The sequence below is a fragment of the Rhizobium sp. RAF56 genome, assembly GCF_052113965.1.
Lineage (GTDB): Bacteria > Pseudomonadota > Alphaproteobacteria > Rhizobiales > Rhizobiaceae > Rhizobium.
Genome location: NZ_JBFRDU010000019.1, coordinates 56189 through 109397, shown reverse-complemented (window position 1 = coordinate 109397; position 53209 = coordinate 56189). Strand labels below are relative to the sequence as shown.

Genomic DNA, 53209 nt, shown 5'->3' with positions numbered 1-53209 from the left:
CGGTAGCGGCAACAACAACACCGGCGCTTCCACCGGAGCGCCAGAAGCTACAGCCGGCAACGTCGGCGCTGATATCACTACGACCTCTAACCTGGGTGCCACAAAATTAAACAGAATCAACGCAATAGTCCTTCCCGCGCACAGGTCTCTAAAAGAACAGGTGGCCGTCAGTGGACGGCTTCCGGCTGGGTCTGGCGGCTGCGCGCGGCGCTTAGTTCGCTGGTGGTGTGATAGAGGCGGTCCGCCAGCACGCGCATGATCTCGACAGCCATCTCGGGGAAATCGGTAAGCAGCTTCAGGAAATGTTCCTTGCTGATGCGGAGCGCTTCCAGGCTTGAGGTTGCTTTCACCGTCGCCGTGCGCGAGACGTCGCAGAGAATTGCAATCTCGCCGACGATGGAGTTCACGTCGACGTCGGCGACCTTGATCTGGCCGGCCGGCGTTTCCACGAGGATATCCGCGGTGCCGGACAGGACGACATAGGCTGCGTCACCCGTGTCCCCCTGGCGAAAGAGAATTTGCCCGTCCCTAAAACTGACCCGATCCGAAGTGAACGCCAACAGCTTGAGTTTCGCAGGCGCAATCCGGGAAAAGATCGGCACCTTTTTCAGCATTTCGACTTCATCTTTCAGAAGCATCTGCGTTCAAACTCCCCATTCGGCGCCTTGATAGGATATTACGATAACAGTTCTTTGAACATACCGTTTTTCTCCAGTAGGTCGGTAGACGTTCCGCTTTCAACCAGACTGCCACGATCAAAAACGAGAACGCGGTCGAAAAGTTCGGCGAGCGAAGCGTTGGAGAGCACCCAGATGATCGCCGGCGAGTGCCCTTCCTCATGCAGATCCGTCAGAATTGCACGGGCGATTTGGTCCTGCATGCGATGGTCGAGTGCCGGTACCGGCCTGTTGAAGATGATATAATCGGCCCGCTTGACAAGCACGCGAGCCATATTGAGCTTCTGGCGCTGCATGCTGGTGAGCCGCTTGCCGCCGGAGCCGACGTCGAAGTCGAGCCCAATCGACAGGACGCTATCTTCGAGGCGAAGCTGCTCGAAGAGAGCGCGCATGATGACGTGAATCCGCTCCGGCGCGTCCGCCTGTTGATGCGCGATCCTGCCGAAGAGCACGTTGTCCATCAGCGTCGCGGAGTTGGTGAACCGCTCGGGATCATAGCGTTCGATCGCGGCATTGAGGTCAGCCGGAATGTTGCGGTGGAATTCCGTTCGCGCCTTGACGATCTTATCCATCAGCGCCGATGTCAGAAGACCGAAACGATGCCTCGGCTCGATGTAGGAGAAGCTGAGGCGAATGAAGCTCGATCGCTCCTCAGGCGTTGCCGCGTCGAACCCGCGGCCGCTGAGCTTCTGAAGCAGCGCTTGGTAGGTCGGGATGTCCTCGGCGGTCATAAAGGTGAGCTGCTGGAAGAACGGGTGGTCCGGCGGCAGATCGTTGAACAGTTCGACCGCGTTCTCGGCGATCTCGATGCCCATGGCGTAGAGTTCGGTGTTGAGACCTGTCGTGCTGAAAAGGCTGCGGAAGTAGGGATGCGCCGCAAGTTTGCTGTTGGTCATCAGCGGCCGCTTCAGCGTTCCGAACAAAAGATTCTCACCGACCGTCGCCTGCTGGTTATAGGCGGTGAACTCGAACGGCACGACGAGTTCCTCGATTTCCTCTTCCTTGAGCTTCAGCCGTAGCGCCTGCCTCAGTTCGACAATGCGGCTGGTCAAATCCTCATGCGCCGCGGTTTCGACATTGGAGCGAAGCGCCATGTCGAAGATATCCTGCGAAATCAATACGGCGTCGAGGACGGGGCGCAGTACCTTGTAGATATCGTGCGGACCGCTGGCGCCGGCCGCGGCATAGTCGACCCAGTCGCTATTGAGATCGAGCTCGGGATTTCCTGCCCGCCGCGCCTCCATCATGCTCCACCGGTAGTTTGTCGCCTCCTCGCCTTCATACTCGACCGCCGTCAGCGGCGCGTGCTTCAAGCTGTAGAGGAGATTGTCGCGCAATGTGCCGTGGAAGAAATACGTCTCCGAGGAGGCGTAGGCGATCCGGCGCCCGGTGGTCGCTTCCGGCAAGGAAAGCAGATCGCGCCCGTCGATCGTCACGCGCCCGCTATCGGGCCATGTCGCGCGCCCAAGCGCCTCGGCCAGATATTCGCCGCCGCTACCTGCCGGTCCGACGATCGCAACCGTTTCGCCGGGATGGATCTCCACCGAGACGCGGTCCAGCACGCGCGCGCCGCTATCGTCAGATATGGTGAGGTTGGTGGCTACGAGCGCATGGGCTAGACGTTCCGCCGGCTCCGTCGACAACGCCTGGACCTGCGGATCGAGCAGGCGATCGACGCTGAACTGCTCGACCACCTGATTGTACTTCACCTGGACGTCCTGGCGCGACTGGTCCCAGTCGATCAGGTCCTTCAGTGGCCCCGGCAGGTCCTTGTAGGCGTTGATGACGGCAACGAGCTGACCTATGTCCAGCCGTCCCTTCAGCGCCAGATAGCCGCCGATCGAATAGAACAGGAACGGCGTCACCTGGGCGAGGAAGTTGTTGATGAATTTCACCATGAACTTCCACTGATAGAGATCGTAACGGATCGAAAAGATCAGGCCGAGCCGTTGAACGATATCGGCACGCTCGAGGTTCGAGGTGTCGTTGCCGTGGATGGTGCCGATGCCGTCGACAATCTCGCCGACGCGGCCGGAAAGCTCGCGCGCCGTCAGTTGGCGCTGCCGGCCGAGTTCGATGAGGCGCTTGCGCATCCGAGGAATGATGATCGCCTGGACCGCCACGATAGCCGCCGCGATCATGCCCAGCCAGAAATTCTGCATTATGATGAAGATCAGCGCCGTCAGCGCCTGGCCGCCGAGAAGTGCCGGCTGGACAAAGGCATCGCCGGTAAAGCCGCCCATCGGCTCCACCTCGTCCTTGATCATCGTGGCAATTTCAGCTGCCTTCACGCGCTTGAAATGGTCGGGCGGAAAGCGCAGCACGCGGTCGATCAGTTCGAACCTGATGCGCCTCAGCATCCGCTCTCCCAGCCGGCCCTTGTAGGTGTTGATGTAGAGCTTGAAGAGACCGTTCAGTACCACGAGCCCCAGAAAGACGAGGCTGAGCGCGATCAACATTTCGAGGCGATCGAGTTCCAAACCGCGGAAAATCTCGACATGCCCGATCAGCGGCAGATCGTAGGCGATATGCATGAAGGTCTGCGTGGCGTCCGGCCGCTCGAAACCCTTGCCCTGAATCGGTCCGTTGACGATCTGCTTGGGCAGGTCAAAGGACAGAAAGTAGGGGATCATGGAAGCGAAGACCACCAGCAGAATCCAGACCTGCTCCAGGCGGGTATTCTTCCAGATGTAACGCGCGAGGCTTTTTTCCATTGCTTACCGTATACTCTCGAAAACTAAGGTCTTCACGCCTTCGACTTAGGCGCGTGACAAACATACGCTAGGCAATCAACGGTCGTTGGTGCCCTCTTCCTCCCTTGAACCTAGCCGGTTGTAGCGGGTCCGATTCATCCTCGTGTCAGGTTATACCACAATGCCCGTCGAAGGAACGAGGCTCATCGCCTACGCCGATGGGAGGGAGAAAGCCTCGCAGATGAGGCGTGCGGTCCGCTGAGCGCCATCGAGATCGAGCCCCTGCGCGGACGGTTTTGGCTTAGAGAGCGAGCGGGTGATAGCGTCCGCCAGACGTTCGGCGTTGAGCCCGTCTTCCGGCAGCGAAATGGCAAGGCCCAGTCGCTCCAGGCGTTCTGCCCGCTCGGATTGCTCCGTTTCGCCTCCGGTGGTGAAGGGAACGACAATGGAGCGGCAACCGGTTACGAGCAGGTCGCAGACGGTATTGTACCCGGCCTGCGAGATGGAGAGTTCGGCTTCGCGCAGCAACGACGGAAAATCGCGGCGGAAGCGCACCAATTCAACGTTTGCGGGTGTTTGTGCCCGCGCCGCGATGAAGTCTTCCTCCGGCAGGTTCGGCCCCGCAATCAGGCACCACCGGCGATCCGTCGCGACCATCCTTGCCGCCTCAATCGATGTGCCAATCAGTTCGCGGCCGACGGCGCCGCCACCGGCGGAAACGATGATATCGAAGCGTTCGGCCGGCGCAGGCGGCGGGGCGGGAGCAACCAGTCCCGTATAGGTGATCTTGTCGGCAAGCGCCTCGGCAAGCGGAAAAGTCTCTTCCAGCCGCACGAAATTCGGGTCGCCATGCACCAGCACGCCATCGAAATGCTTCTCGAGTAGTGCGACCGTTTCCTGATCGCGGCCCGGCTTCTTCTTCTCCTGCAGGATATCGCGCACCGATGTATAGAGCTTGGGCCGCGGCGAGGCGTTGCGGATCGCATCCAGCAACGGCAGAAGCTCGAAGCGCATTTGCCGGCGTCCGAAGGGAAACGCCTCGATGATGACGACGTCGGGGCTCGCCGCCTTAAACGCGGACAGGAGGTCGTCGCGACGGGCATTCAGGAAATGTTCGTCGACGGTGTTGCCGTCCTGATCGGCCAGTCCTGAAAATCCGGCAGTGCTCGCCTGAACCGGCGGCAGCGTTACCGACATTACGCCCGGCCCGGGAAAGCCCGGCACCGGCAACCCGCCGGTGACCATAGTCACGGCACAGCCCTTATTGGCGATCGCCGCAGCGACCCGGCTTGCCCGGGCCAGATGGCCGATGCCAAGCAGGTGCTGGACGTAGAAGAAGACGCGCGGCCGTTTCATGCGGACCTCTTCCATTCCTCTTCGAAAAGCCTCGTCAGAGTGCGTATACTGGCATTGTGGTCGAACTCCTGGCGCACACGTGCCTCGGCGGCATCGCCAAGCCGGCGGCGCAGCGCAGGATCGCGAAGAGCGGTTTCAAGCGCGCGGGCAAGTGCTGGCGGATCCTCCGCGGCGACGACGAAGCCATTTTGCCCGTCGACCAGCAATTCCGGGACGCCGGAGACGGCCGTGGAGACGCAGACCAGACGCTGGCTCGCCGCCTCGACGAGAACGTTCGGCAAGCCGTCGCGGTCGCCGTTTGCGGCAACCCGGCAGGCAAGCGCAAACACGTCGGCCTTGCGGTAGTGCCGCAACACCTCTTCCTGCGCCATCGCGCCGTTGAAAGATACGCGCCCGGCGATGCCGAGCTTTGCAGCAAGCACCTTCAGCTTCGGCAACTGATCGCCGCCACCAATATGCTGGAAGCGCCAGTGCAGATCAGCGGGCAACAGTGCAAGTGCCCTGAAGAGCACGTCGTAGCCCTTCTTCTCCACGGCACGCCCGACGCTGAGTATGCGCACAGGATCTGCTTCGTCGGAACCGTCGCGGTCGGAATGCCTGCGTTCGAAGGGCCCGAAGCGGCTGAGGTCGAGGCCGTGATAGCTGAGGTGCACCTGCTCCCTGGCCTCGGTCAACTCGCGCATGTGATCAAAGCCGTTGCGCGTGCAGGTGACTGTCCAGCGGGCGTGGCCAAGCTTTTCCGAAAGCTCCCAATCCGGCGACGTCCAAATATCCTTTGCATGGGCCGAGCAGGTCCACGGCACGCCGGTCATTATGCTGGTATAGCGGGCGACGGACGCCGGGGTGTGAATGAAATGCGCGTGCAGCCAGGCGCCACCATCCGGCCATTCGTGCGCGAGCACGAGGGCCTGGCCAAGGCGGCGTATGCGGTTCGGCGTGATATCGCGCTTTAAATCCGCCCAGAAGCGCTTGAGGAGAAGCTTGAAGCCCGGCTTCCTCATGCCGGCGCGCAGAGCGCTCAGCACGCGCAGCGGCTCCTCGTAGAGATATTCCGGCAGATAGACGACGCGCGCCTTGATCTCGTCATGGACGGGATGGCGTTTCTTGTCCGTTGGCCTGCGCATGGAGATGAGGGTCAGATCAAAGCCCGCGCGCTCGAGGCCCAGCAGCTCCTGCGCAATGAACGTTTCGGACAGACGCGGATAGCCCTTCAGAACGACCAGAATTTTCCTGCGGTTTGACAAGACGGCCGCTCTATTCTGCGACGATCGAAAGCGGCGGATAGGAATCGCGATCCAGCCAGTCTCCGACCGTGCGGGAAATGTGCACCAGGCCTTCGAGCCGCATGTTGTCCTTGCCGGTCTGCGAAGGCGGAAGACGATCGGGCAGGCGCTTCAGCGCCTCGGCGAGCCGCATCGGATCGGCCGATTCCTCCGGCAGCAGCATTTCCACGAGGCCAAGCGCGCTTGCGCGCTGGGCACGGATCAGCTGCTCTTCGCGCGGGCGCGTGCGCGGGATGATCAGCGCCGGCTTGTCGAAGGAGAGGATCTCGCAATAGGTGTTGTAACCGCCCATGGCGACCACCGCCTTGGCACCGGCGATCAGCGCCTCCATGCGGTTGTCGAATTCGATGACCTCCAGACAGGCGATGCGGCTGCTGCGTTCCAGAAGTTCGGCACGCTCCCTGGCCGGCATATAGGGTCCGAGCACGATCAACGTCTTGTGATCGAGCGTATTGTCCTGCTCGTAGGCGGTCACCACGTCACGCACGAGATCGGCGCCGTCGCCGCCGCCGCCGGTGGTGACGAGAATATAATCCTCGTTCGGCACATGCTCCGAAGGGGCGTTATGGCCGACGCTGCGCTGCAGAAAGCCTACGAATTCCATCTTGCGCCGGACACCCGAGGGCACATCGAGCCCGGCCAGCGGATCATAGAAGTCCGGCGGCCCGTAGACCCAGATCCGGTCGTAGAACTTGTCGATCTTGCGAAGCACGTCGTTCCGCTTCCACTCCACGTCGAGAAGATGCGGCGCATCCATGACGTCGCGCAGCCCGAGCACGAGCTTCGTGCCCCGCGCCTTGAGGTAGGCGAGCGTTTCCTCGACCTCTCCCTTCAGCCCCATCGGCTCCTTGTCGACGATGAAGATATCGGGTTGAAAGGTCTCGGCCGTATGCCGGATGATGGATTGGCGCATCTTCAGCGTTTCGTGAAGATCGACATGGCTTGCCATCGACGTGTATTCGCCGTCGCGCAGCTTGATGACGCTCGGTATTTTTACGAAATCGACGCGCGCGCGATAGTCGAAGGCGCCGGCGATCGTCGCGCCGGACATGATCAGCACGCTAAGCCCGCGGTAGTCTTCCACCAGCGAATGGGCAATCGTCCGACAGCGGCGCAAGTGGCCGAGACCGAACGTGTCATGGCTGTACATGAGAATGCGAACGTCGTCCAATCGCCGCGTCATGGGCTAAGCCTCAGTATAGAAGTCATTCAGGTCCCCGAAGCACGCCTGCATCGATTGCCGGCACGTAGAGTCCGCGTTTTCTGCAAGTTCTTGCTTATTTGTATGGATCGGCAGCATCGCGCAAGCCGTCTCCCAAAAAATTAAACGCGAGGATGACGAGAACGACCGGCACCATGGGGAAGAGAAGCCATGGATAAAAGGCGATGACGCTCACGCTTCTCGCCTCGGTGAGCAGGATGCCCCAGCTCGTGATCGGCGGCCGCAGACCGAGCCCGAGGAAGCTCAGCGCGGTCTCGCCGAGAATCATGCTCGGGATGGAAATCGTCGCCGTCGCGATCAGATGCGACATGAAGCCCGGCACGAGATGTCGCCCGATGATGCGGGCGGTACCCGCTCCCATCAATTGCGCTGCGGTGACGTAGTCCTCCTCGCGCAGCGACAGAAGTTTGGAGCGCACGGCGCGCGCCAATCCCGTCCAATCGAGGATGCCGAGGATAATGGTGATGCCGAAATAGACGAGGATCGGGCTCCACGTGACCGGCATGATCGCCGCGAGCGCCATCCAGAGCGGCAGGCTCGGCAGCGATTGCAGCACCTCGATCACTCGCTGGACGAGCAGATCGAACACACCGCCATGGTATCCGGCGAGGCCGCCGATGATGATACCGAGCACGAAACTGATCGATATGCCGATCAAGCCGATCGTCAGCGAAATACGTGCGCCGAAAATGATGCGCGAGAGCACGTCGCGGCCGAGCCTGTCGGTCCCTAAGAGAAACATCTGACCGCCGATTGCAGGGCAGACCAGATGCAGATCCGAATCCACCAGTCCCCAGAAGCGATAGGGGTCGCCGCGGCAGAAGAAGCGGAGAGGTTGCACGTCGTTGGCCTTATCCGAATAGACACGTCGGAGAGTATCCATGTCCAGCACCATCCTGCGGCCATAGACGAACGGTCCGACGAGCGACCCCTCATGGAAAAGATGGATGCGTTGTGGTGGCGAATGGATGAATTCGACGTTGCGGGTGTGCAGATTGTAGGGCGCTAGGAATTCAGCGAACAACGTGGAGGCATACATCAACAGCAGGAAAACGCCGGACGCGAGCGCCAGCTTGTGCTGCTTGAATTTCCACCACATCAGCCGCTTCTGCGACGCCATATGGACGCGCGTTTGGCCTGGGGATAGGGCTTCAAACTGCGCCGGATCGAACGGCGTCGTCGACACGTAGTGTTCCAGCGGTGCTCCGGGGTTCGGCAGGGGAATGGTCACTTCGTGCTCCTGCCTTGTAAGCGTATGCGCGGATCGAGAAAGCCGAGCGCGATGTCGGAAATCAGTACGCCGATCACGTTCAAGAATGCCAGGAACATGAGGAACGAACCGGCGAGATACATGTCCTGGCTCTGCAGCGCCTTGATCAGCATCGGCCCGGTCGTTTCAAGCGACAGCACGATCGCAGTGATTTCAGCACCCGAAATGATCGAGGGCAGGATCGAGCCGATATCGGCGACGAAGAAGTTGAGCGCCATGCGAAGGGGATACTTGATGAGCGCCCGCAGCGGATGCAGCCCCTTGGCACGGGCGGTGATGACATATTGCTTCTGCATTTCGTCGAGCAGATTGGCGCGCAGTCGGCGGATCATGCCCGCCGTTCCCGCAGTCCCGACGATCATGACCGGGATCCAGAGATGCGAGAGGATCGAGCGCGCCTTTTCCCAGCTCATGGGCTCGTTCAAGAATTTCTGGTCCATCAGGTGGCCGATGGACACGCCGAACCAGACATTGGCGAAGTACATGAGCAGCAATGCCAGCATGAAATTCGGGATGGCGATGCCGAGCAACCCCAGGAATGTCAGCCCGTAATCTCCCCAACTGTACTGGTGCGTTGCCGAATAGATACCGATCGGAAAGGCGATCAGCCAGGTGACGATGATGGTGGAGACGGACACGAGGATCGTCAGCCATAGCCGATCGCCGACGACGTCCGACACAGGCAACTGATACTCGAAGGAATAGCCGAAGTCTCCGTGCAGCATGCCTCCGACCCAATTGAAATATTGCATCACCATGGGCTGGTCGAGCCCATGTTCGCGACGCATGTCCTCGATTTCCTGCAGGTTCGCGGTTTCGCCCTGGGCGCGCAGTTCTGCGATCTGGCTTTCGAAAAAGTCGCCGGGCGGCAACTGGATGATGGTGAAGACGAGCATCGAGATGACGAGCAGCGTCGGGACCATCACGGCGATGCGCCAGAGGATATATCGCAGCATCTAGCGCTCCTCCTTCAGCCAGAACGTATCGGGCATGTAGACGCCGAAATAGGAGGTTGGGTCGAAGCCGAAGAGCGCCCGCTCCGGAACGTTCTGCAGATTTGCGGTATGGACGATCGGCTGCGACGTGCCGTTGATCAGCCCGATCGAGAAGACCTGCTGTGTGAAAATGGACAGCATCTGGTGCCACACCGTGGCCCGCTCGTCGAAGCTCGCGGCAGACCGCCATTGATTGAGCAGTTCCACTAGTTGGGTCGCCTCGGGAATATCCGGCGCTGCACCCTGGCTGCCGCCGGACAGATAGTACATGCCCCACAGCGGCCATTGCATCTGATCGTCCTGCGTCGGTGCGAGCTGTGCCGGGTTCATGTCGGCGGTGGGAACGCCGTTGTCGAGGCCGTACCAGATCGACATCATGATGCGACCGCCCATGGCACGGCTGCGAAAGATGTCGCGCTGCGAGCTGCGCGTATAGAGCGCAATACCAACTCTTCGCCAGTGATCGGTGACGAGCTCCAGCACATCGGTATCGAGAATGCTTTCGCCCGCCGTTTCGACGGTGATCTCGGCAGGACGGCCATCCGGTAGAAGCCGAATGCCGTTGCTGTCGCGGTTCTGAAGGCCCGCCTGATCGAGGAGTGCGTTGGCTTGATCGGGATCGTGCGCGATCCAGGCCTCCGCATATTCCGGTTTGAACAGAGGGCTCTCCGGCAGCACGGTGTCCGCGCTCGCGACCCCAAGGCCGTAGAAGACGGCCATATTGATTTCATGCCGGTCGATCGCGAGCGACAGTGCCCGGCGAACCCTGACGTCGTGGAAGAGTGAACGCCAGACCGGGTCGGCGCTGTTCAGGTTCGGCAGCAGCGCCACGCGCGATCCGCGCGCCATCTTCCACAGGTTCACCCGAACCGGATAGCGCTTCTCGGCGTCCTTGAGGAAGGCGTAGTCGTTGAAGTCGATCCCGACGGCCTGAAGATCGGTTTCCCCAGCGCCTGCCTTAGCCGCGATGATCGAGGCCGAACTTACGTTCAGAACGAAGCGGTCGACATAGGGAAGCTGGCGCCCGTTTTCGTCGACGCGGTGGAAGAAGGGATTGCGCTCGAAGACGAACTGGTCGGCCGGCGGCTTGGTGGTATTGCGCCAGGGGTCGAGCACCGGCAGCTGCGGATTGTCCGGCCGGTATCCTCGGCCCATCTTGATATGCAGGTCGGCCCACTTCTTCACGCGGTTTTCCTGCATCAGCGACTGCAACCGGAATTCGTCCTGATACTTCTTGTGGAACTGCTTGAGATAGTGTGAGGGGCCGACGAGCACCAATGGCTGCGGAGCGGCCAGGCTCGGCAGAAATTCGGGATTCGGTTTGTCCCAGCTATAGCGTACGGTGAGACGGTCGATCACTTCAAAGCGCGGCAAATCGCCATGCGGCCGCAACTCCAGCGCTCCCCCACCCGGCGTCAGTGTCTTGTTGAGGATGACGTCTTCCCACCAGTAGCGGAAATCGTCGGTCGTCAGCGGCTCACCGTCGGACCAGCGGTGCCCAGGGCGGATCCGGAACGTGAAGACCCTGGCGTCGGTCGTCTCAAAGGCCTCCAGGATATCCGGCTGCAACTGCAGCTTCTGGTCGTATCCGACCAGTCGCGCGTAGCCGTAGATCGTCATGAAGCGGATATCCTTTTCGCTTCCGATGATCGTCCGCAGCGAGCCGCCATAAGTCCCGGGCTGGCGGCCCATCTCCTTCACGTTGACGATGCGCGGACGCAAGGGAACGCGCTCGTTGAGGGGAGGCAGGTCCCCGGCAATGAGCCACGGCCGCAGATATTCCGGTTCACGGTCCTGGTCGCCGAGGGCGAGCGCCGAGCCGGGAAGCACGGTGGATGCCATTAGCCCGAGAAAGGTTCGACGCTTTATCACTGCCGCAATTCCCGTATGTCTACGCCGCGGCGCGCGCGCACGAAGTGACCGCCGCCGAGATCGGCGTAGGCAAGATGTTCGGCGTCGTCGCCCTCGGTAAACTGCGGCCCCCAATTCCGCTTCGATGGCCCGTGCGCCAGCAGTCCCGCGAAGTCGAGCGGTCGGTCGAGATCCGGGAACGGGACGGCGGCGAGCAGCGAACGGGTATAGGGATGAACCGGGTCGCGCAGGATGATCTCGCGCGGCGCGATCTCGACGATCCTGCCGCGATACATGACGGCAATGCGGTCGGCCATGTAATCGACGACGGCGAGGTTGTGAGAAATGAACAGATAGGTGAGGCCGAGCTCCTTCTGCAGATCCTTGAGCAGGTTGAGGATCTGCGCCTGAACCGACACATCGAGCGCCGACACAGGCTCGTCGAGGATCAACAGTTTCGGCCCCAGCGCGAGCGCGCGCGCAATGCCGATGCGCTGCCGCTGCCCACCGGAGAAACTATGGGGATAACGGCTGAGATAGCGCTCGTCGAGCCCGATCGCCTTCATCAGCGCCTTCACCTTCTGCTTGCGCTCGTCGTGGGTCCCCTGGTCGTGAATCTCAAGCGGCTCGCTCAGAATGTTGCGAACCGTCATGCGCGGCGACAAGGAGGAAACCGGGTCCTGGAAGACCATCTGGATGCGGGTCCGCAGATCCATCAGCTCCCTGCCGCCAACGGAAAGCACGTCAATCTCGCCGTTGCCGTCGTTAAAGTTCACTTCGCCGCCGTCGGGCCGGATCGCACGCATCAGGATCTTGCTGACCGTCGTCTTGCCGCAGCCGCTTTCCCCGACGAGGCCAAGGCATTCGCCGCGCCTGATATCGAAGCTGACATCGTCGACTGCCCGGAAGACCGTGGCTTCTCCCCGCGCGAAGAGGCCGCGCTTCTTGTTGACGTAAGACTTCGAAAGATTTCGTACGGAAAGGAGGACGTCGGGACCGCCCGCCTGCGATTCTTTCTTGCGCGTAAATGTGCCCAGGTCGACCGGCACGTCGCGCAGCGACTTCAGCCGCTCGCCTGCCTTCATGTCGAAATGCGGTATGGCCGATATCAGGCCCTTGAGATAGGGATGGCGCGGCTCGCGGAAGATCGACTCAACCGGCCCCGCCTCCATGATCTCGCCGTGATAGATCACGACCACTTCGTCGGCCATGTTGGCGACCACGCCGAGATCGTGCGTGATCAGGAGCATGGCCATGTTGAACTTCTGCTGCAGGTCGCGCAGCAGCCCGAGAATCTGGGCCTGGATGGTGACGTCGAGTGCCGTCGTCGGTTCGTCGGCGATCAGGAGCGCGGGATTGCAGATCAAGGCCATCGCGATCATGGCGCGCTGGCGCATGCCACCCGACAGTTCGAAGGGATACATGTCGTAGGTGCGGCTCGGATTGGCAAAGCCGACGAGCCCCAGCATCTCCTCCGTCTTCTCGCGCTGTTCCGCCTTGGTGGTGGGGAAGTGGATGCGCAGCGCTTCGCTGATCTGGTTGCCCACCGTATGCAGCGGCGACAGCGATGTCATCGGCTCCTGGAAGATCGTCGCCATGCGGCAACCCCGAAGCGCCCGCATATCGGGACTGTCAGGCGACAGTTCCAGGATGTCGGTGGTTTCGCCGTTCGCAGGATCGGTAAAGAGTATCCGGCCCGTGGCTTTGGCCGCGGACGGCAGGATGCCCATGATCGCCTGGCTCATGATCGACTTGCCGGATCCGGATTCGCCGACCAGCGCCGTGACCTTGCCGGGAAGAATTCTCAGATTGGCGCTTTTGACCACGCTGAGCTTGTCCCCGAAAATGGAGAACGAGACGTCGAGGCCCTCGACACGCAATACATCCGCTCCTGCCATGCCAAGATGTTCCCGCTCGCCGGACCCTGCCGGCCCACTTTTTTAGCACACTAACGTAGGCCATCGGGGGTGTCTAGCGGAGTGGTCTGCAAGCAAAAATCAGTAGGCGGGCGAGTGCTTTACTACTACATCAGGCCTCGCGCCTGGCCGAGCTTGGCTTGCCTGCTCGCGTCGCGGTGAAGCAGAATGACCTGTTCCGCCTCGGAAAGTCCGTCGCGCCCGACGTCCTTCGGATGCTCATCCTGGTTCATCGGAAGCAGGAGTTCCTTCGGATGCAGGACGGTCAGCTTCTGGCCGACGCCGCGCAGCTTTTCTTCACCAAGCGTCGTCCATTCGCCGCCGCTGTAGCCGGCGAATGCTTGGCTGGCAATGATCTCCTGCGAATACTTCTTTGTCAGCGACTGCAGACGCTCGACTTCGTTGACCGCGGCCCCAAACGCCGAGAACGTCAGGCGGTCCCTCAGCCCGACATTGCCGAACATGACGTTGCCGACGTGCAGCCCGATGCCATAGCGAATGGCGTTGAGGCTCTTGCCCTGGCGCTCACGGTTAAGTTCGGCCACACGATTTTGAGCCTGAAAGACCGCCGACAGCGCCGCTTCGCACGCTGCCCTCGAAGGGTCCTTGTGTCGGCCGCACGGGTAGACCGCCAGGAAGCCGTCGCCGAGAAAGCTCATGATTTCGCCGCCGTTGCGGTTGAAGGGCGCAGCGATCGCGTCGAAGAATTCGTTGAGCGTATCGATATAGGCCTGTCGTCCTTCCTTTTCCGCGTAGGCCGTCGATTGCCGCATATCGCCCATGACGAGAGCAGCCCTGATCGTCTCCCCGTCGCCGCGGCGGATCTGGCCGTTCAAAACCCGGTTACCCGCATCGCCCCCGAGATAGGTGGTAAGCATATTGTTCGCCAGCCGTCCGAGCACGGCCATCTTGGCAGCGACCGCAAGATGCTTCTGCATGCGCATCAGCGCGGCAATCATCTCTTCGGTAAAGCCGGCGTGGCTGTCGGTCGACCAGGAGCCCATCATCCCTTGCGCGGTATCGCTGCCGAAGGCCTGAACGAAGGCGATGTAATCGGTGAACTTCTCCTTGTGGAAGTCGTCGAAAACGGGAAACTCAGCTGGGCCGTCCACATCGAGGCGCCGGCGCATATGCTCGAGATTGTTGCTCAGAAGGTAGTAGTAAGGGCTTTGGAGAAAGCGCTCGGGTTTTTCGCCGGCCTCGCGACGATAGCCTTCGACCGTCAGCCCACTGGCCCGCCGCCACGTGAAGCCGAGTGCATCGTAAAGCGGGTGCAGCATCGAAAAGGTGAGATGAACTCGGGCGATCGGTAGGCCAGACGCGGCGATGCGCTCGCAGAAGCCCCGCACGAGATCTTCAAGATTGCCGCCGGCCAGCGACGATTGCATTAACCACTCGGCGACCTTATCGAGAAATATGTCTGAAACGCTTGAATAGACCGTCTTCATCCTCGGAACCTAACGCGTTGCGGGCCCCTGGTGACCGGTCGCGTCACAGAGGCGCGGCATAGGTCGTGCCGGAGCAACCGACACGGGGCCGAATAAATGAAAAAACAATGATTCCGCCCCTTTGGGCAGACCAACGGCATGCGGGCGACGCGGCGCTCCCGTGCCCGTCCCATCCTTAAGAAATAGGTCCGCCCTATCGCTGAAACAATGGGAGGAAGAAGGAAAAGTGACAAAGTTCAGCTGTGAGACGTGCCTGCCGCGACGGTCGATGGGCCGGAATGCAGCTTCGCCGCAAGGCGGCCTGCGGCTATCGCGTAACCGCCATCCGCGCCGTCAATGAAGTGCATGTGATCCCGGGAAAGTGGCGTCGGCACGAAGCAGGTCATCAGCGCCGCTTCCTGGCGATGAAGCCCGTAGCGGCAGATACCCAGCCGTTCCGCCTCGGCGAGCCGCGTCTCGATCCGCGAAAGGTGCTCGCGATCCACATCGATCGTCATCTTCAGCCCGTCGTCGAACTTGCGGAAATCGGAGTTCGCCGCCACGTCGCGCTTGTATCGGCGGGCATCGAAGCGCCCCAGGGTGATGCCGGTCTTATGCAGGAACCATATCAGCACCATTTGCCCGATGATCGACAAGCGACGGGTCAGGCGGCCACTCTTTTCATCGGCGGTGGCCACCTCGGCCTTGAGGCCCGCAAGCGACAATCCCAGTTGGGGGCCGTCGGGCGGGACAGGATGACCGTCACGGCCCTGTTCCATCGAAATGGCGATGATGTCGGAGACGAGGTGCTGAAAATCGGGACCGTTACCGGCCGGACCGGGCGTGGCAATGATCGACACGATTTCGCCGGCACGCGCGGCAATGGGATTCCATCGGCAGGACAGGCCCTTGAGGTCCGGGCGAACGCTATCGGGCGCCAGTTCGACGCCGAAGCGACCCGCCTTCATCTGCTTTTCCGCCCAGCTTGCCCCGCCGCCGGCGAACATCGCGTAAGACACAAGCGGACTGGCGCCGAAGCGCGCCACCAGCACGTCCAGCCCTTCCGCCCGCACGCTCGTCATCGGAACGAGGGCGACACGAAGGCTGAGCTGTAGTTCCTCGGCAACCCAGCGCTGTACCGCCGCGAGAGCCGTGCGCACCCTTTCGACACCTGCTCTTGGTATCGCAACCAACGCGCCGTCACCACCGAAAACAAAGGGATAATCACCCTGATCGAGCGCGTTGACGACCGCCGAAATGACGCTCGCGCCCGCCATGTTGACCGCCTTGTAGCGCCCTGCGGAAATCGCTTCCGTCGAGCTGACGATATCGGCGAGCGCCAGATGCCAGTCATCCGGAAGCGGCCGGTAGTTGTCGTTGTCGGTCACCCCTTCGAAGCGTGAAAAGACCGGCAGGTTGCGGAAGAAGTCGTCTTGCTTTGGATCGGGCATGGCGAAACCCTAGCATGTTTGCCAGTTGCGAGCGAGGCAGCGGGCGCTCGTGTTTGCATGCATGCCGCCGGAAAAAGATCGCTCTTGCCGATTGCCGCTTGTACCGCTTTTAGCCGTGGAAATGGGCCCGCTGCCGCGGCTTTACAGCAATATTACACAGTACTACTATTCCCAATCGTCGCCGCGTGGGAGGAGACCCGGGGTCGACGTGTGTCGATACGTTCGCTGAAGGACGTCCTTCATCCAGCATTTCGCGCGCTAAGTCGCGTTTCCCGCGATCTTTCACCCGATACACGCTGGAGCGCCCCCGGCCAGTTGCAGCACAAGACGCCAGGAGAAAATAAACAGGGAGGAACTTCGATGATCAAGTCATTGCTCGGCGGTCTCGCCGGCGTAGCCACTGTTGCGTTTCTGAGTTCGACCGCCATGGCCGCTGGGCCAAAGGTGGTCACGGGTCCGGCAGCCGATGCCGGGTGTTTCACGCCCTGGGCCGCCGATACCCAGTTCTTCCAGTATCCCGCCAAAAAGGGGCCGTTCCGCATCGCGCTTGCCAACGGCTATATCGCCAATACCTGGCGCATCCAGATGATCCAGACGGCGAAGGCCTATGCGGAACAACCGGACGTCAAGGCGAGGCTCAAGGAATTCAAGGTCGTATCGACTGGCGAGGACGTACCCGCACAGATCTCGGCGATCAACAACTTCATCGACTCGGGCTATGATGCGATCGTGGTCAATGCACAGAATCCGACAGCCTTCGGGCCGGTGATCAAGCGCGCCAAGGATGCGGGCGTCATTCTCGTGGCCTTTGACAACATCCTCGACACCAAGGACTCCATAAACGTCAACGTGGACCAAAAGGGCTTGGGCGAGCTCTGGGCGAAATGGCTGGTCAAGAACGTACCGGACGGCGGCAAGATCCTCGAGGTGCGCGGCGTCGCCGGCACCTCGGTCGATACCGACCGTCACAACGGCATTCACGAAGTGCTCGATGCCTCGGGCAAGAAGTGGCAAGTCACCGAGGTAGCCGGCAAATGGGATGACAGCGTTGCCCAGAAGGTCACGGCCGACGCCATTGCCACCAACGGTCCCTTCGTCGGCATAACCGGGCAGGGCGGCGACACCGGCATCGTGCAGGCGATGATGGACGCCAAGCATCCCTTCGTGCCCTTCGGCGGCGAGACGGAAAATGGTTTCCGCAAATTCTGCGCCACGCACGCCAAGGACGGACTGAAATGCTCGTCGGCAGGCACGGGCCCGGCGCAAGTCGCTGTTGCGATCAAGACGGCGATTACGGCCCTTGAAGGCCAGGTCGTGCCGCAGTCGGTCAAGCTGCCGCTCGCGATCGTCGAAGACCCGAACTTCAAGAAGGATCAGGATTTCTTCCCCGATCAGTCCGACAACTTCTTCGTCGGCAATTCCTTCCCAACCTGCGGCATCAATTTCACCGCCCAGGAAATCATGGGGCAGACCAAGGAAAACCAGTAATCCGGTCTGACTGCAATTGCGCCGCGGAGCAAGCTCCGCGGCGTCTCAAGTCCAATCGTTCCAGGAGTGATGATGGAGGCAGGTCCGATCAGCGTGGCAGCACCGCTTTTTCGCATGGAGGGTATTTCCAAGCGCTATGGCGGCGTCCGCGCGCTTGAGAAGGCAGAGCTCACCGTCTCGGCGGGGAGCATCCATGGGATACTCGGCGAGAACGGCGCTGGAAAGTCCACGCTGATCAAGGTCATGGCCGGCGTCGTTGCCCCCGACGAGGGCCGCATGCTGATGGACGGCAAGGAGGTGCGCTTCGCTTCCCCCGCCGCCGCCAACCAGGCGGGCATCGCCTGCATCTTCCAGGAACTCTCCCTTATCCCGGAACTCAGCGTCGCCGACAATATCGTGATTTCCGATCCGCCGAAGCGGTTCGGCATGATCGATCGCAAGGCGCAGCGCCGCATCGCCTTGGAGGCTCTGCGGCGTGCCGGCGCCGAGGACATTCATCCCCGCGCCCTGGTCAAGGACCTGCCGCTGTCGCGGCGACAGATGGTCGAGATCGCCAAGGCGCTCGCCCGCAATCCCCGCATTCTCATCCTTGACGAGGCGACCTCCGCCCTGACGGCCTCAGACGTCAGCAAAGTCTTCGCCGTTTTGAAGCGTCTTCGCGCTGAGGGGCTGGCGCTGCTCTACATCTCGCACCGCATGAACGAAATCGCCGAGCTCGCCGATCAATGCACCGTTTTTAGAAACGGCCGCAACGTCGCCACCTACAAAGCCGGCACGCGCACCGATAACGAAGTGGTCGAGATGATGATCGGCCGCGAATACAGTCATGTCTTCCCGCCAAAGCCGCAGCATTCCGTCGATCGCAAGATGCCGGTGCTCGCGTGCAAGAACCTCACCTGGACCGATCGGCTGAACGACATCTCGCTCCAGGTCGGCGCCGGCGAAGTCGTCGGGCTCGGTGGGCTCGACGGACAGGGTCAGCGCGAGTTGCTTCTGGCATTCTTCGGCGTACTGCGCGGCGTCTCCGGCCAGGTTTTGATCGACGGAGAGCCGGCTCGCATCCGCAGCCCGGCCGCCGCCAAGGCGGGGCGGGTGGGCATGGCGCTCATTCCCGAGGACCGCAAGACGGAAGGCCTGATGCTGCCGATGACGGTGCGGGAGAACCTCAGCTTTGCCACCCTCGACCGCCTGACGAGAGGCGGCGTCGTCGACAGGGCGAAGGAGCAGCGGCTGATCAACGAGATGATCGGCCTGCTTGCGATCAAGACGGCTGGCATGGATATTCCGGTCGGCGCGCTCTCGGGCGGCAACCAGCAGAAGGTGGTGATCGCCAAGTGGCTGATGCGCCGGCCGCGCATCATTCTGCTCAACGACCCGACGCGCGGCATAGACGTCGGCACCAAGCAGGAACTCTACCAGCTGTTGCGCAAGCTTGCCGACGCGGGGGCGGCAATCCTCTTCTACTCTACAGACTATGACGAACTGATCGGCTGCTGCGATCGCGTGCTCGTGCTCTACGACGGCGCGATCAAGCGCGAGCTTACCGGCGGCGAGCTCACCGAACATGCGCTGATCGCCAGCGCGTTGAACATTCGCGACGAGACCGCCGCGACAAGACAGGGAACGAACGCGTGAGAGATTGGCGCTACAACCTTGCGGAGCAGCGTGGCACGCTCATGGCGCTGGCCCTGTTTGTCGTCATGTTCGGCATCTACATCGCCAATCATCCGGCGGGCTTCTCCGCCAACGTGGTTCAGACAGCCGCCAACAAGGGTGTCCTGTTTGCTCTCGTCGCCGTTGCCCAGACGCTCGTCGTCATCACCGCCGGTATCGATCTCTCTGTCGGCATGGTGTTCATTCTGACCAACTGCCTGGCGTCGTGGCTGGTGGTGGGGTCGCCGCTTGAGACAACGATGGGCGTGATCGCGGTGCTTGCGACCGGTCTGTTGTGCGGCGCGCTGAACGGCGCCATCGTCATCTATGGACGCCTGCAGCCGATCATCGCGACGATCGCGACAGGCGCGATCTTCTTCGGCGTCGCATTGCTGCTGCGTCCAACGCCGGGGGGATCGGTCAATGAGGATCTCGCCGATGCGCTGACCGGACGGATGTTCGACGTCGTTCCCGCAAGCCTCGTGGCGCTCGCTGCCACCGTGCTCCTCATATGGGTGCCGTTCCGTCGCTCTGTGCTCGGACGGGCTGCCTACGCCTGCGGCTCGGCGGAGCTCGCCGCCTATATGTCGGGCGTCCCGATCCGCCGCGCAAAGTTTGCCGCCTATACGTTGGCAGGCCTGTTTTCCGCGCTCGGCGGGCTGTTCCTCACCTTCTACACCTATACCGGCGAAGCGGCCTATGCGAGCGGAAGCGGTTATACCCTGTGGTCGATCGCGGCGGTGGTGCTCGGCGGCGTCTCGCTCTACGGCGGGCGCGGCAGCGCGATAGGCGCGGTCTTCGGCGCTTTTGCCGCCCGCACGACCGGCGACATGCTCTTCGTCTTCAACATCGATCCGCTCTGGCAGCCGCTGCTGCAGGGCGTCATTCTCACGGCTGCGGTCAGCATCGGCGCCTTTGCCCTGCTTCGCGTGCGCAACTCGCTGGAATGGTTCGAATGAGTGAGCTGTCCGAAGAACGCAGAGAGGCGATCCGCCCAAGCTTCTGGCGCCGCATCGATCCCGCGGTCGCCACCGCCTTCGGCTGCATCTTTCTCGTCCTGTTCCTCGGCAGCCTCTATTCTACACGCTTCATCTCGCCGGAATATCTCCTTCAGCAGCTGAAGGTCGCGGCGTTTCTCGGCGTCATCGCGTCGGGCATGATGCTCGTCATCCTCCTCGGCCAGATCGATCTCTCCGTCCCCTGGGTAGTGACCGCCGGTGCGATGATGGCCTGTGCGGCCGCCGGTCTGCACGGCATCGGCCCGTTCATCGCCATCCCCTTCGGGGTGCTCTGCGGCGCCGTCTTCGGGCTGGTGAACGGCTTCGGCGTCGCCTATCTGCGCGTTCCCTCGATGATCGTGACGCTATCGACCAACGTCGTGGCGCAGGGTCTGATGGTCGTCTACACCGGCGGCTTCTCTCCACAGGACTCGGCACCCGCCGCTGTGCGCTGGCTGGCGACGGGATTTGCCATCCCCGGCGTTCCGAATGCCATTCTCGTATGGGCGATTACCGGGGCCGTCATGGTGTTCGTGCTCGGTCGAACGAGTTTCGGGCGCTCCGTCTACGGCATCGGAAACCGGGAGCGCGCCGCCTATCTCTCTGGCGTCAACACGCGGCGGGTGGTCATGTATGCCTTTGCCGTATCCGGCGCTCTTGCCGCCTTCGGCGGCGTGCTTCTAGCCGGCTACGCCTCCAAGGCCGCCCAATCGATGGGCGACGCCTATCTTCTGCCGGCGATCGCAGCCGTCGTTCTCGGCGGCACATCCATTCTCGGGGGACGCGGCAGCTATCTCGGCACGGTCGCGGGCGTCATTCTCATCACGCTTCTGCAATCGATCCTTTCCGTGATGCAGATACCGGAAGCAGGACGCCAGATCATCTACGGCGTCGTCATCATCGCCATGCTTCTGCTCTATGGGCGCGCACCGGCGGCGCGGTGACGAGAATATTTCTGTTCTTGCCGAACTCCGGGCGGAAAACCAACCTGCATTTTCCCTGGGGTTGCTTCAAGCCTGCAGCCGGCGCAAGAGCCCACCCAGCCTTTCGCCAGCCGGCAGCGCGTCAAGGTCGATCCGAAGCCTGCTCGCCGCATCCCCGATCGTACCCTTCGCGCCCTTGCGCACCTCGCTCGGGCTGTAGCCGAACTCGCGCTTGAACGCCCGGCCGAATTCGGCTCCGTCGCTGAAGCCGCATTGTTCGGCGACCTCCAGTATAAGGCGACGATCACCTGGATCCGAAAGCAGCGCATGCGCATCCAAGAGGCGGCGGTGCTGGATATAGCGCACAACGCCCCCGGACGCTTCGAAGAGGCTGTAGAGGCGCGTCCGCGAAATGCCGAGCTCGCGCCGGATCGTCTCGGCCCCGAACCCCGGCTCGTACAACCTTGCCTGTACGATGCGGCGGGCTCTTTCGAAAAGCGCCACCGATATCGGCGACCGCGCTTCCTCGATATGGTCGTCGGAGGGCGACAGGCATGCCTGTATCATCGTCTTCGTTGCAGCCAGGAGCGCCGGCAGGTTCTCGGCCTCGAGGATTGCCAGACGCTTCGCAAGGTCGGCCATGTAGTCGGAGAGCAGATAGCCCATACCGGTGGCGAGCGCCGAAAACTCCGCCGCGTCGAGAGCCGCGCCCAACTCAGGGCACGTATCCCGCGGAATAAACAGCAGAAGCGCCTCCGCGTCGGAAAGCTGCCCCATGAACCCGCGTCCGAGTGCGTGCACCTGGACAACGCCTGCGTGTCCCGGAACAGCCTTGTTGGGTGTTATCGTGTTCATGTTGCCGCGAAGCAGCAAGGTCAGCATCCAGTGGTCGAGCGGATCGCGCGTGGTGTGTCGGGACAGGCTGGAAAAACCGAAGGCGTCCGTCCTGATGCGGGCAAACGCCAGGCTGCCGAGATCCCAAACCATCTGCCGCCCGTCAAACCCGACGGCTGCCACGTCAGGCTGAACAAGGTCGAGGATGGGCGAAAGGCTGTTTCGCCATGCGGCAAACTGCTCCTTTCGTGGAAGATCACGCGTGGAATACTCAAACATGGGAAGCGGCGACAGCGGTGGCCGCGCCGCCCACGAGCGAGCTAAGAGGGTATCGGGATCACTCCTCATGCAGCGGACCTGTGAGGGAAATTGGCCTCTCAGGTTGTCCCTGGACGTTCGACCGCCATGCCGTCGGCTGCCAGAGAACGAAGCTTTCTTGCATCCATTTCCGCACCTGTCGCGACCCTCCAACAAGCCGTGGCATCGGACAAAATCATAGCCGACCGCCAAAACCTCCTCAACCCCAAAGTGTAACGGGCGCTTACTTATAGGCGACCGCGAATATTCGGCACCCTCCCTCGTCAGGGGGTGTCCGTTGTACTCTCGTTACGCCCCCCAGCAAGGAGGGTGGCGATCCATTCCGCGGACGGCGACTGGCCGCAGTAGACGACGAAGGCGATGAGGATCGGCACGCCGATGAAGGCGCCCGATATGCCCCACATGAAACTCCAGAAAAACACGGCGAAGATGACGGCAAAGGGCGAAATAGCCACTGAAGCACCTGTCAGCCGCGGCTCCAGATAGCTGCCGATGATGAATTGGATCAGGTTGAGACTGAGGAACACCACTACCGCCATCCGCCAGGATTCGAACTGGGCAATGGCAAATAGCGTCGGGAAAGCGGTGGCGACGAACGGTCCGAGGAAAGGGATGTAGTTCAGCGCAAAGGTGATGGCGCCCCAGGCGGCAGCGAGTTCGAGCCCCGCGACCAGTGCAAACAGCCACACGACAAGCCCGGTCAGCACGCTCGCGAAGGTGCGCACGACCATGAACCTGCGCAACTTGGCGCCGATCTGGCGATTGGCTTCGAGGATGCGCCGCCCTCGCGGTTGAGCGTTCGGCGCAAGCAGCCGCATGTTGAAATCCTCGACCTCGAGAAGTCCAAGCATGACGAAGATAAAGACGAGCAACGCGAAACCGGCAAAGCTGTTGAGCCTCCCGGCCAGATTTTGCGTGAAGCTCACGAGCCAGCTGACATCGAACCGGTCCGTAAGCGGGCCGACGACGGCGACTCCGCGTTCCTCCAGCCAGTTGGTCCAGTCGAGATAGATCGCCTGGAAGCGGCCGGCATTGAGAAACAGCCATTGCCCGAGCCCGCTGAACCCCCAGGCGATCGAAGAACCGATGGCGACGATCACGACGATCGTTGCGCTGAGCGTGATCAGCAACGCAAGCAGGCGCGGCAGCCACCGTTGCAGCGCCTTCTGGATCGGCCAGACAAGCGCAATGATGAAGAGGGAGAAGGCGAACGGAACGAAGATCGTATCGGCGAAACGCAGCAGCGCGAGAACGAGTATGCCGGTCGCCAACGACCCGATCATGCGACTTTCACCCGGTGCGGCCATGTTTCCTCAGCAATAGGGGAGAGGTCGGAGCGACAGGCTCCGCGTCTGAACGGTTGCCGGCTACGCGGTTGTCGCGGAGCCGGCTCCCTGATGTTTTACGTCCCCTGCGCCACCGCGTGCTGCTGCAACGCGTCACGCAGGACCTGCTCCTTAGTTTCGTCAAGCGAGGTCTTCAGCACGACGCCGCCGAAGCCGGAGATTTCCTTCAGCACCTTGTCCGCCGTCATCTCCTGCACCAGCAGGAACAGCGCGCCATTGCCCGGCTGGATGCTGGCGGCGAGATTCTTCATGAAATCGTCGTTGATACCGACATCGGTGAGCACGCCGCCAAGCGCGCCGGACGCTGCGCCAATCGCAACGCCGACCAAGGGGTTCAGGAACAGGACGCCGATCAAAAGACCCCAGAAGCTGCCCGAGACTGCGCCTGCCGCGGTCGTATTGACCAGCTGGTTGAGCTTGATTTTGCCGGCGTCCGTCTTGGTCGCAATGACGGCGTCGCCGAGCTTGATCAGATATTCCTTTTGCAACTCAAGCACGCGGGTGCGCACTTCTTCTGCCTTGGCTTCGGATGGATAGACGATAACAATCAGATCAGACATGACAGCTCCATTCGCAAACTGGCGCATGACCCTCTAAATCGGATTCGACTTAAAGAAAGGAGCATACGCAGATTCAAAGTCTACAGCATCATGCACATCGCCAACGACGCGCGGGGCTGCAGGAACGAACGTTCGGACGCCCGCAGAAAAACCATATCCCGCTCGGCGCTGGGAAGAAATCGGCATAGCGTCCGCATTCTATGCATTCCGTCTTTTTTTCGGTCATCTAATCGTCAAGCGGACCCTATCCGCCCACATCCTCATTGTCACGAAAACGCGTGGAGAAGAACATCTTTAGGCGGGCTATATCATCCTTGGTCACGTTCTGCGGATCGGTAACCGCTACCCAGCCGTCGATATAGTGCTCCGGCGCATAGACGTGACCATACCCCATCGGCGAGTTCGTCGCGATCATGACGTCGACGGCGAGTTGCAGCATCGTCACAACCGGAAACCAGCGCAGCCGCGGCGAGACGTCTGGACCGCGCGGTTCCTTCATCCAGTCGGGCTGACGATAGAAGGAACGCGCGTCGAAAAAGGTGATCGCGTCGCTCGCATACTGAAGATAGACGATGCGCATCGGGCCCCATGAAGCACCCGGGATATCAAGCGCATTGTTCTGGTTGGTAAAGCGGATGACCGAACCGTCCCGGAACCTCGGAAGCCAGGCCGGTGAGCCGGCATTGCGATTGGCGGTAACGGTGTTCCACATGCGGCTCGCAAACGGTGGCCCGCTCCAAAGGGCGCCCTGGAAAGGATCGGCAATCACATCCAGGAGGTCGGCGGAAAGCTGCGAGTTGAGGGAGCCGAGGCTCAATCCGTGCAGGTAGAGCTTGGGCCGGTGATCATGCGGAAGTGCTGTCCAGTAGCGATACACCTCCTGGAACAGTGCGATACCTGCGTCCGCGCCGTAGTCCGGCTGCACCAGCAGCGACAGCCAACTGGCCAGATAGGAATATTGCACTGCAACACTCGAGACGTTGCCGTGGTAGAGATATTCGAGCGGGTCGAGTGCTGCCGGATCGACCCAACCGGTGCCGGTCGGCACGACCACGATCAGTGCGGATCGTTCGAAGGCGCCGTTTCGCTTCAGTTCCTCCAGCGCTAGCCTGGCCCTTGCCTCAGCCGTATCGGCGGAGTTGAGGCCGACATAGACGCGGATAGGTTCCAGCGCTTCGCCATGAAAGAAGCCACCGATATCGGCGGCCTTCGGACCCGAGGCGATGAAGCGGCGCCCCTGCCGGCCGAGATCGTCCCAGTTGATCAGCGAAGCCGCGCTCCCGGTCTTCATCGGATCGGTCGGCATCGCCAGGTCATCTTCCATTGCGGCGTCGAGCTGGCGGAAGGAGGAGTCCATCACGCGCAGCACGCCCTTGAAGAAGATCCCCTCGGCGAGCGACCAGAAGAGCGCAACCGCCAACACCGCGCCGATGACCCGCGACACCCGTGGTGGCACGTAGCGATCAAGCCAGCCGGAAAGAAATCGAAAGGTGCGGGCGAACAGGTGGCCCAGAAATAGCAGAAACGCAAAAAAGACGAACGCAATGACGCCGAGCTTCGTCGGATCGCCACTTGGCCGAGGCTCCATTCCCCAAAGCACGCGGATCGAGTTCTGCCAGTCGGCCGCCCACCACAAGAAAGGCACCGCGATCGCCACGCAAAGTACCAGAGCCGCATTGCGCACCAGTCGGGCGGAGCGCTGCGATGGGACCGGCAGCCCCAGATAGGACCAGAGCCATTGCAGCACGAAGCCGATACCATATCCGAACGCTGCAGAGCCGCCCGACAGCAACCCCTGGATCAGATAGCTTCGCGGCAAGAGGCTTGGCGTAAGCGATGCCGCAAAACACAAAATACCAATGAGAAGGCCGACGGTTGAGAGCGACTGGCCTATCCTCGAGATAAATGCGCGCACCCGTTGTCTCCTGAGAGGTCGCTTACGGTCTCCATCGCATCATCCCCGAAATCGGAATGGATACAAGGCACTATGCAGGTTTGGCAATCGAAGCCCGTTCACGGCACGGGCTGCGCCCGCGCATTAGTCGCCGCTACAGTCGGCGCCTCGAGTTCCTGCGGAATTCTGAACCACAGGACGTAAAGCGCCGGCAGGAAGATCAACGTCAGCGCCGCGGCGACGACCAGACCGCCCACCACGGTGAAGGCGAGCGGCGACCAGAACGGATCGCGGATGATCGGCAGCATCCCGAGGATGGTCGAACCGGCAGTCAGAAATACCGGCCGCAGGCGTTGCGCGGTGACGTCGATGACGCCCTGCCAACTTCTGCCTTCCGCCTCCATCCTTCTGTCAATCTGGTCGATGAGTACGACCGAGTTTCGGGTGATCATGCCGATGAGCGCGATCATGCCGAGTACCGCGATGAACCCGACCGGCACCCGCGTGATCAGCATGATCAGCACCACGCCGATCAGCCCGAGCGGCACGACGCTGATGACGAGGATCAGGCGCTGCACGCTCTGCAGCTGGAACATCAGAATGACGACGATGATGACTGCCATCAGCGGTAGCATGGCGACGACTGCCGCAAGACCGTCTTCGGCGCCTTCGACCGAACCGCCGACCTCGATGCGATAGTTCGGGTTGTCGCGGGTAAGTGCTGCGATCCTCGGGGCGGCGTCATCGACGATATCAGTCGCCAGCACCCCTTTTTCCGCATCCGCCTGGACCGTGATTGTCGTGGAGCGATCATGCCGCCAGATCAGCGGTTGCGTGGTCTGGTATTCGACGGTCGCGATGCTGGCAAGCGGCACGGTATGATTGGGACCGACCGGTATCTGCAACGTGCGCAGCGTATTGACGTCGACACGCTGTTCCTCGGTTGCGCGAGCAACGACGTTGATGAGATAGATCGAGTCATGCACCTGCGTAATTGGCACTCCGGAGGAGGTCGCAAACAGCGTCTGGGCAATGACCGAGGAATTCAATCCGACCAAGCGGGCGCGGTCCTGATCGACATTGATGACGATTTTACGGATCGGCTCGTTCCAATCGAGATGCGGTTGAACGGCGCCGGGCACGGCATGAAGGACGTCGGCAACCTTCCAGGCGAGATTGCGCACGCCGACAATATCAGGTCCGCTGACCCTGTATTGGACGGGCCAGCCGACGGGCGGCCCCATTTCCAGAGGCGAGACGCGTGCGATAATATCGGGGAACTGCACGTCGAGGAGCGATTGCAGCCGAGCCTGCAGGGCATCGCGCTCGGCGACACTCTTGGCGATGATCACGCCCTGTGCCCGGAACGGTGCCGGCGGATTGAGGTCCATCGACAGATAAAAGCGGATCGGATCGGAGCCGACGTAGAAGGACCAGTCGGCGACGCCCTCGTCTGCGGCGAGAATTTCCTCCACGCGCTTCACCTGCGCCGACGTCGCCTCCTGCGAGGCGTCCTGCGGCAGGACCAGCGACAAAAGCAGTTCCGGCCGATCCGACGACGGGAAGAATTGGCGGCGCATGTACTGCGAGCCCAGGATCGACGCGACGAAAAGGGCAACTGTCGCAAGGATGACGAGAACGCGCATGCGCACGCAGGTGCCTAGCACGTTCTTGAAGCCGCGCATCAGCGCGCCCTCCGGCTTCTCGCCGCCCTGCTGGCTCGGCTTCAGAACGGCAAGGCCGACGATCGGCGTCAACAGCACCGCCACCAGCCAGGACACGATCAGCGAGAAACCGATCACGAAGAACAGCGAGCGCGCATATTCGCCCGACGAGCTCTGGGCAAAACCGACCGGAATGAACCCGGCGATGGTGACGAGCGTTCCCGCAAGCATCGGAAATGCCGTAGAGGTGTAGGCATAGGCCGCCGCCTTCACACGGTCCATGCCCTCCTCAAGCTTCGCCATCGTGATCTCGACGGTGACCATCGTGTCGTCGATCATTAGCGTCAGCGCAATGATGAGGGCGCCGAGGGAGACGCGCTGCAGGGCAATGCCGGCGATGTCCATGAATAGGAATGTCAGCGCCATCACCAGCGGGATAGATACCGCAACGGCAAGGCCCGCGCGGACGCCGAGCGCCAGGAAGCTGACGCCGAGGACGATGATGACAGCCTGCGCCAGCGATGTGGTAAAGCCACGAATGGCGTTTCTGACCACGGCCGGTTGGCTCGCGACACGCGTCATGTTGATGCCGATCGGCAGGTCATGCTCGAAACGGTTCATGACCGTATCGATGCTCTGGCCAAGCTGCAGGATGTCCCCGCCCGAGGCCATCGATACGGCAAGGCCGATTGCCGGCTTGCCGTTGACGCGAAAGCGCGGCTGCGGCGGATCGACGGTGCCGCGCACGATGCTGGCGATGTCGCCGAGACGCACGAAACCGGACGCGGTCGGGATGTTGAGTTCGCGCAGGTCCTTTTCGCTGGCAAGGCTGCCGGAAACTTCAAGGATTGTCCGGTCGCGCTCGGTGGTCATCTGGCCTGCGGGCAGGACCGCGTTTTGCGCCTGGATAGTCCCGATGACGGTCGACATACCAAGACCGAGGCTGGCGAGCCGCTCCGTCGAAAACTCGATGAAGATCGTCTCGTCCTGCGTGCCGATCAGCTGCACCTTGCCGATGTGATCGAGCTTGAGCAGGCGATTGCGCGCCTCGTAAGTCCAGTCGCGCACCTCCCGGTCGCTGAAACCGTCGGCGGTGAAGCCGTAGATGATGCCGAAGGTGTCACCGAAATCGTCGTTGAAGAAAGGCCCGCGAACGCGGGCGGGAAGGGTCGAGACGATGTCGCCGACCTTTTTTCGCGCCTGATACCAGGATTCGCCCACCTGGTCCGGCGGCGTTGAATCGTCAAGCACGACGTAGATCACCGACTGGCCGGCGCTGGTCAGGCTTCTAAGATGGTCGAGATGCGGCACCTCCTCGAGTGTCCGCTCAAGGCGATCGGTAATCTGGTCCGTCGTCTGCTCGATCGTGGCGCCAGGCCACGCGGCTGAAACGATCATCGTCTTGAAGGTGAATTCCGGATCTTCGTCGCGGCCGAGATTGAAATAGGCGACAATGCCGCCGAAAGCGCTGAGAAACGCCAGAAAGATGATGAGGCTGCGCCGCTGGATGGCCCATTCCGAAAGGTTGAAGCCTCCGTTCATTGGACGCTTCCCTCAAGCAGGCGAACCGCCATGCCCGGGCGTAGCTGCTGAACGCCGGCAACGATGACCTGGTCGCCGGTGGCGAGCCCCTTGGTCACTAGAAAATCCTGCGTGTCGAAGCGATGGACCTCGACGGGCACGAGCTTGGTCGTGCTGCTGCCGGGATCGACGACCCACACGGCCGGCTGGTTGTTCTGATTGAACAGCGCCGTCATCGGCAGCCGCGCGGCGGGCGCGCCGGCGATCTGGATCGTCCCGCGCACCGAACTGCCGAAACGGAACTCTTCAGGCGCGTTGTCGAGGCCGATGCGGACGGTGAAATTGCGGGTAATCGGATTTGCGGCCGGCGAGATTTCCCGGACCGATCCGGTTGCCTTCACATTCGGGTTGCTCAGCAGTTGCACGTCGACGCGCGCATTGCTGTTCGCGGTCTGGATCGTGGCTTCGGGAACCTGGAAGACGGCATCCCGGGGTCCGAGCTGCGCGACACGAACGACCATCTGTCCGCCCCCGACCACCTGGCCGACCTCGCCGCCGATGGCGGTAACGATGCCGGCGGCATTGGCTTTCAGCACGCGATTGTCGAGATTGGTCTGGGAAATGCGCAAAGCGGCCTCAGCCGCATCCACGCCGGCCTGCGCGATGCTCGCCTGGGCGACGGCGGCGTCGAGCTGCTGGCGGGTGGACGTGCGAGGATAAAGCTGCTGCTGGCGGTTGCGCTCGGTATCGGCGTTCAGAAGGGTCGCCTGCGCCGAAAACAGATTGGCTTCCGCCTTGCGCAGCGAATCCTGTGCGTCCTCGGAGTCGAGCCGTGCGATCACGGTGCCGACGTCGACCGTCTCTCCCACATCGACGTCGCGTTCCCTGATTTCACCGCCCTGACGAAAGCCGAAGCTCGTCTCGATGCGCGGCTGTATCTCGCCGACCAGGGAGCCGAACGTATCTTCCGGATTGAAAGAGACGGCTTGCGTTTTCACCGGACGCGGCGGCAGCTCGTCCTTTTCCTCGCCCCTGTCGCAGCCGGATAGCGCCAGCAACGCCAACGTCGCGGCAAGGATAACGGCTCTTTGTCTCGATATCGGGGGATGAAACGGCATGGCGACCCTCAATTTGTCAAATGCGCCCAAAAGCCAGCGCGGCGGCTGGAGCCGCGCTGGGTATCGCCAATTCGCGCGCCTGAGGCGCCACGGGAAACCGGATCAATAGTCGACAGCGTCGCGAATGATCGGGCAGGTCATGCAATGACCGCCGCCGCGGCCGCGGCCGAGTTCCGCGCCCGTGATGGAGATGACTTCGATGCCTTCCTTGCGCAGCAGCGTATTGGTGTAGGTGTTGCGGTCGTAGGCGAAGACCACGCCCGGCGAGGCGCAAACGAGGTTGGCACCGCTGTCCCACTGGGTGCGCTCGCGCATGTAGGCGTTGCCGCCGGTTTCGACGACGCGCATCTTCTTCAGGCCGAGCGCGTCTCTGACCGTCTCCACGAAGGTTCCCTTGTCCTTGTGGAGCTCGACGCCGCCCTTGCCGTCCGGGCGGTAGGAGAAGGCGTCGATGTTGTTGACGATATCGGGATAGAGCAGCACGCAGTCGCGGTCGGCGAAGGTGAAGACCGTGTCGAGATGCATGGCGGCGCGCAGTTTCGGCATGGCCGCGACGATGACGCGTTCGGCGGCACCCCTTTCGAACAAAGCGGCTGCGACTTGGCTAATGGCCTGGCGCGAGGTCCGCTCGCTCATACCGATCAGGACATTGCCCTTGCCGATTGGCATGACGTCGCCGCCTTCGATTGTCGCAAGGCCCCAATCCTGCGTCGGATCGCCCCACCAGACGTTCACCTTGCCGGCGAAGTCGGGATGGAACTTGTAGATCGAGCTCGTCAAAATGGTCTCTTCATGCCGGGCCGGCCAGTAGAGCGAATTCAGCGTGACGCCGCCGTAGATCCAGCAGGTAGTGTCGCGCGTATAGAGCGTGTTCGGCAGCGGCGGCAACAGGTATTCATTGACGCCCGCCGCGTCGCGGATCAGCGCGAGTTGCTCGCCACCGACATTCTCCGGAAATTCAAAGGTCGACAACCCGCCTATCAGCGTTTCCGCAAGGTCACGATTGGAAAGGCCTTCAAGATAGGAGCGCACCTCGTCGATCAGCCCAAGGCCGATCTGGTTCGGCACGATCTGGTGGTCCAGAATCCATTTTTTCGCTTCGGGAATGGCGACCGTCTCGGCGAGCAGATTGTGCATTTCCACGACATCGACGCCACGGTCGCGCATCTTGGTCATGAAGTCGAAATGGTCGCGCTTGGCATTGTCGACCCAGAGCACGTCGTCGAAGAGAAGATCGTCGCAGTTGGACGGCGTCAGACGCTGGTGTGCCCGACCGGGTGCGCACACCATCACCTTGCGAAGCTGGCCTACTTCCGAATGGACGCCGAAGGGCGTGTCTTTTGTCATGACGTTCCTGCCTTTCTGTTCAAGGTGTGATGGTGCCCGTCAGCAAGCCATAGGCCCCAATCAGGCCAGCGACCAATGTGACGGCGAACACGATGAGCTCGGTGGGGGTAAACAGTTGCAATTTCTGTTCCTTGCGTGCCCAGACGTAGAGAATGGTTCCCGGCACGAAAAGGACGGCGACGAGCAGCACATATTTGAGCCCGGCGGCCATGAACATGAAGAGAGTATAGATTACAGCAATCCAGGCGAAGATCTGGTCCCGTCCACGCTCGTTGGGCGTGGTTTCATAGCCCTTGCCGCTACGGGCGAGCAGCACTCCGTAACCGGCGACGAGCAGATACGGCAGGAGCGCGGTGACGCTCGTCATGTCGAGCATGAAGTTGAACGCATCTCGCGACCAGTAGGTGGAGATCACGAAGAGCGACACGACGATATTGGTCATCCATAGGGCATTGGCCGGCACGCGGTTGCCGTTCTGCGCCGCAAAAAGCCTCGGCATATCCTCGGACTTGGCCGCGGCAAAGAGCACTTCCGCGCAAATCAGCGACCAGGCGAGATAGGCGCCGAGCACGGAGACCAGAACGCCGACGGAGATGAAGACGGCGCCCCAGTGCCCGACAACCGCTTCAAGCACGCCGGCCATCGAAGGCTGTTGGACACCGGCGATCGCCGATTGCGGCAGCGCCGCGTAGGGCAAGAGGGTGACCGCGACCATCAGGCCCATCACGCCGACAAAGCCCAGGATCGTTGCAGTACCGACATCGGAACGCTGCTTGGCAAAGCGCGAATAGACGCTTGCGCCTTCGATCCCGAGGAACACGAACACCGTGATCAGCATGGTGTCCCTGACCTGCGCGACCAGCGGTTTGGCAGGCATGTCCAGGCCACCGAAGAAGTTCTCGGAGAATTGCGCGTACTTGAAGAAGAAGATGAACGCCAGGATGAAGACCAGGATAGGCACGATCTTGGCAACGGTGACGACGGTATTGATGAACGCCGCCTGCTCGACACCCTTAAGGATCAGGAAATGGAACAGCCAGATGCCGACCAGCGACACGATGATCGCGGTAGCGCTGCTTCCATCGCCGAAAATACCTGGGAAAAAGCGCCCCAACGTCGAACCGATGAGCACCCAGTAGAAGACGTTGCCGAGGCAGCTGCCGAGCCAGTAGCCGAAGGCCGACAGGAAGCCCATATAGTTGCCGAAGCCGGCCTTGGCGTAGGCGAAGACGCCAGAGTCGATATCCGGCCGCTTCTCCGCAAGCGCCTGAAACACGCGCGCCAGCATGTACATGCCAGTACCCGCGATCGCCCAGGCGATGATTGCGCCGAAGGGGCCAGTAGCCGCTCCGAACCGGCCTGGCAGATTGAAAATCCCCGCACCGACCATCGATCCAACGACCATGCCGGTGAGGGCGAACAGAGATAGTTTTTGCGTGGATTCAGTTGCCATGCTGCTGCCCTCTACCTCGTTCAAATAGATCAGAGTTTTTAAACCCTTATGACAATTCTGCACGTATTTTCGGCGACTATAATGCCCTTTTCGGCTCGCTGTGATGAGCACAGAATCCCACAAATAAGCGCTGCGTTCAATTTTCTCGTGGTTCCCGCTGCAATCGGCACATTGCGCCCAGGCAGCCCCGAATGCCACCACTCCCGCCGCTTTTTTCGGTGAAGATGAGCGTCAGATGCTGATTCGGCCCGTTGCAATACCGAAAATCGCAACGACCGCGCCGATCGCGGCAACCGCGAATATGACCATTTCCCTCGGTGTAAAGATCATCTTGTTCTGCTCACGGCGCGCCATGAAATAGAGAACCGTACCCGGCCCGTAGATCGCCGCCGACAGCAGCAGATGCTTGGCGCCGGCCGCATATATCAGCCCAGCCGTATAGAGGAGAGCGATAGCCGCCCTGGTAAATTCGCCGCGATGGGCTGGATCCCGATCGTAAGTCTCGCCGGTCCAGGCAAGCTTGAAGCCGTAGGCGGCAACCAGCAGGTAGGGAACGAGGATCATCGAGCTCGTCAGCTCGAGCGCCAGCGTGAAGGCATATTGCGCAAAGAGCGTCAGGATCAGGAACACCTGCACCACGATGTTGGTGAGCCACAACGCATTCGAAGGCACGCCGTTGCGGTTCTCGTAAGACAGGAAGCGCGGCATGGTGTCGTATTTCGACGCGGAATAGAGGATCTCGGCTGCGAGCAGCACCCAGGAGAGATAGGCGCCTGCGACCGAGATGATCAGGCCGGCGCTGACGAAGAGCGTCCCCCACGGGCCGACGAGTGCTTCCAGCACACCGGCCATCGAGGGGTTTCTGAGCCCTGCCAGATCGGCGCGCGGCATCACCCCGTAGGACAAGAGGGTGATCATCACCATCAAGGCGAGAACGCCGAGAAAGCCGACGATCGTAGCTATGCCCACGTCGGCGCGGTTGCGCGCATAGCGCGAATAGACGCTGGCGCCTTCGATGCCGACGAAGACGAAGACCGTAACGAGCATGGTCGCGCGGACTTGGCTCGCGACATCGCTGAACGTCGGATCGGCGCCGCCCCAGAAGTTTTCGGCGAAAATGCCGGCGTTGAAACCGACGATCACGAAAACGATGAACAGCAAAATCGGGATGATCTTCGCGAATGTGACGATCGTGTTGATGACAGCGGCTTCCCGGATGCCGCGTAGGATGACGAAGTGCATGCTCCAGAGAAGGATCGACGAGGTCGCGACCGCAAGCACCGTATTGCCGTCGCCGAAGACCGGGAAGAAGAGGCCGAGCGTCGACTTGATGAGCACGAAATAGGAAACGTTGCCGAGCAGCGCCGCGGACCAATATCCAAGTGCCGACAGGAAACCGAGGTAGTTGCCGAAGCCGGCCTTGGCATAGGCATAGATCCCGGCGTCGAGATCCGGCCGGCGTTCCGACAGCGACTGGAAGACGAAGGCGAGCATCAGCATGCCGACGCCGGCGATCGTCCAGGCGATCAGCGCGCCAAAAGGTCCCGTCGCCCGGCCGAAAGCTTGCGGCAGGGAAAATATCCCGGCGCCGACCATGGAGCCGACGCACATCGCCATCATGGTCCAGAGAGAAAACTTTTGTTGAGGTGCAGAGGCCATGGGCGCCGAAACCGGAAAATGGGTTGCCGAGGGGAGAAACAGGGACGTCTGAGCTCAGTCTAGCGCTTTCTTCGGCGCAATGTGATCGGCATAAAATCCAAAAAATGCGCTTGCCGTCCCATTTGCCGACCCCGCGTCTTTCGAGGGGACGATGATACCTCAACCGCTGGCGTAGGTCCCGAAGAGATAGACGACGATGATGTAGTAGAGGATTTGCAGGGCGTAGGTCTGGCCGTTGCCGGTGTAGACGCGGCGAACCGCTTGCGCGGCACCCGTGACCAGCGCGGATGTTCCATCCCAGAACGCGCTTGCCAGGGGTTCTGTCGCGGCAGCCAGCACCGGCTTGTAGAAGCGGTAGAAGGCATTGACGCCTGTGGTTGAGAAGCGCCCGAGATTGCCCCGGTAGATCGCCCAGGCGACGACAAAGATGCCGGCCGAAAGCGCAAGCGCTGCCGCCATCGCGGGCAGCGGGTTCCAGTGGGAATAGACGTCCTCGAGCGACATGCCCTGCCACACCAACATCGAAGCAAATTGCGGATCTATGGCCGCCGAGACGGGACCCATTGCGAGCTTCGGGAAAAAGGAGAGGACCAGGATAGCGGCGGCCAACAACGCCTGCGGTACCAGGAGAGCAATCGGTGCTTCGCGCACAAGTGGCTGCCCCGCCTGCCGCGGCCTCAGGAATACCGCATAGGCGAAACGAAACATGTAGAGAAGGCCGAGCAGGGTCGCCGCCACCCCGAGAGAGGCAAGCCCGTACCAGCCACGATCGACCATGGCGCTGAGCAGCAACCACTTGGCCCCGAAGCCGACGAGCGGCGGCAGGCCCGACATCGACAGCAGCGCAATGACGGCAAGTGAAAAGGTGACAGGCATCGCCCTCGCAAGACCGCCGATCTCGTCGAACCGGCGCGTGCCGGTCCGCAGGATGACGGCGGCGGCCACAAGGAAGAGAATACCCTTGACCATCAGGTGGTTGGCAACGAGGTACATGGCCGTCACCCAGCCGAGATGGCTCATCATCGCGATGGCCGTCATGATGTAGCCGAGCTGGCTCATGCTGGAATAGGCCAGCATCAGCTTGATGTCGTCCTGCTTTAGCGCCATCGCCGCGCCGCCGAGTGTCGTCAGAAGGCCTATCCAGGCCATGACATGCGCCAGCTCCAGCCCCGTATTCACCCTGATCGCTAGATAGGTAACGAGAAACAGGCCGATGATCGCAACCTTGCTGACGACGGCGGATAACATCGCCGACATGTCGTCGTCCGCCTCGGCATAGGCGCCAGGCAGCCAGACATGGACGCCGATCGCGCCCGCCTTGATGAGAAAGCCGACGCCGAGGAACACGAGCGCGATTTGCGAGCCTGCGTCGGCAGCGCCGAGCGCCTCAAGGGAAATCGTGCCGCTCGCCGCAGCCGCAAGCCCGAAACCGGCGAGGATGCAGAACGCGGAAACCAGCGAAAACAAGAGGAACGGCTGCGCATGCGGATGAGCGTTGCGTCCCTGCATGATGAGAAAATAGGAGGAAAGCGTGATCAGCTCCCAGTTGAAGAAGAATTCAAGACTGGTGGGAGCGCGCAGGAGCCCGACGATCGAAAGCAAAAGCACCGTCATGAACGGATAATAGCCGGGGCGCGGATCGGTGCGGTAAAACCCGGCCATGGCAACCACCAGCCCGCCGGCAAGCAGCAGTGCGGCAAACAGCTGGTTGAGAGCGGGCACGGCATAAACCTCCGCGGCCCCGAGGAACAGTACGAGCACAATCATCAGCGCGCATTTGATCCGGCCCGCGAGCCAGTCCACGAGATAGAGGACGAGGCCGGCTAAAAGCGGCAGGAAGAGGTGGAGCGAGGCGACGCCTGCAAGCCTCGACGCAAGCCAACCGCCGCCCGCCAGCAGTACGGCGCAGGCAAGCGACGGCGCGAGCGCGGCGATATCCGGCCGGACCTCGGGAATGTCCAGTGCGCCGCGCGTCGCCTGCTTGAACCAGCGGAACATGTAGGTCGCCTCGAGCAGCGAGCCCGCAAGGATGAGCACGACCCAGCCGTGCCGCTCACCGGCCGCGAGCCTGACGACCAGCTCCCATTTCGCCCAGAAGCCTGGAAAAGGCGGCAAGCCGGCGATGGCGATCAGAAGCATAGCGAAGAGGAAGAGCGCCAACGGCCGGTTTGCGATCGCCGGCCATTCGTCCGTCTGCCCTCGGTTAACCGCGCCAGCGAGCCAGAACAGGCCGGCTTTCGCGAAGAGGTGATTGAAGAACAGTCCACCGACGACGAGCGGCATCGCCGCATCCGCGCCAAGCTCGCGCAGCAACGCAAGCGCCAGCGTCAACAGCCCCATCTGCGCGATCGACGAATAGCCGAGCAGCCGCTGAACCTTCGTCTGCGGCAGGCCGGCAAGATTGGAGAAGAGGAACGACAAGCCGCCCGCCCAGGCAATGATGTAGAGATGCGCCTGGAAGAGGGGAAGAAGCTTGAAAAGCGCGAAGAAGACGCCCGCCGACACGCCGCCGGAGATAAGAGCGGCAATGCCAGCCGGCGCCGTCTCATAGACGTCGAGACCCCAGCCGTTGGCGGGGAAGGGCTTGAGTTCGAGGATCAGTCCGGAAAGCACCAGCAGCAGGGCGGTCGTCCCGATCGGCCCGGTGATCAAGGTCCGGTGTTCGATCATGTCGTCGATATTGAGCGTTCCGGTGACGTGATAGAGCAGCACGGCGCCGAGCAGGAAGGCCGAGGAGGCCAGCACCGTGGCCATGATGTATTTGAAGCTTGCCGAAAGCATCGCGCCCCCGCGTTCCATGCCGAGCAGGCCGTAGGTAGCGATCGATACGATCTCGAGGAAAACGAACTGGTTGAACAGATCGCGGGTCATCACCATGCCGTTGATGCCCATCACCAGGATCAGATAGAGGAGAAGCGCCGCGTAGGAGCCGCGCATCCGCTCCCAAAGCTGCCATACGCCGATCATCGCCGCTACGTTGACGCTGAAGGCCAAGAACCCTTCCCATAGGCCGAAGCGCAGATTGATGGAAAAGGGCGGCAGCGCGCCTGCGGTATAGATTTCGATCGTCGGCTCGCCGTTCATCAGCCGCCACAGCTGAAAGCCGGAAATCAGCGTCATGCCGCTGAGTGCGACGAGGAAAACGATCGCGGGCAGGGGTTTTGCGACGCGGTAGACGAGCGGGATCAGAAAACCGCCGCCGAGACCGAGAAGGAAGATCGTCAGCGGTTGCAGGATGGCGGTTACCATTGCGATTCCGTCAATGCGTCGATGGAAAGGGTTTTCTTCGCATCATGGATGCGGATGGCAAAGGCCAGCATCACTGCCGTCACGGAAAAGCCGATGACGATCGCCGTCACCACTAGCGCCGCGGGGATCGGATCGACGGAGCGCGCCGTTACCTCGGTAAGCACCAGCGCCTCGTCGACGATCGGCGCCGTACCGCCGGTCACGTAACCGGTCGCCACCATGACCAGATGCAGACCGGTGTCGATCAGCGAAAAGCCGATGATGATGCGCAGGATATTGCGGTGGGTCAGCATGCCCCAGAAGCCTATGAGCACGAGCGCAAAGCCGGTGACCATGAGTATATGCGATACCGATAGGCCCATGTTCCCTTCCTTCAGCTTCGAAACCGGTCGATGATGACGCTCAGCTCCGCCCCGACCTTGATGCCAAGCAGCGCCGAAATCACCGGGATCGCACCGGCGCTGAGGAGGGTCCCGAACTCCCCCTTCGGCAGGATGTGGCTGTCGAGAAATCCGCCCGCGAACCACAAGCCGCAGATGCCGAGCGCGACGTAGATGACGCCGGCGAGCGATTCGGTAACGCTGAGAATACCGTGATCAAGCCGTGACGCAGGCTGCGCGAGCATCATGAGCATCACGCCGGAGGCAACCACCGCGCCCCCTTGAAAGCCACCGCCGGCCGAAAGGTGGCCGTTCATGATCACGTAACCGCCGAACAGGAAGATCAGCGGCAGTATGATTTTTGAGCCATTCTCGACCAGCTCGCTCGGGCGCCGCCGTTCCTCCGTTGGCTGTTCAGGACCCGGTGTCCCGCCGAGCAGGATGCCGACGCTCGCGGCGACCATGAAGAGCACAGCCACTTCGCCGAGCGTATCGAAGCCGCGAAAGGTGATCAGAATGCCGGTGACGACATTCGCCCCGCCGAGATCTCGCGGCACGGCGACGAGATAGTGCTCCGCAAGATCGGACAAGATTTGGCGCTCGCTATAGTCGCCGACCATGTCTGCAAAGATGATCGCAAAGACAAGAATCGCGAACAGGCTGAAGACGCGCCGCGTCATACCTTGCCCTCCTTTGCCATCTCGTCCGCCTCACGCAAGGCGTCGACCGTCGTCGCGGCCGCCATCGGCGTGCGGATCGCATGAGCCGCACGCGACAGCGCATGCGACGACAGCGGATTGGTCATCAGCACGAAGTAGGCGACGATCAGGAGCTTTAAGGCCCAGTCGGGGTGATAGATGCCAAGGCCAGCGAGAACGAGGATATTGCCGAGCGTCGAGGCCTTGGTGCCCGCCTGAATACGGGTGAAGACGTCAGGCATGCGCAGCAACCCAGGCCCTGCCGAAAAGAGGAAGAACGCGCCGAGAAGGATCACGATACTGCCGACGAGCTCCTGCACGGGTCACTCCTTGCCGCTGTCGCCGACGTCGCCGCCGGCGGTTCTGCGAATGGCGTATAGAAAGATCAGCGTCGCCAGTCCCGAGCCAATAGCAGCCTCGGCCATCGCGACATCCGGCGCGGCAAGCAGCACGTAGGAGACGGCGGCAAGCAGGCTTGCGAGCCCGGCGCTGACCATCGCGGCCATGAGATTGCGAAGGGAGACGGCGAGGATGCCGCTCACCAGGATACTGCCGCAGACCAGAAGGACGAGAAGCTGCAGCATCGTCTTACGGCCCTTTTTCCAGGAAACGGGCAATGGCCAGCACGGCCAGGAAGCTCAAGAGACCATAGACGAGCGCCACGTCGAGATAGGCGAAACGCCCGGACAGATGCGCATAGAGCGCGATCAGCGCGATGGACACCACGGTGAGCATGTCGATCGCGACGACACGGTCGATCATGGTCTTGCCTATGATCAGCCGCAGCACGCCGAAAACGATGCTGAAGAAAATAAGAACGGCGGCGATACCGAGGATGATTTCAGCCAAACGCCGCCCCCAAATGCTTTTCGAAAGGCCCGGCGATCATGGCGGTGGCCTGCTCGGGATCGACCGTCTTGACATCAAGCCAATGGACGAACAGCGCGTCGCCCCTGATATCCATGACCAGTGACCCCGGCGTCAGCGCAATGGAGTTGGCAAGCGCCAGCCGCCCGATCGGCGACTTCAGCCGCATGTGGATTTTGACGATGCCGGGGTGGATATCGATGCGCGGTGAATAGACGTAGCGCACCATGCTGATGTTCGCCTTCACAAGTTCGACGAAGAACACCCCGGTGTAGGCGAGGAAATGATAGCCGGCGCGCGGCGTGAGCGCGACCTGCTGCCAAAGTCCGTCTCGGCTTGAGAAGATCGCGGCGATCGCAAACGATATCACGGCACCCGTCGCGACAATCGGCAAGGCGAGGGACGCGTTGACGATCAGCCACAGGACGAACAGCAAAAGCCAAAGGCCGATCAACCCCTTGGGAGATCCGGGCAGGCGTTCCGTTGTTTCCCTCACAGGCTGCATGGCATCGACCTTCGCGTTCCCCAGTGCAATCCAACAGGGATACGCGTCAAAATCAAGGGGTGCCGTCACCTGCCTGGAGAAAGACGCTCAAGCGCCTCGGCGCCGAGCCGCCGCGTCAGCTCTGCGGCGGGCATTTCCCGGCACAGCGCTGCGGACTGCCCAGACCAGAGAGACATGAAATTCTCGGAGCCCTGCGGTTCCGAACGCGAGCGCAAGGGCGCGAGCGCTCCGCCCGCCAGCGGAAAGGCCGGAACGAGCGACGACATCGGCCCCACCTCGCGCATGATCCGGTTGACGAAGCCGCGCGCGGGCCGCCCGGTGAAGAGATTGGTGAGCGCCGTCTCGCGACTGGCGGCATTCCTGAGTGCAGCACGATGCGGCGCGGCGATCGTGGCCTCTGGGCAGAGCAGATAGGCGGTACCGATCTGGACAGCGGCAGCCCCCAGAGCGAGCGCTGCCACGATGCCGCGAGCATCGGTGACGCCGCCTGCGGCAATAACCGGCACCTTCACCGCGTCGACCACCTGCGGCACAAGGGCGAAGGTGCCGATCTGGGTGGCGATGTCATCGCTCAGGAACATACCGCGATGGCCGCCGGCTTCGACGCCCTGCGCGATGATCGCATCGCAGCCGCGGTCTTCCAGGAACCGCGCCTCATCGACCGTCGTCGCCGAAGAAATGACCTTGGCGCCGGCGGCATGCACGCGATTAAGCAGGGCCTGCTCGGGAAGGCCGAAATGGAAGCTGACGATTTCGGGCCTGAACTCTTCGACCAGCTCGCAAAGAGCGGCGTCGAACGGCGCGCGGCTTGAGGCTGCCACGGGCGCTGCCGGATCGAGACCAAGTTCGAGATAGTAGTGTGCAAGCCGCTCCTGCCAGCGCCGCTCGCGCCCCTGATCGGAAACCGGCGGGGTGTGGCAGAAGAAATTGAGGTTCACCGGCTTTGCCGTCGCCTTGCGGATCGCATCAAGCTCGGAACGCACCTGCTGCGGCGTGATCGTGGCGCAGGGCAGCGCCCCGAGGCCGCCGGCTTCAGCCACCGCGATCGCCATCGCCGACAGGTTGGCACCGGCCATGGGCGCCTGCAGGATCGGCAGCTCGATCCCGAAAAGGTCAAGAATTCTACGGTCCGGCCACATGGTTTCATCTCCCAGGTGCGGGCGCTCATCCTCCCGCATTGCTCTTATAAGGCCGCCGCCGGTCGATTCCATCTCCGCTACTGCAGGAAGACACCGACCGTGGCGGCCCGGCCTACGGCATCGATGACGGTCAACGTCGAATAGCCGTTACCATCCGGCGTCCATTCGCTCCGCCGATTGCGGGATATTTCGGGCAGCGGCCGGCCGTTGGCAAGCCAGCGGAAAGGCGCCCGCCCGCCCTGCAGCTTGAGCACGAGCGGCATCATCGCACCGTCAGGCCCCGCGCCCAGCTCCACATGCGCACCCTCCGGCGGATAGACGATCTGCGGCGCCGGCTCGCGAGTGGAAGCGGCAACAAGGCCTGCGGCGTTCAGCGAAAATCGGCGAAGGCTCGCCGGCAGCTGCGCCTGCGCGATCCTCACCGCCCCCGACGGCGCTGTCGGCAACGGCGTGAAAGCCACACCCGAACGCTCGAAGCCCTTGAAGAGAAGGGGCGCCGCCGACGCATAGCCGGTCAGGCCCGGCACCGCGCCGTTGTCGGGGCGGCCGACCCAGACGCCGAGGACATAACGGCCGTCGAAGCCGACGGACCAGGCGTCGCGGTAGCCATAGCTGGTACCGGTCTTGTAGGCGATGCCGCGCTGGATGCTGCCTGCGGGAGCGATGACGCCGGAGAGGATGTCGGCGACGTTCCATGCCGCCGGCGGCTCGACCACCGGCTCGCCATCGATGACGCCTGCCTTACCCTCTATCCCGTTGCCGAGCCGAACCGGTTTGCCGCGATTGGCAAGTGCTGCGTAAAGCTGGACGAGATCCTTGAGGCTGATGCCGACTCCCCCCAATCCAATCGCCAGCCCCGGCGCTTCGTTTGCCGGCAGCGCCGGGCGGACGTCGGCGCGGCGGAAGCGCGCCAGCAGCCGCGCCGGCCCGACGGCATCGAGGAGCCGCACCGCGGGCACATTCAGCGAAAGTTGCAGAGCCTGGCGAATGGTGACGTCGCCCTGATAGGTCATGTCGAAGTTTTTCGGGCGATAGCCGAAGAAATCGGCCGGCCGATCCTCGATCATGGTCTCCTGCGCGACCAGCCCTTCCTCGAAAGCAAGCCCGTAGATGAACGGCTTCAACGTCGATCCCGGCGAACGATTGACCCGCGTCATGTCGATCCAGCCCGAACGGCCGGCGTCGAAATAGTCTGCGGAGCCGACTTCACCGACGATCTCGCCGGACTTGACGTCCGCCATTACCATGGCGACCGACACCTTCGGATCGAGGCTCACGGCCGCTTCGCGCGCCACGGCTTCAAGCCCCTGCTGAATACCACGGCGAAGCGTGGTTCGATGTTTCTGAACGCCGGGCTCGATGCGCAGCGCTGCTTCGGCGAGGTGCGCCGCAAAGGCCGGCAGCTGCCGTCGGTTGGTCGGGACGGTGGCCAATTCCGCCCGTTCCGCCTCCCCATCGCCGACAACACGCGCGACGGCGGCCCGCTCAAGCACGCGATGGCGTGCGGCTTCGGCGGTTTTAAGATTGCGGTCTGGACGACGCTTCTCCGGCAGCTGGGGCAGCGCCACCAGAAGTGCTGCCTCCGCGACCGTCAGCCGGCGCGGCTCCTTGCCGAAATAGGCGAGACTGGCTGCGCGCGCGCCCTCCAGATTGCCGCCGTAAGGGGCGTGCGTCAGATAGAGATCGAGGATTTCCGCCTTGCTGAGACGCCGCTCAATCTGTATCGCGCGGGCGATCTGATAGAGCTTCGCGCCAAGCGAACGCTGGCTGCGCGGCTCGATCATCCGCGCCACCTGCATCGTCAGCGTCGACGCCCCCGAAACGACGTGGCCATGGGTCAGAAGCTGCAGCGCCGCCCGACCAATCGCAAGCGCATCGACGCCGTCGTGCTCGTAGAAGCGCCGATCCTCATAAGCGATGAGCATGCGGAGGAATTGCGGATCGACATCTCCGGCTCCCGTCTTCAGTCGCCAGCGGCCTTGCGGGGTAGCGAAGGCACGCAACAGCTGCCCATGGGCGTCCAACACCTCCGGCGACACGATCCGGGCCCTGTCGAGCGGTGGCGGATAGGCGCGATCGGCCAAATAAAGCGCGAGCACCAGCGCCGCCGCCAAAGCAAGGGCGCCGCAAATGCCTATCCCGATTTTGCGCCAGACCGACATTATTGCGCCGCCTGAACCTCCATTCGCCCGGTCGCCGTGCGGGCGAAGAATTGCGGGCGATACATGTCCTCGACATTGGCGCCCGGATGATCGTAGGTACCCGGCGTCACCGCCCGCACGACATAGGCAAGCGTGATCTCGCCGCTGTCGCCGGCCGCACGATCGAGCGCCGCGACGAAGCGATCGCTGCGGAATTCCGTATGCGCCGGCTGCACCTCGCCGATCCAGTCGAAGTTCGACAATTGCGCGCTGTTGACGAGGCCGGGGTTGTCGATCTCGAAGCCCGCGGGCAGGAGATCGGTGATCAGCACACGCGACGGCCAGTCGTTGGTCTCCGTCACCTTGAGGACGACGACGTAGCGCTCGTTCTGCCTGGCCTCGCTGACATCAGCCTGTTCACCGTCGAGCGTGTAATAGGCGCGTTCGATGGTGAAACCGTTGCCGCCGGCCGTCAGCGGCTGCTTCGGAGCCGCCACCGTCGTCACGGTCACCGACACCGAGTCACCCGTACGGTTGGTGACGGAAAGCGGATGCCGCAAAAGGTCGTCGCCGCTCATGCGCGCCATATAGGCGCCCGAATGTTCCGTCCCGTCGATATCTAGCCTAAGACCGGCGTCGCCGCTCCGCAGCGCACGGGCGGCCAGCAGCATCCAGGTCTGTTCCTGCGTGCTGGTATAAGGCTTCTTTCGCCATTCGCCGGCAACGGTCTTTGCGAGCTCCGGCACGATCGGCGGCACGGGGCGGCTTTCGGCGGCAAGCGCCAAGACGGCGGCAGCGTCGCGCAGCGACGAACCATAGTCGGAGCGCGCAAGGCTGATCTTCGTCACCTCCGCCTTTTGCGACATCTGCGCGGCATCGATGAAGATATTGCGGGCGCGGATCTGGTCGCCGTAGAGGGCAAGTGCCGCGGCAAGATGCGCCTTCGACAGCGGTGTCGGGAAATCGTTGAGCGCAGTGTCGGCATAGTAGCGCAGATCGCTGATCGCCGCCTTGCGGTTACGGGCCAGCACGTACAGCGCATAGGCGATCTCGTTGCCCCGGTCCTTGACGTTGGCGTCGTAGCCGATCGCGTTCTGCAGGTTCTCCAGCGCCTGCACCATGGCCTGATCCGGCACGTCGTATTTCTGCTCGCGGGCGCGGGTCAGGAAATCGGTTACATAGGCATCGAGCCAGAGGTCGCCGGACCCAGGCGCCCACAGCCCGAAGCTGCCTTCGGGAGACTGGTAGGAGAGATCGCGGTAGATCGCCTCCTGTATCCGCTTTTTCACGTCGGCGTCATCAGCCATACCCGCCGTCTTCGCCAGTTCGCTGAGGTAGAGGAGCGGCAACGCCCGGCTGGTCGTCTGCTCGGCGCAGCCGTAAGGGTAGCGGTCGAGGCTCATCAGCAGTGCCGGAATATCCGGCCCCTCGGCGCGGGCCACGTTGACGGCGACGGATGCTCCGGCAAGCAGGCTGTCGGCGAGAAGCTCGCCGTCGACCGAAAGCGCTGCCCCTGGCGCCAGGCTGATCGGCCGGCTCACCGTTACCGGCAGCGAGGAGGGCCGCACGGAAAGATCGAGCGATTGCTCGATGTTCATTCCGGCGCGATCCGAAAGAGCGACCGTCACGACCCCGTCGCCTGGCTGGACGCTGGTCAGCGGCAGGATTACGGCTTGCTTGCCGCCGGCCACAAGCCTGACGGTCCGATCGGCTGCCGCCGGGTCGATTTCGATCGCCGGATTGGTGGTCACATGCAGCAGGTAGTCGCCGGCTGGCGCGTCGGTGTTTGCGATATCGAGACGCAGTTGCGCCTTGTCTCCAGGTGCCAGGAATTTCGGCAGGCTCGCCGTCACCACGACGGGATCGCGGATGATCACATCGGTGCTGGCGTGCCCGACGCCCGTCTTCGACCAGGCGACGGCCATTATGCGCGCCGTTCCGTTGAACTGCGGAATGTCGAAACTGACCGTCGCCTTGCCGTCGGCGCCAAGCTTAACCGGGCCCGAGAAGAAGGCGACCAGCTTTTCCGTCGGCGGGCTGCCGTTGAGCGGCATGGCAGCGCCGTCGCCGCCGGTTCGCAGATGCCCCATGGCGCCAAGCGAGCCGTCGATCAGGCGGCCGTAGAGATCGCGGATTTCCAGCCCGAGCCTGCGCTGGCCGAAATACCAACCGTCCGGATCCGGCACGTCGTAGCGCGTGAGGTTGAGAATGCCGACGTCGACGGCGGCCACCGTGACATAAGCGTCCTCGCCGATACCAGCACCGCTCACCTCAACTGGAATCGAAAGCGCCTGCCGCGGCAGGGTCTTTTGCGGCGGCGACAGCTTCACGGCAAGCTTGCGGGCTGCGGGATCGACCTTCAGCCATTTGACGCCGATGGCGCGCATCGGCATGCGGCTTTCCTGCGCCTCACCCGGCCGGAAGAGGGTGGCGGTCACATAGGCGCCGGCGCCCCAGTCGGCCGTGACCGGCAGCTCGACTTCGCCACCCGCCGCACCAATGCTCGCCGTCCGCGTGAGCAGCACGCTTTCGGTGCCGACGTTGACGAGAAGCTCGCCTGCAAAGCGCGGCGACACCTTGAGCTTCGCAGTCTCGCCGACGGCATAGCTTTCCTTGTCGAGCCCGATCTCCAGCCCATCCGGCGTCTCCGTCGAGTTCGCCTCGACGTACCAGCCGGCATCGAACTCGATGCTTGAGGCCGGACCATCGGGCGATGCCGTATCGACCTCAAGTCGGTAGCGTCCCCAGCCCACCGGCACGCTGATATCGCCGCCGTCCGCCGTCAGATCGAGCGCGCCGTCGGCGAACTGTTTCGTCGTGGTCACAGGCTCGTACTTCCAGGCGCTGCCGTCGCGATACCATTGGTAATTCCGCTCGACACTTAGGAGCTTCCAGCGCACCCCGCGCATTGCTTGCTTGCCGCCATCGGGGTCGACCGAGATGACGTGAAAGCGGGCGACCGAATTCTGGCTGAGATCGCCGGCAAAGCCCGGCTTGATGCCGAGCATCGGGCCCTGCGGCTTGACGGGCAGCGTCAGCGTCCGCTCGACGGCGCGCCCGCCTGCCTCCTGCATCCGCACCGCTATATCGGCCTCCAGAAACTGCGTCGTCGAGGGCAGATCGGAGACGCCGACGTCGAACCTTGCATGACCCTGATCGTCGAGCGGCTGCAGATCCTCCAGTGGAACACGCGTGTTTTCAGCCGCCTCTTCGTCCGCGAGGCCGAATACATAGCCGGGCAGGCCGGCACTCTCCCGCGTCGTCTTCAAGGCGAGATCGCCTTCGAGCGTGAGACCGGCGGCCGGCGCGCCGTAGAGATAGCGGCCGTCGACGGTGACCGCTACGGGCGTGCCCGGCTCGATCGCCTTCGCCTCGCTTTTCAGATCGAATTCCGTGCGGTCGGGCACGAAATCGTCGACGAGGAACTGTTTCTCGCCGATCGCGCTGCCTTTCGGATCGGTATAGACCCGCATCGTCCAGGTGCCGCGCATGGCGTTCGGCTGCAGCGGCAGATCCAGCGTGTAGCCGCCAAGTGCGCCGCCGTTTTCGACCATGCGCCGGTCTTCGACGCCGTCGGGGCGGGTGAAGACGAAGGTGAGCGGTAGCTTCTCGATGCCTTCAGCGGCGGTGTCGCGGGCAAGGGCCGCGGCATGAACGGTTTCGCCGGCGCGGTAGATGCCGCGCTCGGTCCAGGCGAAGAGATCGATGGCGCCGGGTGCCGCGCGCCCGGTCACGCCGCGATCGGAGAGATCGAAGCCGGCGCGCGTCATGTCGAGGAAGACATAGTCCTTGTCGCCGTTCTTGGCGGTGATGACGGCCGGCGTCATCGCCGCCGTGCCGCGCATCAGCCCGGCGGTGAAGCTGGCGCGACCATCCGCGTCGGTCTTCGCTGTCCCGAGGATTTCGTTGTTCTTCGCCAGCAGCTGCAATTCCACGCCGGCGAGCGGCTTGGCGCTGGCAAGCGACCGGACGAAGACGCTCAGCCCATCCGTGCCGGCATAGGTCGAAATGCCGAGATCGGAGACGACGAACCATTGCGTCGCCTGCGCGTCCCACTCCTGGTCGGGCATATTGGGCAGCGTGGCGGTCAGTACATAGACGCCAGGTTTGCGCTCGGGCAGAGCCTCGTCGACCGGAAAGGCGGTCACCGCATCCTTGTTAAGTTCCGACGGCGTGTCGACGGCGCCCTGCCACATGAGTTCGCCCGCCTCGTCACGCAAGCGTCCGGCGCTATAGCCGTCTATCTGCGTCAGGAACTGCGAGCTCGCAAGCAAGGGCGCAATGCCTCGATCGCCGACGCGGTAGAGCTTCAGGTTGACGCTCGGCGTGTTGACCGAAACAAGCGGGATGCCGCGCCTGACGGTCGCCGGCAGCACGAAGCTGTCGCCGGTGAAATGCACCATCGCCGAGCGGTCCTTGACGTAGAGGTCAAGATCAACCTGCGCTTCCAGGTTTTCCTCGACCGAGGAGGGCAGTCCGCGGCGCAGCACCAGCTTGTAGCGCTCGCCATGCGCCAGCCCCTCGACGCAGATCTGGTCGCCCTTGGCCTCGACCGCGGCGGGCGCCGCGCCGTTGAGGATCACGAACGGCGCATAGTCCGTGCCACCTTTTAGGAGCTGCTCGGAAAACTGCACGCATGCACGCGGCGTCACGCTGTCGGCGTCTATCGTGTGATTGATGACGCGGAAACCTTGCCGAGCGCGCAGATCGGCATAGGCGGCGCGGACTGTCTTTGCTTCGGTAAGCGCCAGGCTTGCCTTATACGCGCTCAGCGCCGCGCGAAAATTCTCGGAATTCTCCAGCGACTTGGCGAGAACCGAAAGCGCGTCGGCGCGGTCTTGTGTCGTGCGGCTGAGCTGATAGCCATTGAGCGCTGCAATCGCCGCTTGACCAGCGATGTCGGCATTGCCGGTGATGGCGTTGGCGGCCCGCGCCGTCTCGGTCCAAAGCGCCCCGTCGTCCGGGTTGATTGCGAGCGCGCCCATGAAGGCCTTGATGGCGTTTTCGACGTTGTTGTTCGTGAGCTCGATGCGGGCGAGGGCAAGCAGGCTCTGAAGACCCTGGCCCTGCTGCTCGTCGGCGAGCGTAAGACCCGCCTTTGCCTCGCGGGCATCCTGCACCAGCTTGTCGGAAACGAAGGCAAGGCGTGGTGCAGCACCGATATCCGGATCGCCCGCCGTTTCAACGATCTTGCCGGCCACGGCCCCCGGAAAACTGTTCAACTGGTTGAAGTCGGACTTGAGGAAGCACCACTTCACTTTGGGATTATAGGTGAAGGCACGGCACGTCCTGTCCCCGACGCAACTCGCCTTGCATTGTTCGAGTGTGCGGTTCTGTTCGGTTCGCAAATCGAAGCCGAAATAGTCGCCGTCTTCAGTCACCACGACGTCGCGTTTCGGTTCCGCCGCGCCGCCCGGCACGGCAGACAACAGGGCGGCTGCGAAGACGAGGGCGGACAATTCGAAAAACGCGCGCTTAAACATGTGTCCCCCAACGCCAGCCGCATGGATCAGGGCAGTTTTTCAAATTGGGGAAACTTGTCAACGAGCTTCGACCGATGAACGCGTCAAGATCGGAGACTTGCCGTAGAATCTCAGGAGTGGATCGGATTTCGTCCGGTCTAAACCGGCTCCTCCGCCTCAAAGCCCGCCGCGAGTGCGGCCCGGTCGAGTTCGCGCAGGATTTTCCCCGCACCCATCAGCACCGCGCGGTCGCACATGTGCGCGACAACGCCCGGATCGTGGCTGACGAGCACCAGCGTCATCCCCTCCGTGCGTTTCAAGTCGTTCAATAGATTGAGAATTTCTGCCTGCACGGAAACATCGAGCGCCGAGGTTGGTTCATCGAGCAGCAGCAATTTCGGCTTTAGGAGCAGCGCTCTTGCGATCGCCACCCGCTGGCGCTGGCCGCCGGATAGCTGATGCGGATAGCGGCCGGCGATCGCCGATGCCAGACCGACGCGCTCAAGCGCCACTACCACTTCTCCATCGACGTCGCGGCTCCCTGCTAGCGATAGCGGCTCCCCGAGGATGCGGCGGATGCGATGGCGTGGGTGAAGCGAGGAATAGGGATCCTGGAACACCATCTGAATGTCGCGCCGAAGCGCGCCGGTGATCTTGCGGCCGGGCTGGAGCGCCTCGCCGAAGGCGCGGATCGAACCCTCCCAGTGGGTATTCAGCCCGGCAACGGCGCGCAATGCCGTGGTCTTGCCGCAGCCGGACGGGCCGATGAGGCCAAAAGTCTCGCCCTCGGCGACAGAAAAGCTGACATCCTTGACCGCCGAGAAGCGCCCCTTGGCGCCTTCGAAGGCGATCGACAGATGCTCGACGCTGAGCGCGGCCATCAAACAGCGTCCTCCCGTTCGTCGAGCACCGGCAAGCGCGTGCCGTAGGTCTCTGCGGAAGGCCGCGCCGCCCAAAGGCCGCGCGTATAGGGCGATTGCGCGTTCGAAAGTTCCGCAGCCGGCAGCCGCTCGACGATCTCGCCACGACGCATGACGAGCACGCGGTCGGCATAGCGCGATACCTGCTGAAGATCGTGACTGATGAGAAGCAGGGACATGCCGAACTCCTCCGTCAGCGTGCGCAGCAGCGTCAGGATCTGGTCCTGCAGACCTCGATCGAGCGCCGAAGTCGGTTCGTCCGCGATGATGAGTTTCGGGCGGTTGATCAGCATGGCGGCGATCATGACGCGCTGGCCCATTCCGCCGGAAAGGGCCGCCGGATGGCTCGCATAGACGCGCTTCGGGTCCGTCAATCCGACCTTATCCAGCATGTCGAGCGCCCGCTCCCGACGCTCGCTGGCCGAGAGTCTGGTGTGCAGGAGCAACGCTTCCTCCACCTGCCGCCCGACGCGATGCGCCGGGTTCAGCGAATACTTCGGATCCTGCAGGATGAGGCTCATGCCGCTACCGCGCAGCCGGTTCCAACCCGAGGCGTTCAGCGTTCGCAGATCCTGCCCGTCGAAGGCTAGCCTCTCCGCAGCGATCTCAGCGCGGCGCGGCAGCAAGCCCATGATGGCGCGGCCCGTCATCGACTTGCCGGAACCGGATTCGCCGACGAGGGCCACGATCTCGCGCCCGACGGTAAGCGACACTGATTTGACCACCTGCACCGATCCGGCGTCGGAGGGAAAGGCGATCGAGAGGTTCTCGATGTTCAGGATATGATCAGTCATGGCGCGGATCCAGGATATCGCGCAGTCCGTCGGCGATCAGGTTGAAGCCGAGGGAGGCGATCAGGATCGCAAGGCCGGGGGCGGCGGCGATCCACCACTGGTCGAAGATCACCTGCGTGCCGCCGGCTACCATCGAGCCCCATTCCGCCGTGGGCGGCCGTACGCCGAGGCCAAGAAAACCGAGGCCCGCGGCGGCAAGGATGATCCCGGAAAGATCAAGCGCCAAACGGATGACGGCGGAAGGGAGCACCAGCGGCAGCACATGGCCCCAAAGCAAGCGGATACCCTTGATGCCGACCATCTCGGCGGCGGCAAGATAGTCGCTGCGGCGCAATGCGGCCGTCTCCACGCGGGCCTGACGCGCATAGGCGGGCCAGCTCGTCAGGGACAGCGCCAAGGCGCCGTTGAAGAGGCCTGGCCCCATGATCGCGACGAAGGCGAAGGCGAGCAACAGGCGCGGGAAGGACATGACGATGTCGGTGACGCGCATCAGCACGCGCTCCGTGAGGCCGCCGAAGTAACCGGCGAGAATGCCGACCACGATCCCGATCGGCGCCATTAGAAGCACGACGAACAGCACCAAAAGCAGCGTCGGCCGCGCCCCGAAAATGAGGCGCGACAGCTGGTCGCGACCGAAAGCATCGGTGCCCAGCCAATGCGCAGTACTCGGCGGCATCAGCCGGTTTGCGGTTTCCTGCAGATTGGGATCGTAGGGCGCGATCCACGGCGCCAGCAAGGCAACGGCGAGCATCAGGCAAACGATCACCCCGCCGACGACGGCCGACGGCGAACGCAGGATGCGGCGGAAAAAGGAGGAGGGGCGAAGGATGGGATCGGCGGCAAGGCTCATCGCACCCGGTCCTTCCCGATATTGCTGACTGCAAGATCTGTCAGTGCGTTCAGCAGCACGAAGGAGCTGCCGACCACCAGCGTCGCACCCAGGATCGCCGGCATGTCGCCGGCAAACATCGCCGTCGTCAGATAGCGGCCGATGCCCGGCCAGGCAAAGACCGTTTCTGTCAAGACCGCACCTTCGAGCAGGCTTGCATAGGCGAGCGCCAGAACCGTCAGCAGCGTGCCGGCGACATTCGGCATAACGTGGACGAAGACGATGCGGCCAAGTCCAGCGCCCTTGGCGCGGGCGGTCGTGACATATTCCTGGCCGAGTTCGGTGAGGATCGCGGCACGCGTCAGCCGTGAAATGCCGGCAAGCGCATAGAGCGCGAGAACGATTGCGGGAAGGGCGAGATGGGCAAACACGTCGCGCATCGCGCCGGCTTTGCCCGAAAGCCAGGCATCGATCACCGCAAAGCCCGTCACCGGCTTGACGGTATATTGAAACACCACGTCGAGACGACCCGGGCCGGGCGCCCAATGCAGGCGGGCGTAGAAGAGAAGCAGCATCAGGAGGCCGAGCCAGAAGATCGGCACGGAATAACCGAACAACGAAACCAAGCGCGCCGCGGCGTCGACCCAGGTGCCGGGGCGCATCGCAGCGGCGATCCCAAGCGCAAGGCCGATCACGCCGCCGATGATGATTGCGGCGGTGGCAAGCTCGATCGTGGCCGGGAATGTGCGCGCGATGTCGCTTGCGACCGGTTGTCCGGTTGAGATGGAGAGGCCAAGATTGCCGGAAACGGCTGCCTGCAAATAGCGGAAAAACTGCACCGGCAGCGGCTGATCGAGGCCGAGCGCGATGCGCGCCGCCTCATAGGTCGATTTGCTGGCATGGTCGCCGACCATCTGCAAGGCAGGGTCGATGGGCGAAAGCCGCGTCATCGCGAAGGTTACGATCGACAACCCCAGCAGCGTCAGCGCAAAGGACCAGAACCAGCGCGCCAGCCGCCACACATAAGAGAACCCCCGCCAGCCGGCCGGCTGGCGGGAGTCTTCAGTTCCAGAGGATGCGCGGATATCCGCAGCCTGCATTACTTCTCCACGTTGTCGTAGTAGACCTGATCGGCATTCAGGCCTTGGGCATAGTTCTTGACCTTGTCGCTTAGCACGACCTGATCACTGCCTTGAAGCATGAAAACGAACGGTGAGCTCTTCTGCACCTTCTTCTGCAGGTCCTCGTAGAGAGCGACGCGCTTGGCGGCATCCAGTTCCTTGACGGCGGCGAGCGTCTCGTCCGTCA

At 62.5% G+C, this 53209-nt stretch carries 39 protein-coding genes (1 of these 39 only partly in view); 4 read left to right on the top strand and 35 right to left on the bottom strand.

Annotation, left to right across the window (positions count from 1 at the left end; all coding sequences use genetic code 11):
- Nucleotides 1-167 precede the first annotated feature (167 nt).
- The 11 genes from AB4048_RS17415 to AB4048_RS17365 form a co-directional block, all read right to left on the bottom strand.
- Nucleotides 168-638, bottom strand: a complete 471-nt coding sequence (locus tag AB4048_RS17415) for a cyclic nucleotide-binding domain-containing protein (RefSeq protein ID WP_442203242.1) — start codon at nt 636-638, stop codon at nt 168-170.
- 38 nt (nt 639-676) lie between these two features.
- Complete coding sequence (locus tag AB4048_RS17410; protein ID WP_442203241.1) at nt 677-3391, bottom strand: ABC transporter transmembrane domain-containing protein; 2715 nt, start codon at nt 3389-3391, stop codon at nt 677-679.
- Between the two features lie 189 nt (nt 3392-3580).
- A complete protein-coding gene (locus AB4048_RS17405) occupies nt 3581-4726 on the bottom strand; it encodes a glycosyltransferase family protein (RefSeq protein WP_442203240.1) in 1146 nt (381 codons plus the stop codon).
- Entirely contained in the window at nt 4723-5970 is a 1248-nt protein-coding gene (locus AB4048_RS17400; RefSeq protein WP_442203239.1) for a glycosyltransferase, read from the bottom strand. The genes AB4048_RS17405 and AB4048_RS17400 overlap by 4 nt, the downstream gene beginning before the upstream one ends.
- A 10-nt stretch (nt 5971-5980) precedes the next feature.
- On the bottom strand, nt 5981-7192 hold the full coding sequence (locus AB4048_RS17395; RefSeq protein ID WP_442203238.1) for a glycosyltransferase family protein: 1212 nt from the start codon (nt 7190-7192) through the stop codon (nt 5981-5983).
- A gap of 94 nt (nt 7193-7286) precedes the next feature.
- Nucleotides 7287-8462 carry an ABC transporter permease gene (locus AB4048_RS17390; RefSeq protein ID WP_442203237.1) on the bottom strand — a complete coding sequence of 392 codons (1176 nt, stop codon included), beginning with the start codon at nt 8460-8462 and terminating at the stop codon, nt 7287-7289.
- Nucleotides 8459-9457, bottom strand: a complete 999-nt coding sequence (locus AB4048_RS17385) for an ABC transporter permease (protein WP_442203236.1) — start codon at nt 9455-9457, stop codon at nt 8459-8461. The genes AB4048_RS17390 and AB4048_RS17385 overlap by 4 nt, the downstream gene beginning before the upstream one ends.
- Nucleotides 9458-11368: an ABC transporter substrate-binding protein gene (locus AB4048_RS17380; RefSeq protein WP_442203235.1), complete on the bottom strand. Its 1911-nt coding sequence runs from the start codon at nt 11366-11368 to the stop codon at nt 9458-9460.
- Entirely contained in the window at nt 11365-13245 is a 1881-nt protein-coding gene (locus AB4048_RS17375) for an ABC transporter ATP-binding protein (protein ID WP_442203234.1), read from the bottom strand. Before AB4048_RS17375 ends, AB4048_RS17380 begins: the two co-directional genes overlap by 4 nt.
- 125 nt (nt 13246-13370) lie before the next feature.
- Entirely contained in the window at nt 13371-14711 is a 1341-nt protein-coding gene (locus AB4048_RS17370; RefSeq protein WP_442203233.1) for an adenylate/guanylate cyclase domain-containing protein, read from the bottom strand.
- Between the two features lie 236 nt (nt 14712-14947).
- Nucleotides 14948-16141, bottom strand: a complete 1194-nt coding sequence (locus tag AB4048_RS17365; protein WP_442203232.1) for a DUF3095 domain-containing protein — start codon at nt 16139-16141, stop codon at nt 14948-14950.
- A gap of 360 nt (nt 16142-16501) precedes the next feature.
- Between AB4048_RS17365 and AB4048_RS17360 the strand changes: the two genes are divergently transcribed.
- The 4 genes from AB4048_RS17360 to AB4048_RS17345 all read left to right on the top strand — a co-directional run bounded on the left by AB4048_RS17360 (nt 16502) and on the right by AB4048_RS17345 (nt 21224).
- Complete coding sequence (locus AB4048_RS17360; RefSeq protein ID WP_442203231.1) at nt 16502-17629, top strand: sugar ABC transporter substrate-binding protein; 1128 nt, start codon at nt 16502-16504, stop codon at nt 17627-17629.
- 87 nt (nt 17630-17716) lie between these two features.
- Nucleotides 17717-19264 (top strand): sugar ABC transporter ATP-binding protein, encoded by a 1548-nt coding sequence (locus tag AB4048_RS17355; protein ID WP_442203243.1) that lies wholly within the window; start codon nt 17717-17719, stop codon nt 19262-19264.
- The gene (locus AB4048_RS17350) at nt 19261-20241 is read left to right on the top strand and encodes an ABC transporter permease (RefSeq protein WP_442203230.1); all 981 of its coding nucleotides are present in this window, start codon (nt 19261-19263) and stop codon (nt 20239-20241) included. The genes AB4048_RS17355 and AB4048_RS17350 overlap by 4 nt, the downstream gene beginning before the upstream one ends.
- Nucleotides 20238-21224 (top strand): ABC transporter permease, encoded by a 987-nt coding sequence (locus AB4048_RS17345; RefSeq protein WP_442203229.1) that lies wholly within the window; start codon nt 20238-20240, stop codon nt 21222-21224. Before AB4048_RS17350 ends, AB4048_RS17345 begins: the two co-directional genes overlap by 4 nt.
- A gap of 66 nt (nt 21225-21290) precedes the next feature.
- Here the strand turns inward: AB4048_RS17345 and AB4048_RS17340 are convergent, their stop codons facing one another.
- From AB4048_RS17340 to AB4048_RS17225, 24 genes are all read right to left on the bottom strand, one after another.
- Entirely contained in the window at nt 21291-22316 is a 1026-nt protein-coding gene (locus tag AB4048_RS17340) for a helix-turn-helix domain-containing protein (protein ID WP_442203228.1), read from the bottom strand.
- Nucleotides 22317-22618: 302 nt separating this feature from the next.
- On the bottom strand, nt 22619-23638 hold the full coding sequence (locus AB4048_RS17335) for an AI-2E family transporter (RefSeq protein WP_442203227.1): 1020 nt from the start codon (nt 23636-23638) through the stop codon (nt 22619-22621).
- A gap of 119 nt (nt 23639-23757) precedes the next feature.
- Nucleotides 23758-24261: a DUF1269 domain-containing protein gene (locus tag AB4048_RS17330; protein WP_442203226.1), complete on the bottom strand. Its 504-nt coding sequence runs from the start codon at nt 24259-24261 to the stop codon at nt 23758-23760.
- A 244-nt stretch (nt 24262-24505) separates the two neighbouring features.
- On the bottom strand, nt 24506-26176 hold the full coding sequence (locus tag AB4048_RS17325) for an alpha/beta hydrolase (protein WP_442203225.1): 1671 nt from the start codon (nt 26174-26176) through the stop codon (nt 24506-24508).
- A 98-nt stretch (nt 26177-26274) separates the two neighbouring features.
- Nucleotides 26275-29361, bottom strand: a complete 3087-nt coding sequence (locus AB4048_RS17320) for an efflux RND transporter permease subunit (protein ID WP_442203224.1) — start codon at nt 29359-29361, stop codon at nt 26275-26277.
- Nucleotides 29358-30458 carry an efflux RND transporter periplasmic adaptor subunit gene (locus AB4048_RS17315; protein ID WP_442203223.1) on the bottom strand — a complete coding sequence of 367 codons (1101 nt, stop codon included), beginning with the start codon at nt 30456-30458 and terminating at the stop codon, nt 29358-29360. Before AB4048_RS17315 ends, AB4048_RS17320 begins: the two co-directional genes overlap by 4 nt.
- A 102-nt stretch (nt 30459-30560) precedes the next feature.
- The gene (gene arcA / locus AB4048_RS17310) at nt 30561-31805 is read right to left on the bottom strand and encodes an arginine deiminase (protein ID WP_442203222.1); all 1245 of its coding nucleotides are present in this window, start codon (nt 31803-31805) and stop codon (nt 30561-30563) included.
- Between the two features lie 19 nt (nt 31806-31824).
- Nucleotides 31825-33258: a basic amino acid/polyamine antiporter gene (locus tag AB4048_RS17305; protein ID WP_442203221.1), complete on the bottom strand. Its 1434-nt coding sequence runs from the start codon at nt 33256-33258 to the stop codon at nt 31825-31827.
- Between the two features lie 231 nt (nt 33259-33489).
- Nucleotides 33490-34917 carry a basic amino acid/polyamine antiporter gene (locus AB4048_RS17300; RefSeq protein ID WP_442203220.1) on the bottom strand — a complete coding sequence of 476 codons (1428 nt, stop codon included), beginning with the start codon at nt 34915-34917 and terminating at the stop codon, nt 33490-33492.
- Between the two features lie 159 nt (nt 34918-35076).
- Nucleotides 35077-38166 carry a complex I subunit 5 family protein gene (locus AB4048_RS17295; protein ID WP_442203219.1) on the bottom strand — a complete coding sequence of 1030 codons (3090 nt, stop codon included), beginning with the start codon at nt 38164-38166 and terminating at the stop codon, nt 35077-35079.
- The gene (locus AB4048_RS17290) at nt 38160-38528 is read right to left on the bottom strand and encodes a sodium:proton antiporter (RefSeq protein WP_442203218.1); all 369 of its coding nucleotides are present in this window, start codon (nt 38526-38528) and stop codon (nt 38160-38162) included. The genes AB4048_RS17295 and AB4048_RS17290 overlap by 7 nt, the downstream gene beginning before the upstream one ends.
- A gap of 11 nt (nt 38529-38539) precedes the next feature.
- Nucleotides 38540-39226 carry a hydrogen gas-evolving membrane-bound hydrogenase subunit E gene (mbhE, locus tag AB4048_RS17285; protein ID WP_442203217.1) on the bottom strand — a complete coding sequence of 229 codons (687 nt, stop codon included), beginning with the start codon at nt 39224-39226 and terminating at the stop codon, nt 38540-38542.
- The gene (gene mnhG / locus AB4048_RS17280; protein ID WP_442203216.1) at nt 39223-39564 is read right to left on the bottom strand and encodes a monovalent cation/H(+) antiporter subunit G; all 342 of its coding nucleotides are present in this window, start codon (nt 39562-39564) and stop codon (nt 39223-39225) included. Before mnhG ends, mbhE begins: the two co-directional genes overlap by 4 nt.
- Nucleotides 39565-39567: 3 nt before the next feature.
- Entirely contained in the window at nt 39568-39828 is a 261-nt protein-coding gene (locus AB4048_RS17275) for a hydrogenase subunit MbhD domain-containing protein (RefSeq protein WP_442203215.1), read from the bottom strand.
- Nucleotides 39829-39832: 4 nt separating this feature from the next.
- Nucleotides 39833-40093: a monovalent cation/H+ antiporter complex subunit F gene (locus tag AB4048_RS17270; protein ID WP_442203214.1), complete on the bottom strand. Its 261-nt coding sequence runs from the start codon at nt 40091-40093 to the stop codon at nt 39833-39835.
- Nucleotides 40086-40616, bottom strand: coding sequence for a Na+/H+ antiporter subunit E (locus AB4048_RS17265; RefSeq protein WP_442203213.1), 531 nt, complete (start codon nt 40614-40616; stop codon nt 40086-40088). Before AB4048_RS17265 ends, AB4048_RS17270 begins: the two co-directional genes overlap by 8 nt.
- 65 nt (nt 40617-40681) lie before the next feature.
- On the bottom strand, nt 40682-41755 hold the full coding sequence (locus tag AB4048_RS17260; protein ID WP_442203212.1) for an NAD(P)H-dependent flavin oxidoreductase: 1074 nt from the start codon (nt 41753-41755) through the stop codon (nt 40682-40684).
- 77 nt (nt 41756-41832) lie between these two features.
- Complete coding sequence (gene pbpC / locus AB4048_RS17255) at nt 41833-43917, bottom strand: penicillin-binding protein 1C (protein WP_442203211.1); 2085 nt, start codon at nt 43915-43917, stop codon at nt 41833-41835.
- Nucleotides 43917-49379 (bottom strand): MG2 domain-containing protein, encoded by a 5463-nt coding sequence (locus AB4048_RS17250; RefSeq protein ID WP_442203210.1) that lies wholly within the window; start codon nt 49377-49379, stop codon nt 43917-43919. The genes pbpC and AB4048_RS17250 overlap by 1 nt, the downstream gene beginning before the upstream one ends.
- Before the next feature lie 137 nt (nt 49380-49516).
- The gene (locus AB4048_RS17245) at nt 49517-50239 is read right to left on the bottom strand and encodes an ABC transporter ATP-binding protein (protein WP_442203209.1); all 723 of its coding nucleotides are present in this window, start codon (nt 50237-50239) and stop codon (nt 49517-49519) included.
- Nucleotides 50239-51072, bottom strand: coding sequence for an ABC transporter ATP-binding protein (locus AB4048_RS17240; protein ID WP_442203208.1), 834 nt, complete (start codon nt 51070-51072; stop codon nt 50239-50241). The genes AB4048_RS17245 and AB4048_RS17240 overlap by 1 nt, the downstream gene beginning before the upstream one ends.
- Nucleotides 51065-51922 (bottom strand): ABC transporter permease, encoded by an 858-nt coding sequence (locus AB4048_RS17235; RefSeq protein ID WP_442203207.1) that lies wholly within the window; start codon nt 51920-51922, stop codon nt 51065-51067. Before AB4048_RS17235 ends, AB4048_RS17240 begins: the two co-directional genes overlap by 8 nt.
- Nucleotides 51919-53001, bottom strand: a complete 1083-nt coding sequence (locus AB4048_RS17230; protein ID WP_442203206.1) for an ABC transporter permease — start codon at nt 52999-53001, stop codon at nt 51919-51921. Before AB4048_RS17230 ends, AB4048_RS17235 begins: the two co-directional genes overlap by 4 nt.
- Nucleotides 53001-53209, bottom strand: the 3' portion of a protein-coding gene (locus AB4048_RS17225) for an ABC transporter substrate-binding protein (RefSeq protein WP_442203205.1). 1381 nt of this gene lie beyond the right edge of the window; 209 of the gene's 1590 nt are visible here — the last part of the coding sequence; its start codon lies beyond the right edge, outside the window; its stop codon occupies nt 53001-53003. Before AB4048_RS17225 ends, AB4048_RS17230 begins: the two co-directional genes overlap by 1 nt.

Bases quoted from the DNA above. Each gene is read 5' to 3' on its own strand.
- AB4048_RS17340 (WP_442203228.1), bottom strand. From the start codon at position 22,316: ATGTTTGAGTATTCCACGCGTGATCTTCCACGAAAGGAGCAGTTTGCC.
- AB4048_RS17330 (WP_442203226.1), bottom strand. From the start codon at position 24,261: ATGTCTGATCTGATTGTTATCGTCTATCCATCCGAAGCCAAGGCAGAA.
- AB4048_RS17370 (WP_442203233.1), bottom strand. From the start codon at position 14,711: ATGAAGACGGTCTATTCAAGCGTTTCAGACATATTTCTCGATAAGGTC.
- AB4048_RS17360 (WP_442203231.1), top strand. From the start codon at position 16,502: ATGATCAAGTCATTGCTCGGCGGTCTCGCCGGCGTAGCCACTGTTGCG.
- AB4048_RS17230 (WP_442203206.1), bottom strand. From the start codon at position 53,001: ATGCAGGCTGCGGATATCCGCGCATCCTCTGGAACTGAAGACTCCCGC.
- pbpC (WP_442203211.1), bottom strand. From the start codon at position 43,917: ATGTCGGTCTGGCGCAAAATCGGGATAGGCATTTGCGGCGCCCTTGCT.
- AB4048_RS17305 (WP_442203221.1), bottom strand. From the start codon at position 33,258: ATGGCAACTGAATCCACGCAAAAACTATCTCTGTTCGCCCTCACCGGC.
- AB4048_RS17320 (WP_442203224.1), bottom strand. From the start codon at position 29,361: ATGAACGGAGGCTTCAACCTTTCGGAATGGGCCATCCAGCGGCGCAGC.
- AB4048_RS17260 (WP_442203212.1), bottom strand. From the start codon at position 41,755: ATGTGGCCGGACCGTAGAATTCTTGACCTTTTCGGGATCGAGCTGCCG.
- AB4048_RS17410 (WP_442203241.1), bottom strand. From the start codon at position 3,391: ATGGAAAAAAGCCTCGCGCGTTACATCTGGAAGAATACCCGCCTGGAG.
- AB4048_RS17240 (WP_442203208.1), bottom strand. From the start codon at position 51,072: ATGACTGATCATATCCTGAACATCGAGAACCTCTCGATCGCCTTTCCC.
- arcA (WP_442203222.1), bottom strand. From the start codon at position 31,805: ATGACAAAAGACACGCCCTTCGGCGTCCATTCGGAAGTAGGCCAGCTT.
- AB4048_RS17275 (WP_442203215.1), bottom strand. From the start codon at position 39,828: ATGCTGCAGCTTCTCGTCCTTCTGGTCTGCGGCAGTATCCTGGTGAGC.
- AB4048_RS17235 (WP_442203207.1), bottom strand. From the start codon at position 51,922: ATGAGCCTTGCCGCCGATCCCATCCTTCGCCCCTCCTCCTTTTTCCGC.
- AB4048_RS17415 (WP_442203242.1), bottom strand. From the start codon at position 638: ATGCTTCTGAAAGATGAAGTCGAAATGCTGAAAAAGGTGCCGATCTTT.
- AB4048_RS17300 (WP_442203220.1), bottom strand. From the start codon at position 34,917: ATGGCCTCTGCACCTCAACAAAAGTTTTCTCTCTGGACCATGATGGCG.
- AB4048_RS17290 (WP_442203218.1), bottom strand. From the start codon at position 38,528: ATGGGCCTATCGGTATCGCATATACTCATGGTCACCGGCTTTGCGCTC.
- AB4048_RS17365 (WP_442203232.1), bottom strand. From the start codon at position 16,141: ATGCCCGATCCAAAGCAAGACGACTTCTTCCGCAACCTGCCGGTCTTT.
- AB4048_RS17250 (WP_442203210.1), bottom strand. From the start codon at position 49,379: ATGTTTAAGCGCGCGTTTTTCGAATTGTCCGCCCTCGTCTTCGCAGCC.
- AB4048_RS17245 (WP_442203209.1), bottom strand. From the start codon at position 50,239: ATGGCCGCGCTCAGCGTCGAGCATCTGTCGATCGCCTTCGAAGGCGCC.
- AB4048_RS17385 (WP_442203236.1), bottom strand. From the start codon at position 9,457: ATGCTGCGATATATCCTCTGGCGCATCGCCGTGATGGTCCCGACGCTG.
- AB4048_RS17405 (WP_442203240.1), bottom strand. From the start codon at position 4,726: ATGAAACGGCCGCGCGTCTTCTTCTACGTCCAGCACCTGCTTGGCATC.
- mbhE (WP_442203217.1), bottom strand. From the start codon at position 39,226: ATGACGCGGCGCGTCTTCAGCCTGTTCGCGATTCTTGTCTTTGCGATC.
- AB4048_RS17295 (WP_442203219.1), bottom strand. From the start codon at position 38,166: ATGGTAACCGCCATCCTGCAACCGCTGACGATCTTCCTTCTCGGTCTC.
- AB4048_RS17335 (WP_442203227.1), bottom strand. From the start codon at position 23,638: ATGATCGGGTCGTTGGCGACCGGCATACTCGTTCTCGCGCTGCTGCGT.
- AB4048_RS17345 (WP_442203229.1), top strand. From the start codon at position 20,238: ATGAGTGAGCTGTCCGAAGAACGCAGAGAGGCGATCCGCCCAAGCTTC.
- AB4048_RS17315 (WP_442203223.1), bottom strand. From the start codon at position 30,458: ATGCCGTTTCATCCCCCGATATCGAGACAAAGAGCCGTTATCCTTGCC.
- AB4048_RS17265 (WP_442203213.1), bottom strand. From the start codon at position 40,616: ATGCAGCCTGTGAGGGAAACAACGGAACGCCTGCCCGGATCTCCCAAG.
- AB4048_RS17375 (WP_442203234.1), bottom strand. From the start codon at position 13,245: ATGGCAGGAGCGGATGTATTGCGTGTCGAGGGCCTCGACGTCTCGTTC.
- AB4048_RS17395 (WP_442203238.1), bottom strand. From the start codon at position 7,192: ATGACGCGGCGATTGGACGACGTTCGCATTCTCATGTACAGCCATGAC.